43 protein-coding genes, 2 tRNA genes and 1 riboswitch (1 of these 46 running past the window's edge) are annotated in these 57,671 nt (G+C 53.9%); of the genes, 31 read left to right on the forward strand and 14 right to left on the reverse strand.

The window, feature by feature from the left end:
* Positions 1-823 precede the first annotated feature (823 nt).
* Positions 824-1,852 (reverse strand): AraC family transcriptional regulator, encoded by a 1,029-nt coding sequence (locus GS620_RS13990; RefSeq protein ID WP_171116976.1) that lies wholly within the window; start codon positions 1,850-1,852, stop codon positions 824-826.
* Between the two features lie 115 nt (positions 1,853-1,967).
* On the opposite strand from GS620_RS13990, the gene GS620_RS13995 reads away from it, so the two are divergent.
* The 8 genes from GS620_RS13995 to GS620_RS14030 all read left to right on the forward strand — a co-directional run bounded on the left by GS620_RS13995 (position 1,968) and on the right by GS620_RS14030 (position 11,987).
* A complete protein-coding gene (locus GS620_RS13995; protein WP_170568146.1) occupies positions 1,968-3,341 on the forward strand; it encodes an amidohydrolase family protein in 1,374 nt (457 codons plus the stop codon).
* 66 nt (positions 3,342-3,407) lie between these two features.
* Positions 3,408-4,919, forward strand: a complete 1,512-nt coding sequence (locus GS620_RS14000; RefSeq protein WP_170568147.1) for an amidohydrolase family protein — start codon at positions 3,408-3,410, stop codon at positions 4,917-4,919.
* Positions 4,920-5,038: 119 nt separating this feature from the next.
* On the forward strand, positions 5,039-5,440 hold the full coding sequence (locus GS620_RS14005; RefSeq protein ID WP_170568148.1) for a hypothetical protein: 402 nt from the start codon (positions 5,039-5,041) through the stop codon (positions 5,438-5,440).
* 26 nt (positions 5,441-5,466) lie between these two features.
* Positions 5,467-6,639, forward strand: coding sequence for a dipeptidase (locus GS620_RS14010; protein WP_170568149.1), 1,173 nt, complete (start codon positions 5,467-5,469; stop codon positions 6,637-6,639).
* A 76-nt stretch (positions 6,640-6,715) separates the two neighbouring features.
* A complete protein-coding gene (locus GS620_RS14015; protein WP_171616457.1) occupies positions 6,716-7,969 on the forward strand; it encodes a carbohydrate porin in 1,254 nt (417 codons plus the stop codon).
* Positions 7,970-8,615: 646 nt separating this feature from the next.
* Positions 8,616-10,586, forward strand: coding sequence for an alpha/beta hydrolase (locus GS620_RS14020; protein ID WP_171116954.1), 1,971 nt, complete (start codon positions 8,616-8,618; stop codon positions 10,584-10,586).
* 27 nt (positions 10,587-10,613) lie between these two features.
* Positions 10,614-10,910 carry a hypothetical protein gene (locus GS620_RS14025; RefSeq protein ID WP_170660744.1) on the forward strand — a complete coding sequence of 99 codons (297 nt, stop codon included), beginning with the start codon at positions 10,614-10,616 and terminating at the stop codon, positions 10,908-10,910.
* A 51-nt stretch (positions 10,911-10,961) separates the two neighbouring features.
* Positions 10,962-11,987 (forward strand): hypothetical protein, encoded by a 1,026-nt coding sequence (locus GS620_RS14030; RefSeq protein WP_171616460.1) that lies wholly within the window; start codon positions 10,962-10,964, stop codon positions 11,985-11,987.
* A 254-nt stretch (positions 11,988-12,241) separates the two neighbouring features.
* On the opposite strand, the gene GS620_RS14035 is transcribed toward GS620_RS14030, so the two are convergent.
* Positions 12,242-13,585 carry an amidohydrolase family protein gene (locus tag GS620_RS14035; RefSeq protein ID WP_171116950.1) on the reverse strand — a complete coding sequence of 448 codons (1,344 nt, stop codon included), beginning with the start codon at positions 13,583-13,585 and terminating at the stop codon, positions 12,242-12,244.
* A gap of 254 nt (positions 13,586-13,839) precedes the next feature.
* Between GS620_RS14035 and GS620_RS14040 the strand changes: the two genes are divergently transcribed.
* Complete coding sequence (locus GS620_RS14040; protein ID WP_171616462.1) at positions 13,840-14,460, forward strand: hypothetical protein; 621 nt, start codon at positions 13,840-13,842, stop codon at positions 14,458-14,460.
* Positions 14,461-14,987: 527 nt separating this feature from the next.
* Here GS620_RS14040 and GS620_RS14045 read toward each other — a convergent pair.
* Positions 14,988-17,984 (reverse strand): DEAD/DEAH box helicase family protein, encoded by a 2,997-nt coding sequence (locus tag GS620_RS14045; RefSeq protein WP_253283945.1) that lies wholly within the window; start codon positions 17,982-17,984, stop codon positions 14,988-14,990.
* 1,002 nt (positions 17,985-18,986) lie between these two features.
* Between GS620_RS14045 and GS620_RS14050 the strand changes: the two genes are divergently transcribed.
* The 7 genes from GS620_RS14050 (at position 18,987) to GS620_RS14080 (ending at position 27,162) form a co-directional block, all read left to right on the forward strand.
* Positions 18,987-19,319 (forward strand): type II toxin-antitoxin system RelE/ParE family toxin, encoded by a 333-nt coding sequence (locus GS620_RS14050; RefSeq protein ID WP_171616466.1) that lies wholly within the window; start codon positions 18,987-18,989, stop codon positions 19,317-19,319.
* Between the two features lie 27 nt (positions 19,320-19,346).
* Entirely contained in the window at positions 19,347-20,438 is a 1,092-nt protein-coding gene (locus GS620_RS14055) for a HigA family addiction module antitoxin (protein WP_216597918.1), read from the forward strand.
* Between the two features lie 21 nt (positions 20,439-20,459).
* A complete protein-coding gene (locus tag GS620_RS14060; RefSeq protein ID WP_171616467.1) occupies positions 20,460-22,325 on the forward strand; it encodes a DUF262 domain-containing protein in 1,866 nt (621 codons plus the stop codon).
* Positions 22,326-22,750: 425 nt separating this feature from the next.
* Positions 22,751-23,752, forward strand: a complete 1,002-nt coding sequence (locus GS620_RS14065; protein ID WP_171616469.1) for a GIY-YIG nuclease family protein — start codon at positions 22,751-22,753, stop codon at positions 23,750-23,752.
* A gap of 567 nt (positions 23,753-24,319) precedes the next feature.
* The gene (locus tag GS620_RS14070; protein ID WP_171616471.1) at positions 24,320-25,480 is read left to right on the forward strand and encodes an integrase family protein; all 1,161 of its coding nucleotides are present in this window, start codon (positions 24,320-24,322) and stop codon (positions 25,478-25,480) included.
* Positions 25,481-25,500: 20 nt separating this feature from the next.
* Positions 25,501-26,115, forward strand: a complete 615-nt coding sequence (locus GS620_RS14075) for a hypothetical protein (RefSeq protein ID WP_171616473.1) — start codon at positions 25,501-25,503, stop codon at positions 26,113-26,115.
* Between the two features lie 309 nt (positions 26,116-26,424).
* Positions 26,425-27,162 (forward strand): hypothetical protein, encoded by a 738-nt coding sequence (locus GS620_RS14080; RefSeq protein ID WP_171616475.1) that lies wholly within the window; start codon positions 26,425-26,427, stop codon positions 27,160-27,162.
* 738 nt (positions 27,163-27,900) lie between these two features.
* Here the strand turns inward: GS620_RS14080 and GS620_RS14085 are convergent.
* Positions 27,901-29,277: an exonuclease domain-containing protein gene (locus GS620_RS14085; protein WP_171616476.1), complete on the reverse strand. Its 1,377-nt coding sequence runs from the start codon at positions 29,275-29,277 to the stop codon at positions 27,901-27,903.
* 74 nt (positions 29,278-29,351) lie between these two features.
* On the opposite strand from GS620_RS14085, the gene hsdR reads away from it, so the two are divergent.
* From hsdR to GS620_RS14110, 5 genes are read left to right on the forward strand one after another with little or no spacing between them, the layout of a single operon-like run.
* Positions 29,352-32,705, forward strand: a complete 3,354-nt coding sequence (gene hsdR / locus GS620_RS14090) for a type I restriction-modification system endonuclease (protein WP_171616478.1) — start codon at positions 29,352-29,354, stop codon at positions 32,703-32,705.
* Positions 32,702-34,177, forward strand: a complete 1,476-nt coding sequence (locus GS620_RS14095) for an N-6 DNA methylase (protein ID WP_171616480.1) — start codon at positions 32,702-32,704, stop codon at positions 34,175-34,177. The genes hsdR and GS620_RS14095 overlap by 4 nt, the downstream gene beginning before the upstream one ends.
* Positions 34,174-35,907, forward strand: a complete 1,734-nt coding sequence (locus GS620_RS14100) for a restriction endonuclease subunit S (protein WP_171616482.1) — start codon at positions 34,174-34,176, stop codon at positions 35,905-35,907. The genes GS620_RS14095 and GS620_RS14100 overlap by 4 nt, the downstream gene beginning before the upstream one ends.
* A complete protein-coding gene (locus GS620_RS14105) occupies positions 35,907-37,496 on the forward strand; it encodes an AAA family ATPase (RefSeq protein WP_171616484.1) in 1,590 nt (529 codons plus the stop codon). The genes GS620_RS14100 and GS620_RS14105 overlap by 1 nt, the downstream gene beginning before the upstream one ends.
* Complete coding sequence (locus GS620_RS14110; protein WP_171616486.1) at positions 37,493-38,350, forward strand: hypothetical protein; 858 nt, start codon at positions 37,493-37,495, stop codon at positions 38,348-38,350. Before GS620_RS14105 ends, GS620_RS14110 begins: the two co-directional genes overlap by 4 nt.
* 39 nt (positions 38,351-38,389) lie before the next feature.
* Here the strand turns inward: GS620_RS14110 and GS620_RS14115 are convergent.
* Positions 38,390-38,465 (reverse strand) — tRNA-Thr (locus GS620_RS14115).
* A 360-nt stretch (positions 38,466-38,825) separates the two neighbouring features.
* On the opposite strand from GS620_RS14115, the gene GS620_RS14120 reads away from it, so the two are divergent.
* From GS620_RS14120 to arsB, 4 genes are read left to right on the forward strand one after another with little or no spacing between them, the layout of a single operon-like run.
* Positions 38,826-39,653 carry a helix-turn-helix domain-containing protein gene (locus GS620_RS14120; RefSeq protein WP_171616487.1) on the forward strand — a complete coding sequence of 276 codons (828 nt, stop codon included), beginning with the start codon at positions 38,826-38,828 and terminating at the stop codon, positions 39,651-39,653.
* Complete coding sequence (locus tag GS620_RS14125) at positions 39,650-40,648, forward strand: ArsJ-associated glyceraldehyde-3-phosphate dehydrogenase (RefSeq protein WP_171616489.1); 999 nt, start codon at positions 39,650-39,652, stop codon at positions 40,646-40,648. Before GS620_RS14120 ends, GS620_RS14125 begins: the two co-directional genes overlap by 4 nt.
* Positions 40,645-41,910: an organoarsenical effux MFS transporter ArsJ gene (arsJ, locus tag GS620_RS14130; RefSeq protein ID WP_171616491.1), complete on the forward strand. Its 1,266-nt coding sequence runs from the start codon at positions 40,645-40,647 to the stop codon at positions 41,908-41,910. The genes GS620_RS14125 and arsJ overlap by 4 nt, the downstream gene beginning before the upstream one ends.
* Entirely contained in the window at positions 41,907-42,926 is a 1,020-nt protein-coding gene (arsB, locus tag GS620_RS14135; RefSeq protein ID WP_171172666.1) for an ACR3 family arsenite efflux transporter, read from the forward strand. Before arsJ ends, arsB begins: the two co-directional genes overlap by 4 nt.
* A gap of 74 nt (positions 42,927-43,000) precedes the next feature.
* On the opposite strand, the gene cobO is transcribed toward arsB, so the two are convergent.
* The 5 genes from cobO to GS620_RS14160 all read right to left on the reverse strand — a co-directional run bounded on the left by cobO (position 43,001) and on the right by GS620_RS14160 (position 46,944).
* Positions 43,001-43,600: a cob(I)yrinic acid a,c-diamide adenosyltransferase gene (gene cobO / locus GS620_RS14140; RefSeq protein WP_171116939.1), complete on the reverse strand. Its 600-nt coding sequence runs from the start codon at positions 43,598-43,600 to the stop codon at positions 43,001-43,003.
* A 56-nt stretch (positions 43,601-43,656) separates the two neighbouring features.
* Entirely contained in the window at positions 43,657-44,592 is a 936-nt protein-coding gene (locus tag GS620_RS14145; RefSeq protein ID WP_171172667.1) for a DMT family transporter, read from the reverse strand.
* Positions 44,593-44,637: 45 nt separating this feature from the next.
* Positions 44,638-45,300 (reverse strand): HD domain-containing protein, encoded by a 663-nt coding sequence (locus GS620_RS14150; protein WP_371809809.1) that lies wholly within the window; start codon positions 45,298-45,300, stop codon positions 44,638-44,640.
* Positions 45,284-46,384, reverse strand: a complete 1,101-nt coding sequence (aroC, locus tag GS620_RS14155; RefSeq protein ID WP_171616493.1) for a chorismate synthase — start codon at positions 46,382-46,384, stop codon at positions 45,284-45,286. Before aroC ends, GS620_RS14150 begins: the two co-directional genes overlap by 17 nt.
* 119 nt (positions 46,385-46,503) lie before the next feature.
* Entirely contained in the window at positions 46,504-46,944 is a 441-nt protein-coding gene (locus GS620_RS14160) for a 6,7-dimethyl-8-ribityllumazine synthase (protein WP_171616495.1), read from the reverse strand.
* Positions 46,945-47,063: 119 nt separating this feature from the next.
* Positions 47,064-47,263: riboswitch (FMN riboswitch) on the reverse strand.
* 54 nt (positions 47,264-47,317) lie between these two features.
* Here GS620_RS14160 and GS620_RS14165 point away from each other — a divergent pair.
* On the forward strand, positions 47,318-47,929 hold the full coding sequence (locus tag GS620_RS14165; protein WP_171616497.1) for an FMN-binding negative transcriptional regulator: 612 nt from the start codon (positions 47,318-47,320) through the stop codon (positions 47,927-47,929).
* Positions 47,930-47,948: 19 nt separating this feature from the next.
* Here the strand turns inward: GS620_RS14165 and GS620_RS14170 are convergent, their stop codons facing one another.
* Positions 47,949-48,395: a cytochrome c family protein gene (locus GS620_RS14170; RefSeq protein ID WP_171616499.1), complete on the reverse strand. Its 447-nt coding sequence runs from the start codon at positions 48,393-48,395 to the stop codon at positions 47,949-47,951.
* Positions 48,396-48,856: 461 nt separating this feature from the next.
* Here GS620_RS14170 and petA point away from each other — a divergent pair, with 461 nt between their 5' ends.
* Genes petA through GS620_RS14185 form a run of 3 tightly spaced genes read left to right on the forward strand, consistent with a single transcriptional unit; the run spans position 48,857 to position 51,597 of the window.
* A complete protein-coding gene (gene petA / locus GS620_RS14175) occupies positions 48,857-49,441 on the forward strand; it encodes a ubiquinol-cytochrome c reductase iron-sulfur subunit (protein ID WP_152459513.1) in 585 nt (194 codons plus the stop codon).
* Between the two features lie 15 nt (positions 49,442-49,456).
* On the forward strand, positions 49,457-50,788 hold the full coding sequence (gene petB / locus GS620_RS14180; RefSeq protein WP_152459512.1) for a cytochrome b: 1,332 nt from the start codon (positions 49,457-49,459) through the stop codon (positions 50,786-50,788).
* Positions 50,789-50,805: 17 nt separating this feature from the next.
* Positions 50,806-51,597, forward strand: coding sequence for a cytochrome c1 (locus GS620_RS14185; protein WP_152459511.1), 792 nt, complete (start codon positions 50,806-50,808; stop codon positions 51,595-51,597).
* A 146-nt stretch (positions 51,598-51,743) separates the two neighbouring features.
* On the opposite strand, the gene mtaB is transcribed toward GS620_RS14185, so the two are convergent.
* Both mtaB and dapF read right to left on the reverse strand, forming a co-directional pair.
* Positions 51,744-53,000: a tRNA (N(6)-L-threonylcarbamoyladenosine(37)-C(2))-methylthiotransferase MtaB gene (gene mtaB / locus GS620_RS14190; protein ID WP_171616502.1), complete on the reverse strand. Its 1,257-nt coding sequence runs from the start codon at positions 52,998-53,000 to the stop codon at positions 51,744-51,746.
* Complete coding sequence (gene dapF / locus GS620_RS14195; protein ID WP_171616504.1) at positions 52,997-53,839, reverse strand: diaminopimelate epimerase; 843 nt, start codon at positions 53,837-53,839, stop codon at positions 52,997-52,999. Before dapF ends, mtaB begins: the two co-directional genes overlap by 4 nt.
* Before the next feature lie 210 nt (positions 53,840-54,049).
* Here dapF and GS620_RS14200 point away from each other — a divergent pair.
* Both GS620_RS14200 and GS620_RS14205 read left to right on the forward strand, forming a co-directional pair.
* Positions 54,050-54,125: transfer RNA gene (locus tag GS620_RS14200), tRNA-Lys, on the forward strand.
* A gap of 1,274 nt (positions 54,126-55,399) precedes the next feature.
* Positions 55,400-57,217, forward strand: coding sequence for a hypothetical protein (locus GS620_RS14205; protein WP_171616506.1), 1,818 nt, complete (start codon positions 55,400-55,402; stop codon positions 57,215-57,217).
* 241 nt (positions 57,218-57,458) lie between these two features.
* On the opposite strand, the gene GS620_RS14210 is transcribed toward GS620_RS14205, so the two are convergent.
* Positions 57,459-57,671: the 3' end of a hypothetical protein gene (locus GS620_RS14210; protein WP_171616508.1), read on the reverse strand. 939 nt of this gene lie beyond the right edge of the window; only the last 213 of its 1,152 coding nucleotides appear in the window; its start codon lies off the right edge, out of view; its stop codon occupies positions 57,459-57,461.

Below are 57,671 nucleotides of genomic sequence, written 5' to 3' on the forward strand. Positions count from 1 at the left end.
GCTACATTCTGGTCGATGACGAAGTCCTCGAAGTTACGAATGACCTGTCTACCGTGGTCGATGCCGTCGGCATCGTCGGTGATCTTCTAAATTAGGCGAAAGTACGATGTTTCAGGGCAAGAACTACCTCGTTTGCCCTGACGCTGGCCGGGGCGATCATTTGTGAACCCCGGCCCAAGTTCAAAACCCGGATCCGAGGCGCTACGATGATAAAGGCCCTTCTTGTTCTTTTTGCGCTTGCTACCTTTTCGTCAGCACGCGCCCTACTCGCTCAGGAAAACGGTGCAACTGAAGTCCCGCAAACAATACGCTTTGAGGGCTATGTATAGCCCAGTCGCGAAGCAGAACTGTCGCCTTTGGTGGACAATGTGGTCAACCGGACTTTGCAAAGTCTGCTTTCTGCGCATTGCTGTCATTGGGGCATAGAGCAGCATCGGTCGAAGTGGACTCGGTACGGCCATTCGCCGCTTTTCGCATCGGTGGCCGCTCGCAGCCCAAACCGGACATTCGCAACTAAACTATGCAAATCCCCATAAGCGGGACAAAGCCACCATTTGATCAATGACCGCTTTCCAGAAGTGCGCTTCGTTCGCGGGCTTAGCGTATTTGTTGGATCGTTTGAAAGCTGCGGGGGCCGTATCAGCCCATATCCGAAACGCCCGTGAGAAGCCTGTTGAGTCGGTATGGCCGAGTCTTTACGCTTTTCGCGGCGTTGAAGTCCCACGGAAAAACGCCGGATATCCGAAGCGAGCCAACGCCTGCAGTAAGTTGGGACTTGCGTCGTCGCTTATGAATCTTGGAGCGGTAATCTTTAGCTTAACGATCAGTCAGAGTTGCATATCTGATTGCGTTTCTTGAATTCATTCGGAGTCATCCCGGTCCATCGCTTGAAACTCCTGTGAAAACTGGGTTGGTCCAGAAGCCCAACACTTTCACCAATTTCTTTTATCGAAAGTTGGCTGTTTACAAGCAATGTCTTCGCTCGCTTCGCCCGACATTTTTCCAGTTCTGCTTTGAAGCTTGTACCATTGGCTCGGAAGGTGCGTTTCAAACGGTCGGGGCTTTGCGAATACAACTCTGCAAACCAGTTCAGGGTGGCAGGTTGCTTGTCGAGATGCAGTTCAAGCAAATCGCGGGTTTGCTGAAGAAAGTCGTCGGCGCCTGTGACGTTCTCCGGGAGATTCTGGCTTTGCCCACCCCCGGACCGAAGCAGCAACCAGTTCGCTGGAAACTCGATGCGAGCGCCCAAGCGATTGGTCTGGCGTACCGAAATCTCCTTTTTCTGCCAATCAGGTATGCAATCAGGTTTGCAAACCCAGAAATGTAGCTTTTTGGAATCCCAGTCGGGACCGCAGACGGATCGAACTAGTCGAACCATAAATCCCAGATAATAGCCGTCGACTTGGCCAGGTGGAGAAGATGGCTTGAATGTGCGTTTTGCATCTAACCTGGCGACATGACCGTCGGTCTCGAGATTGTAGGTCGCCATGGACGAAATCCTGCCCACGTCCACAACTAGCGATATCAAAAGGTCACCGAGCGACGCGCTTTGAGTTTCAAGGATCGACAGGTTGGGCAATGTCTTGAGAGCCGCATTCGCACCGACGTCAAACCCCAAATGCGGGTTACTCAATGCCTTCGCGAAATTGTCGATCAGATCGTACCAATGCTGCCCTGCCATGAACGCTTCGCCGCGCTGCACGTCCTTCAGACTGAGGCCGGATGGCTCAAGAAATTTGTCAACTTCAAGGCCATGGCTGAGGGCAAGGGACACAAAAGGTTGCGCCATCGAGCATTCAACAGTTGGGAGTTTCATTTGTCGACCCGAACACTCACAGTTTAATTTTTCCATTCGCATTTTCGAGCATTTTTTTATGCATTTCAACCACAATGCTAATGACAGTCTGAGCGCCACACGCAAAGATACAATCGTGCAGAGCAGTGCATTGCCACGAAGGAACTCCAAAATGTTCAAAAGTTTAACGGTCGCCACTTTTCTTTCAGCGGTCGCAACATATTCATTTGCTCAAGAGGAAAGCTTTCCGATCCTCTTCACCAACGTGCATGTCTTTGACGGCGTGAACGAAGAGCGGATCGAAAATGCCAATGTTCTGGTGGTTGACAACCTGATTGCCGAAGTTTCGACCGAGCCTCTGGCTGTAGCGAATGTCCAGATCATCGACGGCGGTGGGCGCACGTTGATGCCGGGTATGCATGACCAGCACGTGCATCTTACAGTATTCAATCCGCTCAGCGACGGGTTACGCCAGAATATCACGCCCTTTCATCTTGGCGGCGTCGCCACGATCCGGTCCCAGCGCATTCTCATGAACGGGTTCACAACCGTGCGCGACCTTGGAGGACCGGCCAAATCCATCGCCCGCATAATTGACACCGGAATGTTTCCGGGCCCACGTATCTATTCCTCGGAAGCGTTTATCACCCAGACATCCGGCCATGCTGATTTCCGCAAACTAAACGACCGGCATCCCACATTGTCGGGTCAGGGGCCGTCGCATTGGGTCGAAACGGACATGAGCTTTATCGCCGACGGACCTGAGCAAATCCGAATGGCTGTGCGTGAAAACCTGCGTCGCGGGGCCACCCAGATCAAGATCATGGTCAGCGGCGGGGTTACGTCAGAGTTCGATCCGCTGCACTCACTTCAGTATCAGGCTGACGAGATTCAGATGGCGGTCAAAACGGCCGCGCAGTGGGGCACCTATGTCACCTGCCATGTGTTCACCGAACAGGCGATCCGCAACTGCATCGACAATGGTGCCAAGACGATTGAACACATCCCGTTCCTAACCAAGGAGGCTGCCGAGATCATGGTCGAAAAGCAGATCATGTTCGCGACGGCGGTGGCCCCGGTCTACTCGGTGACCACCGAACAAGCGGAAGCCTTTTACACGCCAGCGTCCTTCGTGAAATGGAAAAGTGTGCGGGATGCTGCGGCCAATATGATCGAAGTGATCCAGACGACGCCGGGCATGATTGATCTCTACACACTGGGCACAGACCTTGTGAACAACTGGGATCAGACGCTTGAGCAAGACAAGAAGATGAACGACGAAATCGGGTATCTGCACGAAGCGGGTTTCAGCGCATATGACATTCTGCGCATCGCAACGTCGAACGGCGCCCGCATGAACCAACTGACCGGCTTGAACAACCCGTATCAAGACGGCCCCCTCGGCGTGGTCGAGGAAGGTGCCTATGCCGATCTTCTGCTGGTCGATGGCAACCCGCTGGAGGACATCCTGCTGCTGGCCGAGCCGGACGCCAATCTGAAAATCATCATGAAAAACGGCGTGATTTACAAGAATACACTCGATTGAGTGTCGCGCGGGGTGAATTAACCTCGGCACCCCGCGCACCCCGATAGCGGAAGGGAAAGGAAGCCTATGAAATACCTCGGCAAATCTACAATGATGGCGAGCGCACTGGCTCTCACAACAAGCGCGGCTTTTGCACAAGAGGCCACAGGTGACATCCCCCCTGTTACACTCTTCAAGAATGTGATGGTTTTTGATGGAGTGAATGACGGCCTCAAGGACGTCGACGTGCTCGTGGTAGGCAACAAGATTCACAAGATTGACGCTGACATTCCTGAGGGCGGGAAGTGGGAAGTCGATGTGCGCACCGGGGGATCCAAGCGGTTGCCTGATCCAGTCGGCGGCATCGACGGCTACTCCTTCACCGTTCAAACGGAACGCGGCATCGAGACCAAAGAAGTGGATGTGACCGTCATTGACGGAGACGGTCGTACGCTCATGCCTGGGCTTATCGACAGCCATGTGCATGTGAACATGTACAAGAACGGGACTATCCCGGGGCTTCAGGACACCACATGGGAGGAGATTGGCGCACGTGCTGCCGCATTCGCGCAGGAAATGTTGGCGATGGGCTTTACAACGGTTCGCGATATGTGCGGCGCTCATGGTGGGCTGAGAGCGGTTATTGATGAAGGATCACTTCCCGGCCCAAGAATTTATTCCTCCGGCGCATGCCTTAGCCAAACGGGCGGACACGGCGACTGGGGTATCGCTGGTCAGCGCAAGAACGAGAGCAATCTTGAGCGACTGGAGATCACCAGATTGGTGGACGGGCCCGCCGAGGTGCTTCAGGGTGCGAGGAGGAATTTTGCTTTAGGGGCAAACTATCTCAAGATCATGGTCAGCGGTGGCGTGACATCGATCAAGGACCCGATATATCAGTCTGCTTTCACAAACGAAGAGATTTCTGCCGCAGTAGAGGTTGCAGGCGATATGGACTCATACGTCGCTATGCACGTATTTATGGACAGCGACCTGTCCCGTGCGCTCGATCTTGGTGTCAAAGTGGTAGACCACGGCCTGACCATTACCGAACCGACGATGCAGAAGCTGGTCGAAAAAGAGGCGTTCTTTTCGCCCAACCTGACTGCGCTTGCGCCCGAAGCTCTGGAACACCCGATGCATCAGGACCCGACTTTCCCGCCGACGGCGAAGTTTCTGTGGTTGCGGGAAAACAGCAAGCAGCTGATGGATCTTGTAAAAAAATACAAGCCGAAGATGGTGTTCGATTCCGATTACGTGCTTCTCACGGGTGTCCCTTATCGCCAGTCAATGGATTTTACGAAGGCGTTTGTCGCGCGTGAGTTTGGCAACCTCTGGGCATTGCAGATGATGACCTCAAATGGTGGCGAACTGGCGGCGCTGACCGGGCGAGGAAACCCTTACCCTGAAGGCAAGCTTGGTGTGATCGAAGAAGGCGCCTACGCCGACATTCTGATCGTAGACGGGAACCCACTTGAAGACATCTCGGCCATCGGCGCGGTGGACACATGGTTTGATGCGCCGCCACGCGGGCAGGATGTCCCAAGCATTCGAATGATCATGAAAGACGGCGTGATCTACAAGAACACGCTGGAGTGATAAGCAGAGGTTTTTTGTACTCTGCCTATGCCTGCGCCGGATCGCGCCTTTTTTGGCGCGAGCATCCAAACAGTAGCCTGTTTCGTCTCGCCGCAGGCTCAGCATTGAAAGGACGCACAATGAAACATCTTATGCTGGGCGCTCTTCTGGCGGGATACGCCACATTGGTCAATGCAGAAGACAGCCAAAACATGCGCACATTTCTCTTCATCGGCACGTCCAACAGTGCCGCGTGGGAAATGCAGATCGCAAATCCAGGTGATCGCGCAGCTAGCGTCAAAGGTGGAATTGAGGCGCTTGGCGGGGAGCTTCTCAGTTACTACTGGGGCCTCGGAAACGGGAAAAACTACATCACCGTTTCGCTACCTGACGATCCTACGTTCATTCAGGCGTTTTACGTCAGCCGTCTTGGGGATGGGCTGCTCGATGACTACCAGATGATCGAACTGATGAGCAGCGCGGACATGGCCGAAGCGTTGTCCCGCGTACCTGAGATCAAAGCGCAGGATGATCTGAAGTAACGGGTCGTGAAAAAGGAGATGAAAGCATGAAAAAGGTTACCAAACTTGCTCTTGCAGCGGTGGTTTTGAGCGGTCCGGTTTTTGCACAAGCACCGCCAAGCGAAGAGGAAATCGCCGCGCGTATCGAGAAACTTGTGGAAATGGCTGATCCCCGCGGGGATGAGGCGAGGCAGGGCGATTTGGCATATCGGGAGCGGTATGTCGACGCCCTAATGATCGATGCGCTTGCGGTCGGCTCGCCCGGGTTCGAGAGTATCGACTTCCTGCTCAAGGATTGGGAGAGCCTTGCCAATCATTACGAGGAGTATGGATACGCTGCGTTCAGCACAACGATATCCAACGGCTCCGAAGGTGCTCTCGCCGTTCTCGAACGGATTGATGTCATGAAGGCGTGGATTGACGAAAACTCTGACCGTTTCACGCTGGCGACGACAGTTCAGGATTTGATTGATGCCAAGGAGGCAGGCGTTGTTGCTGTGATGCTGAACTCGCAAAGCATGGATATGCTCGACGAGGATATCGCGAACGTTCAGCGCTATTGGGATCTCGGAATCCGCCAGATGAATTTTTCGTACAATCAAACCGGCCCCTATTCTGCTGGTATGGTCGACAATGACCCCTTGGCGAGTGACATGGGCGTTACCGAGCTGGGCGCAGCTGTGGTCGCCGAGATGAACCGTGTTGGCATGATCGTCGATTGCTCACACTCTTCATGGGAAACTTGCATAGAAGCAGCAGAGCTTACCACCAAGCCGATGATGATTTCGCATAGCAACTCGTACGCGTTGTACGAGAACCTTCGAAATGTATCGGATGAAGCAATCCGAGCCGTCGCTGCTACCGGTGGCGTTGTATGCGTGAATTTCCTTGGTGGCTTTCTGAATGGGCAAGTTCAGGCTACGCCGGAGGCCATTGCCAAGCATATCAACTACATCGGTCAACTTGTCGGAAAACAGGCAACCTGCTTCGGCGTCGATTATGTCGAGAACTATGCCGTCGCACTTGGTCCAATTATTGGGAATCCCGAAAAGTACCCGCCGGAACAGGGATATGGTCTGCCAACTCAGATGGCCCCGCCCGCCGACGCATGGGCGGTTTCCCGAGTTCTGGAGGAACAGCACGGTTGGAGCGAGAGCGAAATCCGCGGATTGATGGGTGGCAATCTGATGCGCCTTTATGAAGCGAATTGGGGAGAGTAGGTCGCTTTGAAAATATGCCGCGCACGGGCCGGTTGATTCGTGAATGACCCGCTGCCGCCCTAAACGAAGGACGAGTATGACCAAGAAGCACATCAAAATAGTTGCTTTCTTATTTGCCGGTGCCATCGCTTCGGGCGCGTCAGCCCAAGAAAACAGCACGGTACGGCAGTTGGAGGCGGCTGCCACCGCATCGCTTGGGGGGCCAGCGTCGGCTCAGGCGCAATTAGAGCAGGACAGGCTCCGGCGTCTTGAGGATTCCAGATTGCCGGGGCTGGATCGGTTTTTCGATCCCCTCGAACAGTCGCGCGAGGCTTTTGCCAAACGCACTGGGTTGAATTTGTCCTTCGACTACCAAGCGCTCTACCAGAAGTCTTCAGACAGCCTGAGTGGCACCGACGAGGCCGCTTCGGGGCAGGCGCGGATCATTGGCAACTGGGAATTGCTGAATCGTGGGACCGACAATGCAGGCAGTTTCGTCTTTATCCTCGAAAACCGTCATCGTTTGGGCACGGATATCGCGCCGGGCAGTCTCGCGGGCGAAATTGGGTATCTCGGTGTCACGGCAACGACATTCAGCGACACGGACTCTACACTGTCGGTCGCGTATTGGTCGCAGGCCCTGTCCGGGATCAACGGAGGCTTCGTGGCCGGTCGCATTGACCCCGGCGACTATTCCGATATCCTTGGCTACGTGAACCCGCGCACGACTTTTTCGAATTTTTCAATTCTGTTCAGTCCAGTCCTTCCCATTCCCGATCCTGGCTTTGGCGTTGCTGGCGGAGGTTACTTTACAGATCAGATCTATGCGCTTGGCTTGGTCAGCGATGCCAATGGATCATTGACGGATGTAGACTGGTTTCCCGGCGGTTCGGAGTTTTTCACCTACGGTGAGATCGGCTGGACGCCTGCCAGAGACCAGCGATACCTCACCAATGTTCATCTCGGTGTATTCCATGTGGATGACAGAGATGACGCTGGTGTGCCCAGCAGTCACGGAGCGATGCTGTCAGGCAATGTGACCCTTGACGAAAGCATTATGCTGTTCGGTCGCCTTGGCTGGTCCGACGGCGATGCCCCGATTGCCAGACGTGCGGTCAACGCCGGGGTCATGTGGCGCCCCGGGTTTTATGACGACTTGATCGGGTTTGGCGTGACGGTCGCCGACCCATCCGATCAAAACCTTGACACGCAAACCACCGTCGAAGCGTTTTATCGCTTAGATATTTCCGACAACCTCGCGATTACGGCAGATGTCCAGTATCTGAACAATCCCGGCTTCACCGATGATGACCCTCTGGTGTTCGGGCTGAGGTTGAGATTCAACTTATAAGACAGAAAAAACACGAAACCTCATCCTCATACTTGGTATTCTGTAGGCCAGCTTCCGCTGATTAACCCGCCCGTCAAGTCAATGCAGAGTTGCAGGCTAATTATGATTGGAAGGCTTCTCTGACAAAGTTGAAAACTCCGTTTTCGAGAAGCTTGTCACAGTTTTAGCAACACAGGTTCGCGTTGAAAGCCGAATGTAGCGTAACTCCCTTTCGAAACCCGGTGCTCAAAACCACAACCGTAGCCCGAGTTCAGTGAGAGAGAGGGCAAAGCAGACGTTCGCAACCTATCCTCCAGCGGCAAGTTTGGGCTCTATCCTGACGGATCAGTCGCTGAGGCTGAATAGCGGCTTTGTCCGCAAAGTGGCCGTTCATGCCAAGTGAAGCGAACGACTGCTCTGAGCCCAAAGCAGACCTTCAATTCCAAGCAAGGTGACTTCCGAAATGCTGACAAAGCTGTCGTTGGTTGTTTAGTTTTCGATCTCCGGATTCTACAGGGTGGTGCCCTTTGCAAAGATGCTCTGACACAACCTCTCAATCCGTAGTGTTTGGATTTGAAGCGACGGAAGGACAACTCTCAATCGCTTCGCAAATGCAGTCCACTGATCTAAGGTTATAGAAAAATCAACAGCCTCATGTGGTGTGACCATGAATCCCGAACAAATATTTGCCGTCCTGTCTGCTTTGCTTGGAGAGCCTTCTGATCCGACGGCTTTTGAAGCTCAATTCGTGGGTGGAGCCGACACGCGCTATCCGGTCGAAATCACTCCGTGCTCGCGCCCCGTGGTCCCTGATGAGATTGACGGAGAAACTGTAATCTGCGGTATCGTGGCAGTACCTGAGGACCACAGAGATGCTCAAAGCAGGACCCTGGACCTGAGCTTCATCGTTTTCAAGGCTCATTCGCTGGCACCCGTGGCAGACCCGGTTGTCTACCTTCACGGGGGACCGGGCGGCGGTTCAGTTGAATCTGTGCGCTCGCTCAGTCTGTTTTTTGACCATTTGCGGGGGCGAAGGGACGTCGTGGCGTTCGATCAACGCGGCGTCGATGCAAGTGCCCCGGATATGGATTGCTTCGGGACTCTGGCAAAAAATCTGGAGCCAATCGTCGATCAGTTGGGCGGGGCTGACCTACCTCAGCTGGAGACGGCACTTGTTCGCGACTGCATTTCGGAATTGACCGAACGAGGCTTCGATCTTCCGCAGTTCAACACGACCCAAAATGCTTTAGATGTGCGAGCTGTTATGTCGGCTCTTGGCTACGCTGAGTACAACATTTATGGCGTTTCATATGGCACCAAGCTCGCGCTAGAAGTCATGCGCTCTGCGCCAGCGGGTGTGCGTGCGGTCGTTTTAGACAGCGTCGCCCCACCCCAAATCGCGCTTTACGACACTCTGTTCGTCCCACACACCGAGGCCATTTTTAATACGTTTGCACCGTGTGAAGCGGATCCTGTCTGTGCGGAGGCGTATCCCGATATAACGCAGCGGTATTTTAACCTCCTTGAAGACTTAGAGGCACGTCCATTGGAGGCTGCGGGGATCGAGATATCCGGGCAAATGCTTTTCAGCATTTTTTCCGGCAGAAACGATTGGTCCGACCCAACGATCCGGGGCTTCACCACTTACGCGCCCGCACTGGTCAGAGAGCTTGAGGACGGAACGGTCGACCTCATCACACAAATCATCAACGGTGACCTTCCACCCCAGCCCTCCGCAGAAACGTTGTTGGCGGGTACGTTGGACCTGAGCGCCGATGAAAAGGCTCTGGCGCAAGCTGCAATCAACGCCATGTCGCAAATGGAAATTGCTTCCGACACTGCGTCCTCGGCTTTGGAGCAACTTGAAGCGGATCGCGACCGAGATCTAGAACCGGCCTCCTTGGGAGAGTTCTTTGACGATGCTCTTGAAGATGCTCTGGCCGGGTTGCCTGATCGAGCGGATCGTTTGGCGTTTGCGCAAGACTATCTAAACCTACGGTTTGAAACGCCGCGTGCTGGAGCGTTGCTGGACCTAGTCCGCGCCCATTTCAATGAAGCGACAGCAGGACGGTTGGCCTCATTGATCGCTTTGCTCGGCCCCGAAGATGTCGAGCGCGTTTTCAACTTGATCGCAACAGATAACGCAGCTTTGCAAACCATTATGGAGGGTGAATTCGAGCTATTGCTCTACGCTTGCCAGGAAGATTTTGTGGACGGTTTCAACTCAGCGGCGGGATTTGGCGCTTTGGTAGCAGAGTTGGGCTACGGTCCATTGATGACAGCGGCTCTAGCTGAAATTCCGAGCCTATTTGCAGATTGCAGTGAGTTCACACCAATACCTCGAGACAACTATCTTGAACCCGTGCTTTCCGACATCGCGGTACTGGTCCTGTCTGGTGAGATTGACACACAGACCGCATCTTCCTGGGGTGGGCTAGCGGCAGACACTTTGCACAACAGTCAGTCGTTCCTGTTCCCGGAAACAGGGCACGGGGCCCTTGTTTTCAGCCAATGCGCCCGCGATATTGGTGAAGCGTTTCTGGAAAACCCCGGGGCAGGCATCGATAGCACATGCGTCTCGGATCTAAGGCTACCGTATTTGATGCCGGACGGCAGCTTGCATAGTGTCGAGAATTGAAGACTGCGTAAGCAAATGGAGACTCCAATGAAGGCCCTGATCACAGCAACGATTTTGGCGGTTGGCTTTGCATCGTCTGCCCATGCATTTGATCGTCAAACGACTGACGCGCTTCAACTGTGCCACGACTATTTGTGGGATGTACCCAAATATGCTGACCTGCCAAACGCCGCGATTTCCGTATTTCCGGGCATTTTGAACGATCAAAGTATCGTCGTTTTCTGGAATGTGTATTGGGACGACCCAACAGTGCGCGCAGCTGGTAACTGCACGATCATTGACGGCGCGGTGAAGGGTTTTGAAGATTATCTGGCGCAGGAATAGGACAAGACCCTTGCCGTCTTTTGCAAAAACGTGGCGCGGGTCGGAGACTTTATGAAGCGGTCAGCGTTTCTCTGGCTAGCGGCTGCTCTTCTTATAGCGGCGGGCACGACCTGGCTTGTATCTCGCCCTTTTTTACGGATTGAAACACTCAGAGACTTGGCGGAGGCAGTACCGCCTGAACCGGCGCTCCTGAACGCATCAGAGTTGGAGCAACGCCTTCTGGCAGTCGGCCTTCACCCGACCGGTCTGCTAAGCGATCTCGGCGTCGATGACCACCTGGCTCGGCTGGAAGCCGACAAGGTCGACGCAGCTACACTGAGCGCGTATGCCGATGCCATAGGCGAATTGTCGGCAGTCAGCGCGGATCGCGGTCAAGCCTTGCCGCCGACGCTTTGGGATGTGAGCACGCCAGCGCTTCGTGAGGCGGGCTGGACTGTATACACACTCACCGAAGCAATGGCATCAGATGCCGGAGCAATTCACGTCGCACTTCTATCTGATGCTTACGCGGCTTTTCTCGAGCGCAAGCCCAATGCATTGGAAGGCGCATTGGCGCTGCTGCCGATTTCCCGTAACTATGTCGAAACGCTGCCAGAGAGTGCGCGAGCAGAGCGTGAACGCCATGCCAAGACAGAGGGACAGGCCACTCTGTTGATCTGGCAAGCTCTGTTATCAGGCACAAGCAGGTACAATCCCTTAACGCACCGCCCCCTGTGGAGCCACGGCTACATCGGCCACTTTAGTGTGCCGCACATCCATCAATATGCAACGGGCGAAGGCCTAACCGCGAGCCAGGTTTGGGGAGTTGACGGGTTCAATCCCGCGTTCGTCGGCCCCCCTACCAATAGCAACCAAGTGGAACATTTGGGCATTAGCGCATTGCTACAGGGCGTGGCGCATGTGCCGGGCGCAGTCTTAGCCGCCACTGAAGCATTCGAAGTCTTCGTCGATCACGATGACCCAGCCGCTGCCCGAGCGGATAGGGCATTGAACGACGTCGTGAGAACAGTACTTCTCCCCCGCATGGAGGAAGATCCGAACGCGCTGGTCTCTGCATTGACTAAAGCACTCCAATAGCGTTGCCACTTTGTCAGGCCAACTTTGATGCCGTTATCCGCATTATCGAGATAGTCTGTTTCTTTATCCTGGGCGGCAGTCCGGAAGCGGACATTCGAAATAGGTGCAGCAATCTGCCGCTTTGGGCTCAGACCGGTCATCTGACGGTTTCAGTAGGTCATTGAGTCGGTTCAATCGGCATCAAGGTCAGCAAGGCGGACTCTTCGGTCATTCGCGTGCAACACCAGTGTCTATCTTGACCCTTGGCAAATGGCTCAGGCCAGATTGTTCTTGTGAACTTTGCCGTTCTTCATAATCACATCGAAATTGTCCGCAGAGGCCATGACCGTAAGGTCGGCAATCGGGTCTCCGTCCACGAGCAGAATATCGGCGTAGGCTCCGGGTTGGATGACACCGACTGGACCAGCCTGGTAGGGATTACGCGGGCCGGTCAGGTCCCAAAGCTGTCCATTCAGACCTGTCGCCTGCCGCAGAATCTCGGCGTTGCTGAACCATGGCGTCCTGAGCTGCAATTCCTCCAACTGCGTTGCTTTCGTTTCCCTCGATCCGACGAAGTCTGTTCCGAGTGCAATCTTGGCGCCAGATTCTCGCGCTAGTCGAAGCATGGCATCGAGACCATCAAACGCCATCTGTTGGCGCTCTGCTTGGGCGGGCGAGAACCCTGCCGGAATGTCTGCCGCGAAGAAGCCAACCTGGGTTGAAAGCCAGACGCCTTTTTCCACGGCCAACTCCATCGACTCGGGCGTCATGAGGTTGCAGTGTTCGATACATTGGTAACCTGCCTCAATAGCCGCCCGAACCGATGTGTCCATGTATGCGTGCGAGGTCGCGTAAGTGTTCCAACGTTTGGCCTCGTCTACTGCCGCTTCGAGTTCTGCCGGCGAAAACTCGTTGATATCCAATGGGTCGTAGAGGCCGGTCACGGCGCCACCTGAAAAGACTTTGATGAAGTGCGCACCCTGCCGAAACTGCTCGCGTGCAGCCGCCAGAACTTCAGGAACTCCGTCTGCAAAAAGTGTGATCCCAAGTCGCTCCGCTTCCGTGAACGGCGGCCCGCCGAAGGCTCTCGGACGCACAGACCGCGGCCGAAGGTCGCCATGACCGGCGGTCATTGAGATCGCAGCGTTTGACGCCTGAATACGCGGGCCGGGGTGGAGGCCTTCGTCTATGGCGCGAGCCAAACCGAGAATGCCGCCACCGGTATCTCGAACACTGGTAAAGCCACGCATCAGGGTGGCTTCACTTTCGCTCAATGCCAATGCAGCAATGTAATCTGGACGTGCCGTCAGGAAGCCAGCTGGGTCCTGGTTCCACTGTAGGTGTACGTGCATGTCGAGGAGCCCCGGCATCAGGGTCCGCCCATCCCCATCGATGCGCGGCACCTCTTGCGCAGCATCGGCAGCGGGCGAGACATCCTTGATCACTTCCCCTTCGACAAGGACGTTCGTGAGCTCGGTCAATTCATCGGACATCCCGTCATAAACACGCACGTTCGTGAAGAGCGTGGCATCCGGGGCCTGAGCACGGACTCGCGCCGGGACCAGCGCCAGCGCAGTGGTCGATGCGAGACTGGACAAAAATGCGCGTTTGGTGATCATAACTTAACCCTCAAGATGACGAAGAAGTTGTTGAAGGCTACCTCAGGCGCGCGTGTAAAACCATCCGGTAAACCCGATGAAAAGGGTGACGTAAGGTATAGAGTTTTTAAGGCGTTGAACTGCAGGTCATCCTGCTTTGCAAGAACGTCCGCTTTGAGTGCGTTGTACAAATACCGACATAAGAACATAGTAAGAACATCTCTTTCTTTGCGGAAGCTTCTCCCTTATGATTTCGATAAAATCTGGAGAAGCAGATGGGCGGTATTGGAAGTGGTCGGCACTGGCATTGGGGAGCAAAGAACACGACTTCCGACTATCGCAGCATCGATGCGCGGCGCTGGGCGCGTGAGGGCTTTCTGACGCCTGGACGACGCTTTTCATGGCAATGGTCTACCGAAGGCAAAAAAGTCGCCAGCATCGATGTACTGGCAGAGCATGGGTGTGTGAGACTCATCTATCGCAGCCGAGACCACGGCGACGAGTGGGAGAGCCTCGACTACCCGGTGCGATTGCTTTCTCAGCCTTGTCATTACGGGGGCCATCGCTACTGGTTCGCTTGCCCAGCGCGCGGTTGCGGTCGACGTGTCGCTAAGCTCTATGGTGGGCGTATTTTCGCGTGTCGTCATTGCCACCAACTCGCATATCCGTCCCAGCGAGAAACTACTTTTCAACGTAACCAAAGGCGTGCTGATAAAATACGCGAACGCCTGGGTTGGTTGAACGATCCGGATCTGATGGAAGGAACGAAGCCGAAGGGGATGCACTGGCGCACGTATTATCGCCTTGTTGCGGAGTTGGAGCATTGGGAGGAAATGTCGAACAAGTCGCTGCTGCGATACTTGGGTAGGCTGGCAGTTAACCTTAAGGCAACGTGAACTCAGAGCACTTCGGGGGGCGGTGAATTCTTCACCGTGCTTCTTTCGCTAGACCCGCCGTTCAGGCTTTCGCGTGCTTCCGCAGTTCAACATTTGTTTACACCAACAGTCACCAACCTTCGGAATCCCTAAATATCCATCGGAAAACGCGGACACGGTGTTACAAAGGGTGGATATCGGGGTGGATAGAAAGGGCAGGAAAACTGATAATACCTTTTAAATCAAATATTTACATCTGAGATTTGGTGCCGCTGAAGGGACTCGAACCCCCGACCCCATCATTACGAATTTTGAAGTCCAGGTGTAGGAAATGACCCGACAGCACCTCCAATTCTCGGATAACACCTTAAGATAATTTGACTATCTTCAGAACGCACCTTTGACAGCATACGACAGCGCCGGAGAACGTTTGACGTACATCCCCTACTAATCCCCTACTAATGACCCCACCCCATCGACGGGTCTCGAGACGTTCGGCCAAACTGGGTGTCCCGCTTCGATAGACTTGGAGGGCAACCTCGACGCTATCAGTGTTCGCCAGCACCCTCAGAAAAGAAGGCTACTGCAATCCGAGATGCTATTTCCGGTTCATGCCTTGCGGAGAGTTGCTCAGCTTCCTCGAGAACTGTGTGCATTTTCTCAAGGATAAGGTCACGATTTAAGTAGTCCGCCTCAAGCTTCTGAAGAACTTGTTCAAGAGCGATGTATCCCTGTGGAAGGCCTTCGTAGGCGAAACTCGTTCGTACTTCTTGCTTAACCTGTTCCCAAAATGGATCGATCAGTCGCCCCCAGCTCTCACCGATCATTTCGAGACTTTTCAGAGATAGATGTCCAAATAGCTCTTGGTCGGTTGATCCGATTTCGGCGCCCGCGACCAACTCGGGTTTGTGCCGAACAAGGAAAGCCGCAAGCGCCTTTAGCAGGCTCTCGAGCCGCGATGGCCGCAGGTCCCATTCCTTCAACTCATCAACATGAGATGCCAACGAAGCCAACGCTACAGTAATCTGTTTTTGGTCGGGAGTGTCGTTTTCGAGACCCAGGCTCAAAGTCCGCTCGTAAGCCTCTTCGAGTTCCTTCGCGCAAGCAATTTGATCACGAATGAGCACTGTCCCTTCTGAAACGCTTTGCCGGATCATTAGTAGCCGCGGAGGTAGGAAGCTGCCGTGGCTGTCTGCCCCCTTCAGATGCAACATAGTGAAGGCATCCCGACCCGAAATAAGTGCGAGTTCCGCTCCCCAGGTTCCTTCGATCTTCGCTTTTGACACGTCCGCAAGAGGCGTGGGGCGGATCTGCCTCGACAGCCTCGACAACAAGTCATGATAATTGTTGGCACGAAAAACTCGCGGTGCTCGGAGATATGAGATGACGCTTTCAAGAATCGCCTCTGTATCCTCAGTCTCTAGTCGGTCGAGCACCTCAGCAAGCTCTTCGCCGGAAAGAGCTCGATAGTTAGAAATGCGCTGTGAGATTTTCTCGTCTGACGCAAAATGGCCCACAGGTATATCTATAAGATGATAGTTTACTTCGTTAAATTGGCTATCGATCCGGTCAATGCGTCCGAGTCCCTGGATTAGTTCTTTGAGGTTGGAGGTAAGACCAAGCAGCACCAGCGTATCACCGGATTGTAGGTTGATTCCCTCGGCCATCTTGTAGGTCATAAAGATGGAGGCGGGCCCCTTCGGCGCTTTTCGACCACCTGGGCGGAAGTAGGATTCGACACTCCTACCATTTGCGATCCGTTCAAAAGACCCTGCCGCTTCGCCATATAAATCAGTGAGCGCGTTCATTTCACCCTTTGGGCGATTTCCTACGACATAATTCGTATGGCGACCCATCTTACTCATCTCTTCGGCGAAGATCTCAAGAGTGTCGGTTCTTTCGGCCAAGAATACCACGCGATCCTTCTTTTCTTGGATTTCGGCACAGGCACGATAGCGCTTGCGGTCTAAGTCCTTAAGCGGTCTGGATGCCAGCATCTTGGTAAGAGAGTCGCATTTTGGTGTCGGCGCACCATCAAGGGACAAATCATCAAACAATTCCAGCTGACCTGGAACGCTCTTCTTCTTTTTTACTGAGTTCCTAGCTTCAAAATCCCGAAGCCATTTCCCAATGACGCCGCTTTCCATTTCCCAGGCTGCTTGAGCGGAGTTTGCTCTCAGAATGTTCAACAGGTTGCGGATATAGAGCTGATCCTGGGTGTTCCGTCGGGTGCTGGTATTGCCAAACCGACTGCGTTCGACCGCCGTAATTGCCGATCCTGGTGCAAGTTCCTGACAAAGCTCTGCCACTTCCTCTAGACGTTCAATCTGAGCCCTTGTCGCCGTCATTGCTTTCGGGCGCCCATGGCTACGCAGCACCGGATATGCTTGTCTCCCGGGAACATTACCTTCACCAACGCAGTGTCTTTGTCTGCGAGTTAGAAAAGGCGCCATCATATCTGACAGCTCTCGTCTGGCAGATTGAGAAAGACAGGTCTCTGGGCCCTCGATGGCTGTTAGTTGGTCGATAAGTGTAAATTCTTCGATGGGTCGCCGTGCCTCTCGATCGAATAGTTCACCCATACGCTGGATGTATTCCGGTGTCATGAAAATCGATGCCCGCTTCTCCTGCATGTGGGACAGCCAATCCACGTCACGATTTCCTAGGAGAGTGGCGCTCAAGCACACATTCCAACTTGGTGGAGCCAGTTCAATCGCAGCAGCCCGCTGCGATGCTTGTTCGAAACCCGGGGTAACGGTGTGGCTTTCATCGATGATCAGAACACCAAATTGATCGAGACGCAGACCATCCTGTTCATCGCTCCCAACGCCTCTAAGACTTTTCTTTGTAAGGCTGCTGTTCGCGATAATCGTCACTGCGTTCGTCTTACTCCTTTCCCAGCTTGGAACGACTCGAGGAGGAGCAATGACTGCAGCATTCTTTCTCGAAACCTTGTGGACAGGCGACGGAGGAACCACATCGCGAAAGGTATCCGAAAGCACCTCGCCCAAATGGCAGCCTATCTCCGTCTTCCCTGACCCGGTTGGCGCCTCTACGAATGCAAAACCATGTTCATAGGTAATGGATGAAGCTTCGTAGGTCAGCTCTTGCTGATAGTCGTAGAGCGAGTGGCCTGTGATTTCTGTTCGGTCGCCACTCAACCAAGGCGTAAATCCCTTTTGCTCGACAATCGTTCGGGCAACCGCTAGTTCGGCTGATACCGGCCGAATAAGTTTGTTCAAGATTTCCAGCGCTTCTTTGGTCCAGTCAACACTTGCTTCCCAAATCTGCTCAGCGGCTTTCTGGCGTTCTTCCTCGAGTTCATGTGACCCGGAACCCAGGCCATCTGCATACTCGATGTTTCTATATAACCCAGAACGCGAGAAGTTGGCTGATCCCGCAACAGCGCCGAGCGGGCTAGATACGATCTTGGCGTGCATTCTACGGTCGCCCGAGATTCCATAGAGCTCTTTTGCAAGGGCAGGGTCAAAAACACGAAGTTGTATTTTCCCTGCCGCTATTGCCTCACGTGCCAGCACAGCCATCAGATCAGAATGATCCTCGACCCTTAGGCCCGACCGCTCGAGCCAGAAGAGGCGCATTTCCTCGCTAACTGCGAGAGTGCGACCAATGCGCGACGTGTTCCCAGTGTCGACCCCGAAGGCGATCCGAATTCTAACTTGTTCCGCAGAATCACTCTCTAGAAGTTGAGGAAGTTCGGTCAGTAGTATTGAGAGTGACGAAAGGAAATCGTGATAGCCGGTTGCTATTAGACAATCTCCAGATTGGATGTGCGGTCGATATATATCGACTACTGGGCTATCTATGTTTGTTCCCACCGAATGAGAACTAGCAGCTCTCTCCACCGGTGCCTGCAATGGGTCAGAGACCTCGGATAATTTTCTTGGGCGCGTCAGCAACCATTTCGGCAGGTTAATCATTTAGGACCAATTAAAGGACGTTCGGAACCCTAATTTGTAACGCCCAATCACGTCGGCGCAAGTGAAAGGGAGGTGTCCAAGCCGATCAGTCAGCAGTAGTTTTTAGTCTCGGGTAACACGTTTGGCTTATGCCACCTTAGGTACGCGCCCTTAGGTTCTGTTGTGCTAATCGGCGCTACCTGCCGACCGGCCATTTAAACTTGCTAAGAAAGGAAAAGCGTAAGAGGCGGCTTTGGGCTGTATTTCGGGGGGGTTCTGTCTATAACTGCCTGAACGCGTGTGATTGTTTAATTCTGTCGGAGAGCTTCATTTGGAGCAAATCAAGCGCTTAACACATATCGAAAAAGCTCTGCTTGGAGACTGAGATGCGTCTGAAATCAGTTTGGATCAGTGAGAAAAAACCTAAACCCAGCAACCCAGCAACCCCGCCCCATTGACGGCTCCTGAAACGTCAGGCTGGCAGTTCTCTCCAGGTCCACCCCTCTTTGAGAACGACCCTGACAACTCGGAGGAATCCAATTGCCCGGTACAACCGCATTGGATGATGTGTTACCTATTGCGTAACGAATCATAATACATTACCTAATAGGTAACACAGGTGCTACGATGCACATTGAGTTCTCGAGCAGTAAGCTCAAACGTCAGTTGGGATCTGCGGCAGCTATGCAGAAGGCGTACGGAAACCGGGCGAAGCGACTGCAAATGCGTCTCGGTGTCTTGAAGAGCGCCGCGTGCTTGGCTGATGTGCCAACCGATCCGCCCCCGCGCTGTCACCCGCTGTCTGGCGAGTATGACGGCTGCTACGCGGTCGATGTCACCGGAAACTGGCGCCTGATCTTTGAACCGGTCTCTCTGTCAGACAACAATGGAAAGAGCACTGCGATCAACTTGGCCGAAGTCACGGCCATAAAAATTCTCGACGTTGTCGACTACCATTGAAACGGCGCCGAGGGGAGAAGAAGCGATATGGCGAGCGCAATAGAGAAAAACGATACCTGGTCTCCCGATTGGGCTGTTCATCCAGGTGAACACCTTGCTGAGTACATTGAAACTCGTGGATGGTCTCAGGCGGAGTTCGCTCGTTTGGCGGGCCTAACCCCCAAGCTTGTGAGCACTATCATTCACGGAACCAATCCGATATCCGCTGAAACCGCGTTGAAACTTGAGCGCGTGCTCGGGATGAAGGCGGATATCTGGACCGGTCTACAAGCTGAATGGGATCTTCACCAGGCACGCTTCGCGAAAAAGCGAAAAGTGATAGAAGCGACTGAATTTGTCGGGCACTTTCCCTTGAGGGAATTGAAGGCACGAGGCGTCCTGCCGAAGACAAATGATCCGGTCGACCTATGCGACGGCCTATTGAGCTTTTTTCGTATCGGGGCACCACAGGCCTTTGATGCAAAGATGGCAAATCTGGCTGTGCACCATCGGCACTCGAAGAGCTTTGAGTCGAACGACTTCAGCGTTGTTTCGTGGCTCATGCTGGGCGAAGCCAAAGCACGGCAAATGAAGCTGCCAAGCTTTGACCGGAAGCAGTTCGAGGAAGCCATCATAGCAATTCGTGGGCTCACTTGCGAAAGCCCAGAAGTGTTTGAGCCACGCATGAAAGAACTCTGCGCTTCCTCTGGAGTTGCATTGGTTTTTGAAAAACCGCTTCCAAAAACCCGCCTGTTCGGTTCCGCAAGATGGATCGAGGGGGAGCGGGCGATCATCCAGATGTCGCTTCGCATGAAATCAAATGATCACTTCTGGTGGACGTTCTTTCATGAGGCTGGTCACATCATGTTGCACAAGGGAAAGGCCTTCGCCGATGACTACGGAGGAGAAGGCGATGGCTTCGAGAGCGAAGCCGACGCATGGGCCGAAGAGACGTTGGTGGGTTCAGACCGGTTTGAAGAATTTTGCAATACTGGGCCACGCTCGCAAGCTGCCGTTGTTGAATTTGCAGGCGAAATTGACCTGCATCCAGGGATCGTTGTTGGCATGCTCCAACACAGAGGAATTGTGAAATTTAGTCACCTAAATGGACTCAAAGAACGTTTCGAATGGGCCGTGTGATTTTTTTGGAGGTTTTCTAGAATGGACGTTCATCGCAGCGCTGTTATGAACATATTTGAGGCAAAACAGCGCCTCGAGATCCCTCTTTTTCAGCGCCAATACGTCTGGAATGAAGAAAATCAATGGCTCCCACTCTGGGAAGATATCGAGCGAAAATTCTCCGAGTCATTGGAGGGCAACAATGATACTCCAAATCATTTTCTAGGCGCGATGGTCTTGGACCAGAAGCAAACGCCAACCGGGCACGTTATTGTCCGGCAGGTGATCGACGGACAGCAAAGGCTGACGACCCTTCAAATCTTTCTTTCAGCGTTCAGGGACTTCTGTCGCGAAGTCGACTGCACTGAAATTGCGGCCGAAGTTGAACAATCGCTGTTTAACAAGGGTATGATGGCAAACAAAGACGTTGACCAGTTCAAAGTCTGGCCAACCAAACTCGATCGCCAGCAGTTCACGGATGTTATAAGTGCAGGCACGAGGGAGGAGCTGCTCAAGCGCTACCCCACAACCCGCAGGAAGTATGCCAGGAAGCCCGATCCCAAACCACGCATGGTCGAGGCGTATTTCTATTTTTTTGACCTGCTAAAAGACTTTTTTCTAGGTGAAGAAGACACGCCACCTCTAGCTGCAGACTTTCCGATATCCGATCGGCTAGAACATTGCCTTCAAGTCCTTAAGAGTGCGCTTCTCGTTGTGGTGATTGACCTTGATCGGGATGACGACCCGCAGGTGATTTTCGAAACACTCAACGCGCGTGGACAGCCTTTGCTACCAGCGGATCTAATACGAAACTACATATTCCTACGCGCCAGGCGTGAAAACCTGGATACCGATGACATGTACGAACGTCATTGGAGCCAATTTGACAGTGAGTTCTGGCGGGAAGAAATTAAGCAAGGCCGCTTGAATCGCCCGCGAAGCGACATTTTCATCCAACATCTGCTCTCTAGCCGCCAGGCACGGGACGTCCCAATCAAACACCTATACGTCGAGTACAGGCACTGGAGCGAAAGCATTGAAGCGTCTCTGCCTGTTGCAGATGAGCTCAAGCTTCTTTCTGCGCAAGGTCAGAACTACAGGCGGCTTCTCGAACCTGAAGAGGATGATCCCGTCGCTCCACTGGCGCAATTCATCCGCACATTTGAGGTCAGCACACTATATCCGCTTGTACTCGCGTTCTTCGAAGCCAATCCAAACGACGACGAATGGAAGCGCCTCGCTGCCACCTTGGAATCATACATCATCCGCAGAGCAATCTGCGATCTCACCACAAAAAACTACAACAAGGTGTTTTTGGGAGCCCTCCGACGCCTTCGCAAGACTGGCTTTAGTGCAGACAATTTGTACGAGGATTTAAAAGCTCAAACCGGAGAATCGAGCCTATGGCCGGATGACGGGCGCTTTCGAGAAGGGTGGATGCGGACACAGGTTTATCGGCCGCTTGGTAGCAGAAGGCTTGTGCACATTCTTGGTAAGCTCGATGGCCGTTATGGAAGCTCAAAATCCGAGCAGTTGAAATTTTCGGAACAGCCAACCGTCGAACATATCATGCCGCAAAGCTGGGTAAAAAACTGGCCGCTGGCAAGTGGCGAGAAGGGCATGGATCCAATAGAATTGATGCTAGCGGATGATGACGATCAAAGGGCCAAGGAAACTCGCCACAGGTCTAATTTCATCAATCGGATTGGCAATCTCACGATTCTTTCTCAAGCTCTGAACGCCGCCGAAAGTAATTTGGCTTGGGGTGAAAAACGACCGAAACTGTTGGCTCACTCTCTACTCCCATTGAATCTCCAGCTTGGTCAATTGGAGCATTGGGATGAGGACTCCATTGAGAAGAGAGCGCGAGAACTCTTCGAGCACGCAAAAGGGGTGTGGGCTCGATGACAATCCATAGTCCATAGCACCATTTCGTTGAAAAACCGATCGAATGCTTGGCTAATCCAGAAAGAAGAGCAGCTGGCGCGGACCACGAACCGGGAATTGGAAAACGCATCTCTGTCGTCTTCTTTTTTGGTGGGGGCGGGCGAAGACTGACCCCCATTCAGCGCATAAGCGCCCTTATGTAATTTGCCTCAAACCATGTTGGAGATTTCAATTTGAGGTTTGGTAAGCCGTAACGAAAAGCTCACAATCCCATGCGGCCTTGCAACCCCACCCCATCAACGGTCTAGAAAGCCTGCAACGGAAGGGCTGTCCCCGTTTCGATGGATTTTGAGCATTGATGTGGCGGCCCATTCTCAAATCGCTTTTTCGTGCTCCTCATTTCGTGCATGGTTGCCTATAGCGCTCGCCTCTGAGATGTTCTCGCCATGCAAACAGAACAGATCGAAAAACCTGAAGAAAACGCAAGTTCAACACTTGATGTCAGCTCGCCTGTTTGGCTGACCGGTTTTTGGGGCTTTAGTCCCGAAGAAGAAGGTTTTCTCGGGTTCACCGATGAAAAAGATCGAGACCGTCTTTTCGCTCAAATAGACGAGCGGCAGCTAATAGCTATTTACGGCGCCGCCAGCCCGGAAACGGAAAGTAAAATTGTCCACCATTTACTTGGCATCCTAGAGATCGAGCGCGAAAAAATAGACGCATGGGACAAGATTTCACCTAATGCTCGGCAGCGAAACATAGAGCTTGGGCGCCAAGACAAGTGGCGCTTTGCGATGCCAGCCCGTCACGCTTGGAGAACCAAACACACACTGGATGTAAAACAGATTTTTCCAGCCAGTTATGACCCCTCTAATGGAAGGTATATCGCTCGTTTTGGTACGTGGCTTGTCCCGACAGAAGCCAGATGGCTGCTTTCCAAAGTTCCTTTCACGCAAGTCAATGTCTTTGGCGAACCTCCGGTTTCTCCCATAGTGTCGAGTACTGACGAAGCTTCATTGGAGAGACATCTTTCGCCAGCCGCTGGGATTTTTGGGAAATTTGGCGAACGAACCGTTGTAACGGTAGATAAGCCACACGCACTTTACTTGGCTCATTTCCCCACAGCTGCCGAGCTATTGACGGGCAAAAAGCTCGAACAGGGCAAAAAGCTCTACAAAATCGGCATCAGTGGAAATCTCAGTAACCGTTTAAGGGCTCTAAATTTAAGCTTCCCGGAGACCGCGTCCTTGGGTTGGAAGATACAATTTAAGGCAAACTTCCCGAACCGATCCTCAGCAGCTGACGCAGAGACCATTTTCAAGAAAAAAGCTATCGAAGAATGCGGAGGAATTTCGCTGGGTCGGGAGTTTTTCATCATAGATGAGACAAAGGCGGAAAGTCTATTTCTTGGGCTTTCTCCGGCAACAGGCCTCGACCTCAGAGCTGGTTAGAAAAGGCGGTCTATGGGTTTTAGTTTTGGTCTCGAACATTCTGATTTCCGCAATCCCCTTGCGGAGCTGTTTCAAGCCCTTGACGCACACCCAAGTTACCAAGTCCGGGTTCGGCAGACACACGTGGAAGTATACTATCAGGCCGAGAAGTTAGGCGGCTTGGACCGCTCTCGGTGGCACTTTTATTTATCGGTGGTTTTCGTGCGAAACCATCAAGCGCAAGAACTTGTCGGATCTCTTGGCTTCAAATTGGAAGGGCAGTCAGGCTCGCATCAGTATTGGCGCTTGAAAGGTATCCAGGATCATCACGCCTTTCGCGAAGCCATAGAGATTATTACCCAATCACCTATCTTCTCATAGTAGCAACAGGCCCTCTACAGCTGCTCTTACAGTCACCTAATTATAGCCGATTTCGATACAAACGTTGTGTTTAACCGGTAGTCCCACAGTGCTTTCTTCGTGCGCGCGCGTGTTAGATCGCATTGGATATTGCAAGATAACTATCTGATTATGATTGCAAAATCAGACTTTCGTGCCTAGGTTGAGTTGAGGCCAAAGGAGGTCTCAATGCCTACACTTCGATTTACCAAGCGCGCCATAGAAGCGCTACCGCACCCTAAACACGGCCAAGCTCTTTACAGGGATGAGATGTTGAGAGGGCTTGGAGTAAGGGTTGGCTCAAGGTCCAAAGTCTATTTTGCCGAGGGGCAAGTACACAATCAAACGCGCCGCGTAACGATTGGCCGCGCTGATGTGCTCAGTGTTGACGCAGCACGCAAACGAGCTCTCACGGTCCTTAGCGAAATGGCAGCTGGCGTTGACCCAAATGCGGAGAAACGCCGCATCCTTCAGGAAAGTATTACCGTGGGTCAAGCCTTCGATCGCTTCTTTGAGACCCGGAGCAGCCTGACTACAAGTACTCGAGACAGATACCAGCGTACCTGCAAATTGTACCTGAGAGACTGGCAGCAAACTACTTTAACAAGTATAACCCGACAGATGGTGTTGAAGCGCCATCGTCGAATTGGAAAAGCTAATGGTAAAGTTACAGCCAATAACGTGATGCGGCACCTACGGTCCGTCTACAACGTGACTGCTGCATCCCATGATGAATTTCCACCCAATCCAGTTACCATCCTAACGCAAGCACGCGCTTGGTATCCGGAAGTGCGTCGGCGTGGCGCCGTCTCAGCGCTTGAACTTCCGCAATGGTGGAAAGCAGTTATGGAAGAGCCTGAGTATTCACGGGACTTCTTGTTACTAGCTCTGTTTACAGGCATGCGGCGAAACGAAATTGCGAGCCTACGTTGGGAATACATCGATCTTGAGACGCATTCATTACATATTCCTAAAACAAAAAATGGCGATCCGCTCGATCTACCGCTGTCCAAAACACTGGTTAGGCTACTCAAAAATAGGCATAAAGTTACAAATGGCTCTGATTGGGTCTTTCCCAGCACTGGACGAACCGGACATTTGGTGGAGACCAAAAAGTTCACCGCTCGCGTGAGCGAGCGCTCTGGTGTGACCTTCACAATGCATGATTTACGCCGAACATTTATTACCATTGCTGAAAGCCTGGACATCCCACACTACGCCTTGAAACGGCTGTTAAACCACCGCCTTTCGGGGGATGTAACTGCTGGTTATATCGTTGGAGATACCGAACGCCTTAGAAGACCAGTTGAAGCAGTGGAAAAACACATTTTGGAACTCATCGCGCAGTAGAACCGTGGAAGAGATGTATCATGACAGAGACCGCTGATACCAATGAATGGTGGATCAACGAGGACATTGAAAACTACGACTGGAGATATAGCCCTCTATCCAATGCCTTTGCGGACGCATTGCTTCTCTCGTTCATCCGCGCACATCCCCCTCAGAAACCCAAAAAAGGGCAGTCCGAGGGCACTCGCCTCAGGGATGCACGTGAAGCAGTCTTCGGCATTGCGCCACGCGGTTACATGCGAACAATGAATGATGTCCCCGAGCTATTGGAAATGGCGCGGCAGTACATCCACGATCGCGGTGGACAAGTCGACGTTGACAGCGACGGAAACTTGGTCTGGGGCGAAACGGATTGGACTGGCTGCCGATCCCATGACGAATTAGCAGAACACGCCCTCGAAAGGAAGAAGTTGGCTGGAGGCCCAAAGGAAATTGCCGCACCGCAAAGCCGTATTGATAGGCTCGCGGCGAAATTCGAAGGTGATTTGAAAAACCTAATACTGACAGCCAGGTACCAAGAAGAGGCCGCTATTTTGATCTCCAAGCTCAAAGATTTGAGATCTCTTCTTGGGCCGACCGGAATCCCAATGCAATTGCCGGCTGATCCAATGAGGGATTTAAAAGCACCATTTTAAGCACTTTTACCTAAAGAAAAGAACGTGACAATTAGGAAGCCACCTAAATAGTAAGAGGTGGCAAAGATGCCCAAAACAACACGAAGATTGATCGATACCGCAACGCTCGCGAACTTGACAGGCTCCAGCAAGAGCTTTTGGGAAAAGATGCGATCCAACGGCACCGGACCGAGATACACAAAACCCTGTGGCATTGTCTGGTATCGGTGGGAAGACGTTGACGCTTGGCTTTCAGCGCATGACGTAGAAACCACTCAATCAAAACAGCAAACGAACCACTGACAGCCTTCGGCGCATCGATCCCAGCAAATGGCCCATTACACGAGCCGAACTGCAGGAAGGCAGTTTGATACATCCGATTTCAAACTCGCCCAGGCCAAATCGATCGACAGCTATGGTTTCTTACACATACGGACTGAAGACATGAACTATCCTAATCAGCATCAACCTCGGCGGCCGCTCTTTGACGAAAATGGAGAAAAGCTCGCGTTCAGAACCCACATTTCATCGCCCGAGTCACAGTATGATGTTTACTGTGAAAAAAATATAATCTGCCAAACAAAACTCTACCGCTGGGTAAGGAAGGAGTTTGTGAATGGAACGCCCATATCAGAGCTGCACGCGTATCTGTTTTGGGATCAGGCCATAGTCACCAAAAGAAACCTTGGATCGACTATTCTCCAAGCCGTTGCGTATGATCCTCGCAAACTGAAGGGGAAGACTAAGGCGAACCCCAAGGCATGTATGATCTACTTGTTCAAAAACCCAAAAGAATTGGAATATGGCCTCGAATGGATGATCTGCATCTGGCTTCGACGCGTTGTTTTAGCCGATAAGCGCAATGAAGTAGAAGAGGCATTGAATGAACTCGTAGAAACCGATGATCAGGACCTTGCTTCATTGTTTTGGGAGCCAATGACGCAGCCAGTTGTACGCGAATCCATACGAGAGTTCGATTGGCCAGCAGTTTGGTCGAAGTACGAACTCAAGGACCAAGGTATTCGCCCAGATGAAAGAGAACGCCCAATCCTTCGCAGTTTTGCATAGATCCACACCTACTAAGGTACCTACAAAGAGATTTTGGGCGCCCGCAAAGCGCCCAATTAGAAAACCGCCCAGTTATGCCAGTGAAGGCAGCCGCGTATCCGGTGAGATCCGTAAGCTATTGTTATTATTAATTAATATAATAATAATAAAAAAATAATTATAAGTGGCACATGACACCACTGGGCCGGCGGCCTGGGCCGCACACCACGGCTGGCAACATGTAGCCAGTAGTGTCATGTGCCATTTACTATTTATTGCCCCATCAACGCACTAAACATCTAACCTTTTTAATGTATTACCAGAACTTCCAGCTTAATATAAAGTGGCTCTACAATAGTTCTGGTATTTCAGCAGGCAGTCACAACAAGTAGCGAAACCAAGTCCGTAAGATCCCAAGCTTTGCGCAAGCTAAATTGCGACAACTCAAGCCACGCCATAGAAACATAGCAGACGGCAACCAAGAAGCGCGCGCAGCCCCACAGGGCCACATGAAGCGTACAAATAAGGTACGGGTGCCAATTTGGCGCAAAGGCCTTGTGCGGCCGCCCCAGCGGCCAAACGGAGGAAGCCCGATGCTTGTGGAACGCCCAAAAGGGCCGTTCGCCGCAAAATGCTGTCAAACCTAGAGCACTAGGTCGCGCCCGGGTTTGACGGGTTTACCGGGTTTGGTTTTGGCCTCTGGTCGGTGCAGAAACTGCGTTTTCCAATTGGTGTTGTGCCCAACAAACTCGAGTGCTCTCAGAAGGTTTCAAGCCAATGCTTTATGGCGGTAAGTGGCTCACTGCCTGCTGGGTGTTCTGTTTCAACTTTTTCCAGGTCTGAAATTGCGTCTGCCAAAGTTCTCCCGGCTTCGACACCGTCACGCCCATGACGGCGGTTGTTCAGCCAAGCTTGCAGCTGTTTGTGACGCGCAGTCGACAAGGCCTCTGGAGCGTTCGCAAAAACAAGGCGCCGCGCCAATTCGCGGTATCTGCCGTCCTCGAAAGTTTCGGCTATCTCCGCACGTTCCGGCCAATCCGACTTGTGGAACGCCTGCATTCGGTTTTCGTCAGCTCGGCTTGGGAAGCCCTCATACATTCGGCCCTCGACCACCTGGGCGGACTCGAAGGGCGGGTACCGCTGTTCCATTGCCTTGCCCACCCGCGCGGCAAACTGACCGTCAGCGGACACCACAGCGGCCCGGCGGGCGATTTCAGCCATCGGCAAGCCAATGGCGGCAGGCAGGTCTGGCGCCAGGGCCGTTTCGACCAAGGCTGGCATTTTGTTTGAGTAGATGGTGCGGAGCGCCCGGTTAGGTCCCTTCGTCTCTTCCACCAGTTCTGCCTCACTTAAGTTCAAAACTTCTGCCGGATCTCGACGCAAATCAAACACGGCCTGCATGGTTGGGTTCTTTGGATGCTGGCCACAGCCAACAACGGCACGAACCGAAGGCACCCCCATGTGATACTCGACGATGCACTTGGGTTTACCGGAGTTCAGGCGGGCCGTCGCTTCGCTCTTGTCCACCAGTGGCAGCAAGGAAGCCCATACAGCAGGCGCGCGGTCTCGGATTAGCCGTGCCATGTAAATGGTGGCTTCCACATCCGCCAAAGCGTCGTGCGCGTTTTCATGCGCGAAACCGTTGGCTGGTGCCAGTGTATCGAGACGCAGGGTTGGCTTACCTTTCGCGCTAATGGGCACGGCCATAGCATTGGGAGCCAATGCTACCGTGGCCTGGGCCAGGCGCAGCACATCGGCCCGTTGGTTGCCGTTGGTATTGGTCAGGTAAACCGGCTGTAGTGTTTGGTAGAACGCCTGACGCAGCAAGGGCTCGTCGAAGGAGAGGGTGTTGTACCCTGCGAAGATCGCCGGTGACCACGCGCGCAACTTCTCGGCGATCTGCAGCATCATTTCATAATGAGTGGGCAGACTGGGATCGGTCAGCATCGCGGGAGTTACCCGCGTGGCAAGCAAAGCTCCAGGCGCTGGGATAACATGAGGAAGAAGGCGGCAGCGGGTTTCGAAACGGTCGAGTTCGATTAGGTTGGAATCCGTCAGGATGGCTGCGAACTGCAGGATTTGGTCGAACGTTGTGTCCGTGCCGGTGGTTTCGGTGTCGTAGAATACGAAGCTCATCGTTTTCCAATATTTTGAATTCGTTTTTCAAAGCAGCGTTGCAACAGAGAGCTCATTATCGCAATAGTTGTGGCATGAAAGCGGCTACTAGTAACTTTGATTTTCTTGAAGAAATTGATCCCGAGCTCTGCAACCTTGGTCGGCTCGCGGAAAGCTATTTTCAAGGCGACCCAAGTACGAGCCTCATTAAGCTTAGACAATTTTCCGAGCGCTTGACGAAAAGGCACGCAGCGCTTGTTGGGGTGGAAGTTCTAGAAACAGACTCACAGGTTGATCTTCTCAGACGGATTAAGTTTGAGCGTGCTGCTCCCGATCGCGTGCTCGATGTTCTGCATCACGTGCGGAAACTAGGAAACACTGCTGTTCATGAAGGACGTGGCGAGCATAGGGAAGCGCTTGCGTGTCTAAAGATGTCGGTACAGCTGGGAGTATGGCATGTTCGAGCGTCGACAAAGCGAACGGATTTTTCCCCAGGTCCATTTCTGCCTCCCAAAGCTCCGGAGTCATCTGAGGCTGAGTTAGTCGCTGAACTTGAGCGGCTTAGAACAGAGAGGAATGCTGCGCTAACAGCGGCCGAAAAAGCCGAAGAGGAAAAGCAGCGTGCCTTGTTAGCGGCGGAAACAGCTGAAGAACGCCACCAGCGTGAGGCTGAGGAACGAAAGACTTGGGAAGCGCTTGCGCAAGACGCAGACCGGCAGCTGCGAGAACTTTCCGCAGAGGCCAGTCAGCGATCTAGCTCTGACCGCATCGCGCTCGCTCAAGCAGCCGAGGAGGCTGCAGGGGCAATTGTTCTCGACGAGCAGTCCACAAGGGCTCTGATTGATCAACAGCTGCGGGATAGTGGCTGGGAAGCGGACACAACCAAAATCAAATTCAGCGCAGGTGTTAGACCTGCAAAAGGTCGCAATCTAGCAATTGCAGAATGGCCAACAACGTCCGGACCGGCGGATTATGCTCTTTTTGTCGGCGAACATTGCGTGGGTATCATCGAAGCAAAACGGTACCAAAAGAACGTATCTGCTGCGATTGATCAGGCCCAAAGATATTCCAAAGGTTTTGATTGGGCACAAAATACAGAGACCTGGGACGACGGTTACACAGTGCCATTTGTGTTTGCCACGAATGGCAGGCCCTATCTAAAGCAAGTCGAAACTGAGAGCGGCATCTGGTTCCGTGATGCTAGATTAGCCAGCAACTTGCGCCGTCCACTAATGGGGTGGTTCACCCCAGACGAACTGGTTTCCCAGCTAGAGGTGGAAAAAGAGAAGGCGCAACAAGCGCTCGAGAACCGTCATTTCGATTTCGGATTCGATCTACGCCCATATCAAAAAGCTGCGATCCAAGCAGTGGAGAAGACGCTAAGTACAGAGCAGCGCGAGATGCTCGTTGCTATGGCGACTGGTACCGGAAAAACGAAGCTGGCAATTGCCATGCTCTACCGCCTTCTCGCGACTAAGCGGTTTCGACGTGTTTGTTTCGTAGTCGACCGTTCGGCTCTCGGTACACAAACCAACGATGAGTTTATGAGTACTGCAATTGAGGGTCCAAAAACGTTTGGGCAGCTATTCGGTATCAAAGGGCTCGAGGATATCAAACCCGACCCTGAAACTCGGGTTCACATTTGCACCATCCAAGGATTGGTTAAACGTGTTCTCTACAATTCTGATCCGGAGGACGTTCCCCCCATTGGCCAATACGATCTGATTGTAGTGGACGAGTGCCACCGCGGATACTTACTAGATCGAGAGATGTCCGATGCCGAACTCAGCTTCCGCAGTCAGGACGATTACGTCTCCAAGTATCGCCGGGTTCTAGAATACTTTGACGCCGTCAAAATCGGCCTCACGGCCACACCGGCTCTTCATACAGCGCAGATATTCGGAGACCCAATCTACACATATACCTATCGCGAAGCCGTGGTCGATGGATGGTTGATCGATCATGAGCCTCCGGTCCGGTTCCAGACCGCTCTCAGCAAAGCCGGGATCGTGTTCGAGGCTGGCGAAGATGTTGAGGTAATGGATAGCAAGACTGGTGAAGTTGAGAATACCATCGCACCCGATGAAATGGATTTCCAAGTGGAGTCCTTTAACCGGAAGGTCATTACGCAGCCATTCAACCAGGTCGTCGCCGAGGAACTCGCCAAGCACATTGACCCCAGTCTTGATGGCAAGACACTCGTCTTTGCAGCGACCGATGCGCATGCAGACATGGTTGTTCATGAGCTGAAGAAAGCCTTCACCGAACAATATGGCTCGATTGAGGATGCCGCCATCCGCAAGATTACCGGCAGCGTCGACAGAGTTGGGAAACTGATCCGGTCCTTCCGCAACGACGCCTTTCCTCAAATTGCTGTCACGGTTGACCTCCTTACCACTGGTATCGATGTGCCCAAGATTACAAACTTGGTTTTCATCCGCCGCGTGAACAGCCGTATTCTTTATGAACAGATGCTGGGCCGTGCGACCCGTCGATGCGATGAGATTGACAAGGAGGTATTCCGCATCTTCGATGCAGTAGACCTTTATGCGTCTCTGCAAGATCTCACGCAGATGAAGCCGGTCGCAAGCAATCCCAAACTCACCTTTGAACAACTGTTTGATGAGTTGACTACTGTCGGCGAGGATGACGAGCGCACCCTGGTTCGTGATCAGTTGCTGGCGAAACTGCACCGCAAGCTTCGCAAGCTCCCCAGCAAAGTGGCAGAGGCCGTCCAGGACTTAACGGGCGAAACCGCTGAAGAACTGCGTGATCGCCTAAACAACTACACCCCTCAGGAAGCTGCTACATACGCAAAGAGGTTCGCAGGTCTAGGCAAGATCCTGGACTGGGATCCAGACGGGTCTGGCCCAAATTTGATTCCCATATCTCACCACGAAGACACAATGCACGCGGTAACTACGGGGTATGGCGAGTACGAGAAGCCCGAAGATTTCCTCGATACCTTCACGTCATTCGTGAATAACAACCAAAACCAAATAGCTGCGCTTTCGGTCGTTGTGCAGCGTCCGCGGGACCTAACCCGCGCTCAGTTACGAAGCCTGCGTTTGGAGCTCGACAAAATGGGCTTCTCGGAGACAAGTCTGCGCCGCGCTTGGAACGATGCCTCCAACGAGGATATTGCCGCGTCTATCATTGGTTTCGTCCGCCAAGCGGCGCTGGGCGATGCCCTAATCCCATTTGAAACCCGCGTCCAGCAAGCCACAAAGTCAATCCTCTCCAAGGCCAAGTGGACTGATCCGCAAAAGACCTGGCTCCGGCGGATTGCCGAACAAATTACAAAGGAAATTGTGGTAGATCGGGAAAGTATCGATCAGGGCACCTTTGCGGCCCAAGGGGGCTTTAACCGATTGAATCGGGTGTTTAATGGTGAACTGGAAAGCATCCTCAGCGAATTCAACGAAGAACTCTGGAAAGTGAGCGCATGAACCCGAACACAGCAGATATAGTCGCCAAACTCTGGCGGGAATGTAAAACGCTACAATCAGCAGGCGTGTCTTACTCGAACTACGTCAACGAGCTGACGTACCTGCTGTTTTTGAAAATGCTCGAGGAAACCGGCAAAGAAAATCGCCTGCCGAATGGTCACTCTTGGCGAAGACTTGCAACCACCGAGGGCGGCGATCAGCTAAGGTATTATAAAGCGATGCTGTTGGAATTGGGCGATCCCGAGGAAACGAAGGACCCGGTGACGTTGGCCATCTTCACTGATGCCATGACCCACTTGCGGGAGCCAAAAGACCTAAAGACACTTACAACAAACATCGACAAGCTCGATTGGTATACAGCGCGGGAAGATGGGCTTGGCGATCTTTACGAGGGCCTGCTGGAAAAGACAACGTCGGCAACGAAATCAAAGGCAGGTCAGTATTTCACTCCCCGTGCCCTGATCGACAGCATTATCCGCCTCATTAAGCCGATGGCGGGGGAAGTCGTCCAAGACCCTGCGGCTGGCACCGGCGGTTTTCTTATTGCGGCTGACCAGTACATCAAAGACCAAACTGACAATTTGTTTAAACTCTCTGAGGCAGAAGGGAACTTCCAGCGCAAGCAGGCTTTCCGCGGCCACGAATGGGTACCCGATACCCACCGCCTTTGTGTGATGAACATGCTACTTCACGGCATTGAAAGCATCGTCGGTTGTGAAGACACCTGCGCACCTCAAGGCGAGGCTATGGGCAAGGCAGATGTGATTCTTACCAACCCCCCATTCAACAAGATGTCCGGCAACGTGAACCGGCCTGATTTCACTATCACGGCCGGGGAGCGAGTCGGGCCGATGCCCTTCCTTGAGCACGCAATTCGCAACCTCAAGAAAGGTGGGCGCTGCGCCATCGTCATGCCGGACAACATCCTTTTCGGCGACGGGACTGGAACCGAATTGCGACGCTTCCTGATGGTGAACTGTAATCTGCACACCATCCTTCGTTTGCCGACGGGCATTTTCTATGCCCAGGGCGTAAAGACCAACGTGCTTTTCTTCACGCGCGTCACGAAGAAGGACTATCCGGCGGATCATAGCGAGCAGGCTACCAAGGACGTTTGGTTCTACGACCTTCGTGCCAACATGCCGTCCTTCGGGAAAACCAATGCGCTGACTGCCAAACATTTTGAAGAGTTCGAGGGGCTCTATGGAGATGATCCGCTCGGTGGGGCGAACCGCAAAGATCAAGGCGAGGATAGCCGGTGGCGAAAGCTTACGCGCGAACAGGTTGCCGAACGCGGCGATAACCTGGACTGGACTTGGCTGCGTGATGAAAGCGGCGACCCCGAGGATGATATGACGGACCCCGACGAGATCGCGGCGGCGATCATGGGACACCTGCGTGCAGCGTTGGATGAGATCGAGGTCCTCAGCGAGGAACTGGAAGACACGCCGCAGCCGGAGGTAGCCGAATGAGCAAGCTTCCGAACGGATGGAAACAAGCTTCCGGCGAAGAAGTATTCGAACTCGTTAGGGGCGTATCCTACAAGAAGGCAGAATCTCGTTCCGACTACGAGGACGGCTACGTTGGCATTCTTCGTGCAACCAACCTGCAAAACGGGATCGCTGATGCAAATGATCTGGTTTTCGCACCTGATGCGAACGTATCCCTTGAGCAGTTCCTAAAGACCGGCGATCTCTTAATCGCTACCTCTTCTGGGTCGAAAACGGTTGTTGGAAAAGCTGCGCAAATAGTTAGTGGATTCGAAAAATTCTCGTTTGGAGCATTTTGCTCAGTTGCCCGGTCAATGGACAAAGAAACTAGCGATTTTCTAAGCTACTATTTCAAAAGCAATCAGTATCGTGGGTACGTGGAAAACGTCGCACTAGGTGTGAACATTAATAACTTTCGCACCAGCGATCTCAAGGCGATGCCGATACCACTCCCCCCACTCCCCGAGCAAAAACGGATCGTGAGGAAACTCGACACCCTCAGCGCCCGCACAACCGCCGCCCGTACCGATCTCACCGCGATAGCAAAGCTTGTGGAGCGCTATCGTATGTCAGTCTTGAAGCTAGCGTTTGAAGGTGTGTTGACCGCTGATTGGCGAGTTAGTCACAAGATTGGTAAAAGTGCTTCACAGGAGACAAAAAGGATGCTGGAGGAGCAGCGGCAAGCTCTTGTCGATGAAAACGGCAAGCAGCGTAAGTCTCGTTCAGCCAAGGCAGATAGCCATCGAATTCCTGTTGAACTCTCGCATCCTTCAGAATGGGCCTCCACCACAATGGAGGAGATTACGAGCCCCGTAAGGCTGATCCAGTACGGTATTCTTAAACCTGGACCCGACGAGCCGGATGGGGTTCCCTATGTGAAGGTCATGAACATTAAGGGTGGCGTGGTCGAGCTTGAAAAGATCAAGCATACGACGCGCGAGATCCATCAGCAGTACATGCGCTCTTCGCTGAAGACCGGCGATCTACTTCTGACAATTCGCGGCACTGTTGGCCGCATGGCATTTGTGCCTGAAAGTCTTGATGGCGGTAACATAACTCAGGATACTGTTCGAATTGATATCCTCGAAGCAATGAGCTCTGCTTTTGTGTTTTGGTATTTTCATAGTCCGAAGGCTCAAAAATATTTTCGGGAGAACCAAAAGGGTGTCGCCGTTCGGGGCATCAATGTCGGGGACGTTCGGCCTATGGAAGTGCCTCTGCCAAGCCGGGCTGAACAAGACGAAATTGTTCGAACTATTGAAAACGCCTTCGCCAAGATTGACCGCCTCGCTGCCGAGGCCGAGAAGGCCTTGAAGCTCACAGACCGGTTGGATCAACAGATCCTTGCCAAGGCTTTCGCTGGCGAACTCGTCCCCCAGGACCCCAATGATGAACCAGCCAGCGTGCTCCTTGACCGTATCCGCGAGGCCCGCGCCAACGCACCCAAACCAAAAAGATCGCTAAAAAACGAGGGGCGGACCGCTGCGCGCGCACCACGAAAGAATGCCGCAATGACCAAAAACCGTCAGGACGAAGATGTCTTCCACAAGCCATATCTAGCGGAACTATTGAGAAACTTGGGTGGGCCTCAAGGCGCCGAAGCTCTCTTCAAACAATCTCAGCTACCTGTCGCCGACTTCTGCAAGCAACTGGCGTGGGAAGTGGATCAAGGCCACATCAAGGATCAACAAAACACTTTGGTCGCGAACTGATGCGGTTGGACCGTGTATACATAGATGGCTTCAAGAATTTGAGGGATGTTTCTGTTGAGTTTGACGAAACTCGGCTGACTTCTGTCATCATCGGTGAGAATGGGTCGGGAAAGTCGAATTTGATTGAAGCCATTACCGATGTATTCCGCTTTGTAGATATCAATAGAGGCAGACCGCGATACACTTATGATATTGAATACAGAATAAAAAACCACTCGGTCCGAATTTCGAATCGTGGATCAGAGCAGGTCATTGAAGTGGATGGAGCCGCCATCTCGCGTGCTGCGTTTGAACGCGACAAATCTGATATATTTCCGGACCTTGTATTTGGCTATTACTCGGGAGGAAGTAGAAGGCTTGAGCGTCTTTTTGACCCTCATCAGAGACGTTATTACGACACGATCAAACGAAATTCAGATGCAGAGGAATGTGAGCAAGCGTTATTAGAGAGGCGTCTCTTCTACTGCCGTCCGATACACGGTGTGCTTGCTCTATTATCGTTTTTTGCGTTTCCTGATCCAGGAGTTCTTGCACTGCTTAGAGAGAAGCTTGGGATCACAGGATTTCACTCGGCTCTTGCGACTTTTCGCGCTCCTTCCTGGTTCAGAGAAAGTCAGCGGAAAAAGGTCGAAGCCTCCAGCGAATTCTGGGGTGCACTCGGACCAGCAGGTGAATGTGCATATGATATTAAGAATGCGGCATTCTTTCCAATTTCCCTTACCGATCGACCAGTCGATGACTATCGGGAACGTACGAGTAATGAGGCTCAATACGCATGTTTCCTGAAGGACCGTGACGCTTTGTCGAAAGTTTCGGCTCGCTACGGCGACTCCGACTCCTTTCAAGCTGACCAAACTTTTTTCTCAGCCTTGGAAGCGATCGATATTTCTGACCTTATTCGCGATATTAACATATGGGTGACTCGCGCTGATGACGATAGTGGCGATGTCAGCTACTCAGACCTGTCCGATGGAGAAAGGCAGCTCTTAATGGTTCTCGGTCTGGTCAGAATCTCCCGGGGGAAAGAAGCACTTTTTCTGTTGGACGAGCCGGACACTCACCTGAACCCATCTTGGCAAAATAGTTACCTAGAACTGATTAGAGAGTGGACTGGCGTCGCGGCAGAACCCGACAAATGCCAAATAGTGATGTGTACCCACAACCCGCTTACAATTGCTTCGCTGGTGCACGAGGAAGTACGAGTTATGGGACTCGACAGAGATAATGGAATCTCTGTATCCACTCCAAATGTTGATCCCAGAGGATTAGGGTTTGCCGGTGTTTTGACTGACATATTTGGCATGCCTTCTACGTTGGATCAACCGACTCAGAGCCTAATTGATCGAAGAAATGAATTGTCCAGAAAGCCCCAGTTATCGTTGGAAGAAACGGAAGCGCTTGAAAAGCTTAATGGTGAACTGAATAGCCTTGGATTCCAATATCCTGAACGAGACGAGGTGTATAAGCGCTATCTTCAAATGATTGATGAAATCGAGTTGGCTGATGCAGAACCCTTGTCAGCTCAAGAGATACAAACTCGTGACGAAGCGACGCGAGAACTACTAAAAGAGTTGCTTACACAAAAATGATCTACGTACATTTCGATGCAACTAAGATACCCGAAGAAAAGCTTACCGCGCTGCAAGAAGCTGCTGCAGCACTTGCCGCAATCGAGGACGAGGGTGATAGGAAACAGTACGTAAAGGATCATGCTGATCTCTGGAGCGCGTTACGAGAACATTTATTAGAGATGTCCAACAAGAAGTGTTGGTATTCGGAAGCCAGAGAGAGTGTTTCTCGGTTTCAAGTAGATCATTTCCGGCCACATGGTCGTAGTAAACAGGCCCCAAAGCAGTTCTCCCCAGGATACTCATGGTTAGCATTCGACCTACTGAATTTTCGACTAGCCGGAGTGCTTTGTAATACACAGAACCGCGAGCACTCTGAAGAAACCGTGGGAAAGGGCGACTGGTTTCCTTTAAGAGACCCTGCCAGTCGGGCAACTTTTGAAGATCAAGACTGTAGCAATGAAACTCCTGTTCTGCTTGATCCCACGTGTCCAGACGACCCTCCCAAGCTATCGTTTAGAGATGATGGGTCGGTTGAACCCTCACCAAGTGTTGAAGGAGACGACGCAGAGTGCGTTCGCGTAGCGGTGGACCTACTTGGGTTGAACCAAAGTGTTCTGAACCGTAATCGAGCAATTGTTTGGCGCTCTTGTCGTAGGAAGATTGTCCAATTCAATCGTTTCGCCAAGAAACCCAAGGGCGCGCGTTCCCACGAAGAAGAAGAAACGCTTCGAGAGCTATTTTCTGAACTCGTGACGATGGCAAAACATGACAGCGAATTCGCATCAGTGGCAAGGTGCTGTTTAGAAGCCAATAAACTTGGTCACGTTGTTGTTAGGTCGGAATTGGACCCTCTAGCTTTGGCCGATCCCTAACCCAACCCATTGACCAGTAGTCATATTTTCTTGAGAAACTGGTGCCGCTGAAGGGACTCGAACCCCCGACCCCATCATTACGAATGACGTGCTCTACCAGCTGAGCTACAGCGGCTTCCGGACCCTACTATGGCCCTACTAGTTCTACTCCTTTGCCGCGAACTCGTTGGTTTTGCAAGCCATTCTCGCGGGGACCCGCTAATTACGAATGACGTGCTCTACCAGCTGAGCTACAGCGGCACCGTAGGTCATACCGAACACATTATGACCGGATGCGAAGCTTCGTTTAAACTGTCAGTCTGGCGCCTGCAAGCCCGGTTGCCACCGTTTTGGCGTTGCTCAGCACGGCCGGGCCTTAAGTTGTGAACCGAAAGCCTGCGGCCAATCTTTCAAATTGGCGCTCTGATCCGTGAATTTTTTGTGACGACGCGGAAGGAAATTGACTCGCCTTCTATATTTCAATAATTCATGAAATATGATAGAACAGATAACCGATCAATTGACCATCCTTGGCCACCCGCAGCGCATCACCGTGTTTCGCATGTTGATGCGACGGTTTCCTGACAGGGTTCCCGCGGGCGAGCTGGCGGCGGAGCTGGATATCAAACCCAGTACCATGTCGAACTACCTGAATGCTTTGCAGCGGTCGGGGCTGGTGAAACAGGAACGATCCGGGACGTCTCTGCTCTATTCGATTGAAATGAAAACTGTGCAGCAAATGCTCGATTTCCTGATCGTGGATTGCTGCCGTGGCCGCCCGGATATTTGCATGCCCTTTCCCAAAGACACCGCGACGAACCGAAAGTTCAATGTGCTGTTCATTTGTTCTGGCAACTCCGCCCGTTCGATTTTTGCCGAATCCTTGCTGCGACAGATCGGCGGCGACCGGTTCAACGTTTATTCGGCCGGGACGCGGCCCAGTTCAGAACTCAATCCTTTTGCTGTGCAGGTTCTGCGCGACAAGGGGCACGATATCTCGGTCCTGCGGCCGAAGAATCTGTCCGAGTTTTCGGCGCCGGACGCGCCCGTCATGGATTTTGTCTTTACTGTCTGCAATCAGGCCGCCAACGAGGAATGCCCGGCTTGGGAGGGTCAACCGATAAGTGGCCATTGGGGCGTGGAAGATCCGGTCAAGGCCGAAGGTACCGACGCCGAGAAAAGCCTGGCCTTTCAAACCGCCTACGGCGCACTGAAGCGCCGGATTCAGGCCTTTTCGTCATTGCCGGTCGAAAGCCTTGACCGGATCGCATTGCAATCCGCCGTCGATGAAATCGGGCGCACGCCTACCGAGGAAACGAAATGACCACCTACGCACTGAACGGCCTTGGCCGTATGGGAAAACTGGCCCTGAAGCCTTTGCTTGAAAAAGGCGCTAAGATAGCCTGGATCAACGATGCCGTCGGTGATCCCGAGATGCATGCGCATCTGCTGGAGTTTGACACCGTCCATGGGCGCTGGGACGCGGAATTCGACCATGATGCAGACAGCATCACGGTCAACGGTACCCGCCTGCCGTTCGTTGGCACAAAAGACTTGAGCGCGTTGCCGCTGGACGGTGTTGATGTGGTGATCGACTGCACCGGCGTGTTCAAGACCGAAGCGAAGTTGGCACCGTATTTTGACGCTGGGGTGAAGAAGGTTGTTGTCTCTGCTCCTGTCAAGGACGGGCCGACGGCCAATATCGTCATGGGTGTAAATGACGGAACCTACGACCCCGCGGCGCATAAGATCGTGACGGCGGCCTCGTGCACGACAAACTGTCTTGCGCCTGTCGTGAAGGTCATTCACGAAAACCTGGGCATCCGCCATGGATCGATGACGACGATTCACGACGTAACCAATACGCAGACAATCGTGGATCGGCCTGCCAAGGATCTCAGGCGCGCACGCTCGGCCCTGAACTCTTTGATCCCGACCACGACCGGGTCGGCCACGGCCATCACTCTGATCTATCCGGAACTCAAAGGTCGTCTGAACGGCCATGCGGTTCGGGTGCCGTTGCTGAACGCCTCGCTGACCGATTGCGTGTTCGAAGTTGAGCGTGAAACCACGGTTGAAGAGGTCAACGCCTTCTTCAAAGCCGCTGCCGAGGGCGAACTGAAGGGCATTCTGGGCTATGAGAGCCGCCCGCTGGTGTCCACCGATTACACCAATGACGAACGCTCTTCGATCGTCGATGCGCCCTCGACCATAGTTGTGAACGGGACGCAGGTGAAAATCTATGCGTGGTACGACAACGAGATGGGCTATGCGCATCGGCTGGTGGATGTCGCGCTGATGGTCGGGGCATCATTGTGACGCAACGCCCCGAAGGACTGTCGGCCTATATCGCGGTCACGGCTGCCTATTGGGCCTTCATGCTGACCGACGGGGCGCTCAGGATGTTGGTGCTGTTGCACTTTCACACCCTGGGCTTCTCGCCGGTGCAACTTGCCTATCTGTTTGTGCTTTATGAAATCGCCGGGATTGTCACCAACCTGTCCGCCGGTTGGATCGCCGCACGGTTCGGGTTGACCTCGACCCTCTATGCAGGGCTAGGGGTGCAGATTGTCGCGTTGCTCGCCATGACGCAGCTTGATCCGAACTGGACCGTCGCGGCTTCGGTCACTTTTGTCATGATCGTGCAAGGGGCCAGCGGAGTGGCCAAGGATCTGGCCAAAATGTCTTCGAAATCGGCGGTCAAATTGCTGGCTCCCTCCGAAGGAGGCGCGTTGTTTCGATGGGTTGCGGTTCTGACGGGTTCGAAAAACGCGGTCAAAGGGCTGGGATTCCTGTTGGGTGCCGCCATGCTTGCAACACTGGGCTTCCTTCCGGCAGTGCTTGCCATGGCCGCCGCTCTGGCGGTGATCCTGGTCGCGGTGATGTTGTTCATGCCAGCGGGCCTGCCGAAGGGGCGCAAGGGCGCAAAGTTCTCTGAGGTTTTTTCAAAATCAGCAAATGTGAACTGGTTGTCCGCGGCGCGTGTCTTCCTGTTCGGCGCGCGGGACGTCTGGTTCGTGGTCGGCATCCCGATCTATTTCTATGCTGTTCTTTCAGATGGCACCGAAGAGGGCAATCGGGCCGCGTTCTTCATGATCGGAACATTCATGGCGGTGTGGATCATCCTCTATGGCGCCGTGCAAGCCAACGCGCCAAGGATTCTTCGTGCGTCAGATCGAACCGAAGGTGATCTGATCCGTGCCGCACGCAGCTGGGCGGCGATCCTGTTCTGTGTTCCTGCGGCTCTGACACTGGCTGTTTTGCTGTCAAATGGGCCCGAGACCTGGCTGACCCTGACGCTGGTCGCAGGGCTTTTGGTCTTTGGTGCGATCTTCGCGGTCAACTCATCGCTGCATTCCTATCTGATTCTTGCCTTCACCCGGTCCGAGCGTGTGACGATGGATGTCGGCTTTTACTACATGGCAAATGCGACGGGGCGTTTGGCCGGCACCGTCTTGTCTGGCCTGACCTATCAGGTCGGGGGGCTGCCCACGGTGCTGGGCACGGCGGCCGTGATGGTCGGGCTTGCCGCGCTGACCTCTGGCAAACTTACGGATCAAACGGCTGAGGCGCTGTCATGAGCATTTTTGAACGGTATCTCACGATCTGGGTTGCGCTTGCGATGATCGGTGGCGTCCTGATCGGACTGGCCGCGCCGGGGCTGGTGCAGCTGGTGGCAAGCGCCGAAATTGCCAGCGTCAACCTGGTGGTGGCAGTGCTGATCTGGGCAATGGTCTACCCGATGATGGTCAACGTCGATTTCGGTGCAGTCGCCGGAGTCGCCCGCCAGCCACGTGGTCTGATTGTGACGCTGGTGGTGAACTGGCTGATAAAGCCTTTCACCATGGCACTGCTGGCCGTCCTGTTTTTCGACTATGTCTTCGCGCCCTGGATCGCGCCCGAAGATGCGGCGCAATACACTGCCGGTCTGATCCTGCTGGGGGCCGCCCCTTGCACCGCCATGGTGTTTGTATGGTCGCAGCTAACCAGAGGCGACGCGACATACACGCTGGTTCAGGTCTCGGTCAATGATCTGATCATGGTCGTGGCATTTGCGCCGATCGTGGCCTTTTTGCTGGGTGTCACCGACATCGAAGTGCCGTGGCAGACTTTGGTTTTGGCCACGGTCCTTTATGTGGTGCTGCCGCTTGTCGCCGGGTTGATCACCCGCCGCAGATTAGGCTCTAAACAAGCGATAGAAGCCTTTTCTTCGCGGGTAAAACCGTGGTCTGTCATGGGATTGATTGCAACCGTGGTCATCCTGTTCGGCCTGCAAGGTCAGACCATTCTGGCGAAACCTACGGTCATCGTTCTGATCGCCGTTCCCATTCTGATCCAAAGCTATGGGATTTTTGCCATTGCCTATGGCACCGCTTATGCGCTGAAGGTTCCCCACCGGATCGCAGCGCCCTGTGCCATGATCGGGACATCGAACTTTTTTGAATTGGCCGTTGCCGTCGCAATCAGCTTGTTCGGTCTTCATTCCGGCGCGGCACTGGCGACGGTCGTGGGGGTCCTGGTCGAAGTGCCGGTGATGCTGTCGCTTGTGGCTTTCGCCAACCGAACACGCCAGCGTTTCCCGGAACCTGCAACATGACAGAACCGGTCAACGCGGTAGGGCGATGACCGGAACTGGCGGCTATGCACCGCCAGCCTTGCAGCAACGTTGCTTCAGAAATCCACGCCGCGCTGTGCTTTGATGCCCGCTTGGAACGGGTGTTTCTCCTCGGTCATTTCCGTGACCAGATCAGCATAGTCACGCAGCGCGTTCGGCGCGTCGCGGCCAGTCAGGAATACGCTGGTCTTTTCCGAGCGCGCGTTCAAACCTTCGATGACCTGTTCGACCGACAGGTATTCGTAACGCAGGGCGATGTTGATCTCGTCCAGCACAACCAGATCGTATTCGCCGCTGGACATCAGGGCGCAGGCCTTGTCGAAGGCGGCATTGGCAGCTGCAATATCGCGCTCCCGGTCCTGTGTGTCCCAGGTAAAACCTTCGCCCATCGTATGCCATGTCACCAGATCACGCTCTTCGAAGAAACGGCGCTCGCCGGTTTTCCATTTGCCCTTGATGAACTGCACCACAGCAACCTTCTGGCCCCAGCCCAGGGCGCGAATAACCACGCCGAACGCGGCCGAGGACTTGCCTTTGCCCTTGCCGGTATTGATCAGGACCAGACCACGGCCTGGATCCACGGCCTCGGACACTTTCTTGCGGTGCTGGGCCTGCACCTTCTGCATCTTTTCCTTGTGATCCTGCGCGTCGCTCATTTGGGAACCTCTTTGACTGTTCGGCCCAACCTAGGGAAAGATTGCAAAAGGTAAAGTCACGCTTTGGGGTCTGTAACCGACCGGGCCTTGCCGCGCTCCAGCCCCAACTGGTGTTCGCGCCAGATGACGACAACATTGCCTGCAATCACCAGCGCGGCCCCGATCAGGATTGCAAGCGTTGGCAGTTCGTCGAACCAGACATAGCCGATCACGATCGCAAAAAGCATGGTTGCATAGTCATAAGGTGCCAGCATCGAGGCCTGGCCAAACCGATAGGAAGATGTGACCAAAATCTGCGCGACGCCGCCGATCAGGCCCATCATGACCATGATCAGAGCCTGATTCCATGTGGGCAACGTCCATCCCCAAAATGCTGTCAGAGCGGACAAGAGCGTCGCGGTCATCGAGAAATAGAACACGATGGCCGCAGGGTGATCGACCTTGACCAATTGCCGGATATGGATCTGAACGAAGGCACGGGCGAGGGTTGCGCCCAGCACGCACACCGCGCCGATGGTGGCGGCGACCTCCATCTCGGTGGTGCCAAGACGTGGCCAGATCATGATCAGGACGCCCAGCAGACCCAAAGCCACAGCGCCGATACGGATAAGCCGAATCCGTTCGCCCAGCATGACGGCGGCCAGAATCAGGGTGAAGATCGGTGTCGCATACCCGATGGCAGTGACTTCCGGCAGGGGCAACAGGCTGAGGCCGGTAAAGGTAAGCCCCATGGCGCTTGTTCCCAGAACACCGCGCCAGAAATGGCCCATGGGTTTCTTGACCACAAAGCCTTTCGACAACTCCCCCCGCGCGATGAGCCAAAGAATGATCACGGGGATTGCGAACAGGGACCGAAAAAACACCAATTGGCCCGGCGGGAATTCATCTGAAAGTGCTTTGACCAGCGCGGACATCGACGTGAACAGGAACAAGGCGCACAGCTTCAGCGTTACGGCAAGCAGAGGTCGATGCGAAGTTAAGGGTTTTGTCATCGGCGCGAACCTGCGTCTTTGACGGGCAAAGATCAACGGGTGGATTCAGCAATTCGCCCAGGATTGCGGCAAGGAACAGCCGATCTCGTCGGCGAATTCTTCAAGAAAGCGGAGCATGCGCGCGGTGCGTTGTTCTGCAATCCGCCTTCCGGTCTCGGTCAACATGTCACCTGGCAGGCGCAGCAGTTTCACCTTCCAGTGGTCGAGCGAGAAATGAAGGTCATCCAGTGGCCGGGCTTGGGCAAAAGGGTCCGCAGGATGGTAAAGAGTGCGCCCCAAGGCTCCGGAAACGGAAAAGTTGCGGGCGATACCGATGGCACCCAGGGCATCAAGGCGGTCCGCATCGCGCAGAATGCATGCCTCGATCGTCTCAGGGGGGATATCGGCCGAAAAACTATGGGCTTCGATCGCGTGCTGGATCGCGCGGACCTGATCGGCCTCAAACCCAATTTCCTTAAGAATAGGCTCTGATTCTGCTGCGGATCTGCGCGAGGCAAGATGTCGGTCAGGATCGTCCTTGGGCAGATTCACAAGATCGTGCAGGTAACTTGCGGCCAGCAGCACGGACATATCGGTTTGATCATCTGCGATGGCCCGGGCGTTGGTCCAAACACGATCCAGATGGGCCAGATCATGGGCCGGATCCGTTTCCATGCGATGTGCGACCACAGCCCGCAGGCGGGTGCGCAGATCAGCCGATCCGTCCACGGTTCTCTCCGATCTGGCCGCGATGCAACAGCAGGTGATCAAGGATCACGCAGGCCATCATCGCCTCTCCTACCGGGACCGCGCGAATACCAACACAAGGGTCGTGACGGCCCTTGGTGATGATCTCGGTCTCTTCGCCTGATTTGGTGATGGTTTTGCGTGTGGTCAGAATCGACGAGGTCGGCTTGACCGCAAAGCGCACGACGATGTCCTGCCCGGTCGAGATACCGCCCAGAATCCCGCCCGCATGGTTCGAGCTGTATTGAGGACCGTTCTGCCCCATGAATATTTCGTCGGCGTTGGCCTCGCCCGTCAGTTCAGCCGCGGCCATGCCCTCGCCGATCTCGACGCCTTTGACGGCATTGATCGACATCATCGCTGCGGCCAGATCAGTGTCTAACTTGGCATAAACCGGCGCTCCGATCCCGGCGGGGACACCGCGCGCAACGACTTCGACCACGGCCCCGACCGAGTTGCCGGACTTGCGCAGATCATCCAAGTACGCGGCCCAGTCTTCTGCGGCGGATGCATCCGGTGTCCAGAACGGGTTCTGTTCGATCTGGGACCAGTCGAAATTGTCGCGCTCGATCTTATGCGGCCCGATCTGGGTCATGTACCCAGTGATCTGCACGTTGGGCGCGATCTGTTTGATCGCCTCACGCGCCAATCCACCTGCTGCAACACGTGATGCTGTTTCGCGTGCAGAACTGCGCCCGCCGCCGCGATAATCCCGGATTCCGTATTTCTGCCAATATGTGATATCGGCGTGCCCCGGACGGAACTTGTCGATGATATCGCCATAGTCTTTCGAGCGCTGATCGGTGTTCTCGATCATCAGCTGCACAGGCGTTCCGGTGGTTTGCCCTTCGAACACGCCGGACAGGATTTTCACCTGATCGGGTTCGCGCCGCTGGGTGGTAAACTTGTTCTGCCCCGGTTTGCGCTTGTCCAGCCAGTTCTGAATCATGCCCTCGTCGATCGTGACACCCGGCGGGCAGCCGTCAACAATGGCACCCAAAGCGGGTCCATGGCTTTCACCCCAGGTGGTGACACGGAATAGATGGCCAAAACTGTTCATCGACATGGGGCGTGCTCCTTTGAGCGTCGTGATTAGCGGGCAAGGCCCTTGGCCTCAAGCGGATTTGCGAATTGGTGGGCGCCACCTTGCGGTGGCGCGAATGAGTATTTTTGAAAAGATGAAGATCAGGCGGCCTGCGTCAGCACCGCTCGGGTCGCTGTGATTTTCAGCGCAGCTTGTGCGGCTTCGCGGCCTTTCTCAACAAAATGCGCGCGGTAGATGGCGTTGTGATGATCGGTTTCCTGATACTGGTGCGGCGTCAGGGAAACGGACAGGACCGGTACGCCGGTATCCATGCCGGCGCGCATCAACCCATCGACAACGGCCTGCGCCACGAAGTCGTGCCGGTAAATGCCGCCATCCACGACAAATGCGGCGCAGGCGACAGCGGCGTAGCGGCAGGTTTGGGCCAGATCGCGGGCCAGCAGCGGCATCTCGAACGCGCCGGGAACGTCGAAAACATCGACCTGATCGGCCGGGATCAGTTCAAGAAATCCGTCCAGCGCGCGGTCGACGATGTCGGAATGCCAGTTGGCTTTGACAAAAGCATAGCGGGTGTGTGTCATCGTGATCTCCTTTCAGTTCGGCGGCCTGCTGGCGGTCGCGAAAACCTTCGCTGCCAGCCCGGCATGACACGTCACCCAAGGCGATCACGAGCAGGCGCGCCGGTTCACCGGCACGGCTTGCACGTTCTCTTCCATCCGGACTTTGACCGTCGGCTCTGGCCTCTCACCAGATCTGCTGACACTCTTTCGTGGTTCCACACTTTGTCCGAATACCGGCCTCTGCCGTTCGGATCGTGGACACGGCAGAGCCGCTCGCGGGCTTGCGGGTCATGGCCCGCATACCGCCGGTGGGGAATTCCACCCCGCCCTGAGAACGAGGCAGACCTTGCCAAGAACCAACCCCATCTGCAAGAGATTTGGCAGGAGGTCGCCCATGCACCCAAATCCAGCCTTCCGCGTCGAGGATCGAGCGCGTCATATTGAATTCGCCCGTGACCGGGCTTTTGGCGTTCTGGCGATTTCCGGCGACGGCGCGCCATTGATCAGTCACGTGCCCTTTCTGCTGTCTGAGGACGGTGCGGTGGTCGATCTTCATCTGGTGCGATCAAACCCCATTGTCCGTATGCTGCAAGGGCCGAAAGAGGTCAGGATCGCGGTGCAGGGGCCTGATGGCTATGTCTCGCCCGACTGGTACGGCGTCGCGGATCAGGTTCCGACATGGAATTATGTTGCCGTGCACCTGACCGGAAGGCTTGAGCTGCGCCCGCAGGACGAGTTGCGTGATTTGCTGGACCGACAATCTGCATTCTTTGAAGATCGACTGCTGCCCAAAGCGCCATGGGTCACCGGGAAAATGTCTGATGACGCGTTGGCCAGAATGATGCGGATGATCGTACCATGCCGGATGCAGGTAGAGGATATTCAGGGCACCTGGAAACTGGGCCAGAACAAGCCGGAGGATGCAAGAATCGCTGCCGCCGACAAAGTGCCCGGCGGATTTGGCAGTGAAACCGGTCAGCTGGCCGCCTTGATGCACAAGGCGTAACCAGCACCGGGAAACAGGATTACTCGGAACTGAACGTTGCCAGATAGGCGGCGATATCTTCCGCGCCTTTCCTGAGCTTGACGCTCATGTTCGGGCGGGCGGTTTCGTCATCCAGATACTCTTTGATGAAACCGATGGGGTCTTTGGAATAGGCGGCGATGTTTTCTTCGGTCCAGATCAGACCTTCTTCGCCGGCGCGGATCATGTCATCGGTGAACATACCGACCGGCAGGCGCTCGCTGCCATAGCGATAGTCTTTTTCGGACCCGGCGACACGTCCGACGACGCCATAGAGATTCGGGCCGGTGATTCCGCCTTTGACCAGTACTTCGCCGTCCTTGATGATCGCATGACACGAGGAACAGCGGTTGTACATCGCCTCGCCTTTCGCAGGATCACCTGCCGCATGTGTTTGCGAGGACAGGGCCAATGTGAACATAGCAGTGGCCAGGGTGAATTTTGACATAGGGGTCTCCTTGCAGGAGTTCGCGCGTTTTTGCGCTGTCTGGTATTCACGGAAAAAGTGCAACTGTGTAATTGCGCTCAATTTTCGATTTAAATCATCTATTTGGCGAATATGATTTACCCAGCAGACAATCGTTGCTTCGTGATGCTGATTGTCAAGAATACGCGCTCAAATGACTGGCCGACTGGTGGTCAGAATCGGGCTGGATTTCGCCTGCAAAACGGAGTTCGAGGTTCGAATCAACCCCCGTTGATTCGAAGCCGCAGGCAAAGTTGCGGACGAGAATCACCAAAAAAAGCCCCTCGTCACGTGCATGAAGGGACACATGCGGCGTATTGCGCGTTTATGAACGCTGGACGAACACTATTCTCCCCGATAGTAAGCGCGGTTAAGACACCGCATTCGTGCGGTGCGCGAGCTATTTGCCCGTCCGCGGGCGCCAGATAATCGGAGATAACCTCGTGTCCCACGCAGAAGACCACGAAGGCACCCGCAGAGATTTCCTGTACTACGTCGCTGGCGGCGCAGGTGTCGTTGCAACGGGTGCAGCCGTATGGCCACTGATCAACCAAATGAACCCGTCGGCAGACGTTCAGGCGCTGTCCTCGATCCGTGTGGATGTGAGCGGCGTCGAGCCGGGCACGCAACTGACGGTAAAATGGCTGGGAAAACCCGTTTTTGTCCGTCACCGCACCGGTGCCGAGATTCAGGAAGCCCAGGAACAGGACGCCGAAGGTGTTGATGCGCTGCCAGATCCGCTTGCACGCAACTTCAACCTGAGCGCAGATGCGCCTGCGACTGACGCAAACCGCGTCATGCCGTCACCGGAAGGCGAAGCGCCTGGTGCCTGGATCGTTCAGATGGGCGTTTGTACGCACCTCGGCTGTGTGCCTCTGGGGGATGCCGGCGACTTCGGTGGCTGGTTCTGCCCGTGCCACGGCTCGCACTACGACCTCGCAGGTCGTATCCGTAAAGGCCCCGCGCCTGAGAACCTGCCTGTCCCGCCCGCAGAATGGGTGGACAACAGCACAATCAAACTCGGCTAAGGGAGACCCAAACTTATGTCCGGAATTCCCCACGATCATTACGAGCCGAAGACAAACGGCGAGAAGTGGCTGAACAGCCGCCTGCCGATTGTTGGCCTGCTGTACGATACCCTTATGATCCCGACCCCCAAGAACCTGAACTGGTGGTGGATCTGGGGCATCGTTCTGGCGTTCTGCCTGGCGCTGCAAATCATCACCGGTATCGTTTTGGTGATGCACTATACCCCGCATGTTGATCTGGCCTTTGCCAGCATCGAGCACATCATGCGCAACGTGAATGGCGGTCACTTTATCCGCTATCTGCACATGAATGGCGCATCGCTGTTCTTTGTGGCGGTTTACATCCATATGTTCCGCGGCCTGTATTATGGCTCGTACAAAGCCCCGCGTGAGATCACGTGGATCATTGGTATGCTGATCTACCTGATGATGATGGGCACCGCCTTCATGGGCTATGTTCTGCCCTGGGGTCAGATGTCCTTCTGGGGTGCGACCGTGATCACCGGCCTGTTTGGTGCGATCCCGTTTGTTGGTGACGCGCTTCAGACCTGGTTGCTGGGCGGGCCCGCCGTGGACAACGCCACGCTGAACCGCTTCTTCTCGTTGCACTATCTGCTGCCGTTTATCATTGCGGCATTGGTTGTGGTGCATATCTGGGCCTTCCACACCACCGGCAACAACAACCCGACAGGTGTCGAAGTGCGCCGGGGCTCGAAAGCTGAGGCCGAGAAAGACACGCTGCCGTTCTGGCCGTACTTCGTGATCAAGGATCTCTTCGCCCTGGCCGTTATCCTGGTCGTGTTCTGGGCCGTCGTGGGCTTTATGCCGAACTATCTGGGCCACCCCGACAACTACATCGAAGCCAACCCTCTGGTGACACCTGCACACATCGTTCCCGAATGGTACTTCCTGCCGTTCTACGCGATCCTGCGCGCGTTCACCGGTGAGGTCTGGGTCGTTCAATTCGCCAGCTTCATCACCGGCGGTATCATCGATGCCAAGTTCTTCGGTGTTCTTGCGATGTTCGGCGCGATCCTGGCCATGGCGCTGGCGCCCTGGCTGGACACGTCTAACGTGCGTTCGGGTAAGTACCGTCCGATGTTCAAATGGTGGTTCTACCTGCTGGTCATCGACTTCTTTGCCCTGATGTGGCTGGGTGCGATGCCCGCGGAAGAGCCCTATGCGACCTTCTCGCTGATCGCGTCCGCCTACTGGTTCGCCTATTTCTTCGTGATCCTGCCGATCCTCGGAGTGATCGAGAAGCCTCTGGCACAGCCCGAGACCATCGAAGAAGACTTCAACGCGCATTATGGCAAGGCTGACGCCAAAGCCACGCCGGCCGAGTAAGAAGAGGGACCGGAAACATGTTCAAGAAACTTGCAATCGGCGCCGCGTTTGCCTTGGCCCTGACCCCTGTTGCATCCATTGCAGCAGGTGGGGGTGAGCAGCATATCGAAGACTTCGACTTCTCGTTCGAAGGACCCTTCGGTACCTGGGACCAGCATCAGCTGCAGCGCGGCCTTCAGATCTATACCGAGGTCTGCGCAGCCTGCCACGGTCTGCAATATGTGCCTTTGCGCGATCTGGAAGCGCTGGGCTATTCGGAAGAAGAAGTCATCGCCTATGCGGCTGACAACTTCGAAGTGTTCGATCCCGAGCTGGACGATTTCCGCCCGGCGATTCCGACAGACCACTTCCCGGCCAACAACGGTGTCGGCGCACCGGACCTGAGCCTGATGGCCAAGGCCCGCGCGGGCTTCCACGGACCTTACGGTTTGGGCATCAATCAGCTGGTCAAAGGCATGGGCGGAGCCGAGTACATCGCCTCACTGCTGGACGGCTATACTGGTGAAGAGAAGGAAGAGGCAGGAACTGTCCTTTACGAAAACAAGGCCTTCCCCGGTGGCTGGATTTCGATGGCACCGCCGCTGGCGGATGAACAGGTCGAGTTTGCTGACGGGCACTCGAACTCTGTCGAACACATGTCAGAGGACGTCTCGGCGTTCCTGATGTGGGCAGCCGAGCCGAAGATGATGGAGCGCAAGAACGCTGGCTTTGTTGGCGTGATTTTCCTGACCGTTCTGTCGGTGCTTCTCTATCTGGTCAACAAGCGCCTGTGGGCTCCGCATAAGGGTAAACTTCGTAAAGAAGACTGAGACCCTTTTCAGTAAGCATAAATTGAAACCCCCGCGCCATCCGGTTGCGGGGGTTTTTGTTTCCAGAAGGGGTCACAGGGCCCTTGCCCCTCTTCTTGGCCATTGGCCAGTTCTTCCCCGGGGTCTTTCTTGCCTGATGAAGGGAATCAGGCCGTGAGTTGGGTCATGGTCCGCCCGGTTATAGCAGCGCGCACGATCTGGCCTTCGGGTTGAGGTGCTTTGAACGAAACCTCGGTGAACTGTTCGGTCCGGCCCATATGGGTGTTTTCCATCAGGATGTGATGGGTTTTGCCGATTTGTTGTGACAAGTGCTTTGCGACCTGAGCGTCGCCTGCCGCGCGCAGGCGGGCGGCGCGATCCTTGATGACCGTTCCATTCACCTGCTGAGGTATGCGGGCTGCCGGTGTTCCTTCTCGCTTGGAATAGGGGAAGACATGCAGCCAGGTCAGGTCGCAGTCGGTGATCAGCTTCAGCGAGTTTTCGAAATGCGCTTCGGACTCGGTCGGGAAGCCTGCGATGATATCCGCGCCAAAAGTGATCTCAGGGCGCAGCTTGCGTGCCTCTTGGGTAAAGCGGATGGCGTCGTCGCGTAGATGGCGGCGTTTCATGCGCTTTAGAATCAGATCGTCGCCGTGCTGAAGCGACAGGTGCAGGTGCGGCATCAGGCGCGGTTCGGTTGCGATGGCCTGCATCAGATTCTCATCAACCTCGATCGAATCGATCGAACTGATGCGCAGGCGTGGCAAATCCGGCACCAGCTTGAGGATGCGCATCACAAGATCGCCCAGCTTGGGGCTTGCGGGCAGGTCGGCACCCCAGGATGTCAGATCGACCCCGGTCAGCACGACCTCGTTATACCCCTTGTCGACAAGCCGCTTGATCTGATCCACCACCACACCGGCCGGGACGCTGCGTGAGTTGCCCCGGCCATAGGGAATGATGCAGAAGGTACAGCGGTGGTCACAGCCGTTCTGAACCTGCACATAGGCGCGCGAGCGGGTGCCGAACCCGTCGATCAGATGGCCGGCCGTTTCGGTGACCGACATGATGTCATCCACCTGCACCGCCTCGGTCTGGCCGATGAAATCGGCAGCCATGCCTTGCCAGGTCTCGGGGCGCATCTTTTCAGTGTTGCCGATGACCGCATCGACCTCGTCCATCCGGGCAAAGGTTTCGGGCTCGGTCTGGGCGGCACAGCCTGTGACGATCAGACGGGCATTCGGATTCTCGCGCCGTAGCTTGCGGATCTCCTGCCGGGCCTTGCGCACGGCCTCAGCAGTCACTGCGCATGTATTCACCACCACAGCATCTGTCAGACCGGCCTGTTGCGACAGCTCTTTCATCGCCTCGGTTTCATAGGCGTTCAGGCGGCAGCCCAACGTGGTGAACTTGGGCGGGTTCATCCCAGCGACCTCAGAAATTCAGGCGTCAGAGTGCCAGAGAAAACGTGACATGTCGGGCCGGTCATCCAGACACCATCGTCGCGCCAGTCGACCCAAAGCGTGCCACCATCCAAATCAATCCGCACCTTGCGACCGGTCAGCCCCCGTCGCGCGGCAGCCACGGCTGTTGCACAGGATGAAGACCCAGATGCCAAAGTGATGCCTACTCCGCGCTCCCAGACGCGCATACGGATGTGATCCGGGCCAATGACCTGGGCCACCTGGACATTAGTGCGTTCGGGATAAAGCGGGTGGTATTCGTAACGCGCACCGAACTCTGCCAACGGGATCGCTGCGGCGTTCTCAACGAAGAACGTGCAATGCGGGTTGCCCATTCCCGTTGCCGTCGGGGTGCCTTCGATCGGCAATTCCAGCGTGTCCATCTCTTCTGCCAGAGGAACTTCGCGCCAGTTCAGCTGCGGGTGCCCCATGTTGACCGAAGTGAGCCCATCGCCGGCATCCCGCGCATGAAGGGTTCCCCGTTCCGTGGTGAGCTTCAGGGCAGAGCGCCCCGTCTCATCCATAAGCAACCGTGCAATACAGCGGGTGGCGTTGCCGCAGGCGGCAGAGGTTGATCCATCGGAATTGTAGAACACCAGATGCGCGTCGGCTTCACCTTTTTCGATAACGGCCAACTGATCGAATCCCACACCAAATTGCCGATGCCCGATTCCCCGGGCCAGTTCCGGCGTGATCGGGGCATCCTGTGCGCGTGCGTCAACAATGACAAAGTCATTGCCCAGCCCGTGCATCTTTATGAAGGGCAGTCCGGTGTCGAGTCTCTGTTGCATGGCGGGCATATAACGTCGGTCCGAACATGAATCCACCCTGTCGCGAAGATTCCTCAAAAAAGGGGTTGACCCTCCAGCGCCACCTGCCTAATTAGGCCGCCTATCGGGTTGCCGGAAACACGCGTTGTTACGGCGAAACGAGGCGCGAAATAAGGGCTTGAACCCAGTCGGGGAATTGCCGTAAAGAGCGCCACGGATCGACAGATCCAACAAAAGAGTGGGCCGTTAGCTCAGTTGGTAGAGCAACTGACTTTTAATCAGTGGGTCGCAGGTTCGAATCCTGCACGGCTCACCACTTTTTAAAGTAAAAATAAAGACTTACACGAATTCGTGCGGAAAACCTCTCCTGAAGTGCGGCTTGCCGGAAGCAATACGGAAGCACTGTGACAAACATTGAAGTGTGCCTATTGGATCACAATGGCCTCGCTCGATGGTTGATGTAGCGCGGCGGCGGCTTCCAGACAATTTGGCACGATTTCTCGGATAGCTTGAAGCTGATCTCTTGCCTCTGCGGCCACAGCAAGTCAGCAGCTATAGTAGTCGGCGACTCTCGCTGTTGCGAATTCCTATGCGAAGATGCAAAAGGTAAGTACCACTATAACTTAGACAATGACGGTAGTAGCAGTACGTGTTGGAAGGCAGCCGATATCTCGACCTAGCAGAAAAAATAATCTCGGTAAGAGGGGTTCCTCTGTCCGGCTCGCAGATTATCGACTTTGCCGAAGAGTATGATGCGCTACCTTTCAATAGCTATCAGACAATCGTAAAAACTCTTCAGGCTCGAATATCTGAAGATATTGCGAAACACAGAAACAAATCCCGCTTCGTTCGAACTGGTATCGGAAAATACTACCTAAGACGCTTGGCAAGGGATCGAACGGGTTACGGCAACAGCCTTTGGTTAAAGGGAAGAGGGCCTCGTAGAAAACCGGAACACCCACATCGTATTCTGACAATTCCAAGCGCGCTGGTACCCCCAGGTTACTTTTCATTCGGATGGGATGAAACAAAGGCCATTCTGGAACACGGTAGATACGACTATCAATCGGAAGTTCTGCCAGGGTTCCTACCGGTTGTGACGAGTGTGGCTCTTGTTTGGAAGCGATACTATTTCTGTTTCCGAGTTGGCGTTCATACTCATTTTGAGTCTCTGTCGGATCGCCGTTCCATATTTCTGCGAAAGTACCTAGACGAGTTTGACTTAGACTTGTTCGAGACAGATGGGACAGGAGCAACGTCTAGCACAGCTAGGGGTGTACTCCCTGTTTTAGTAGGGGGGAGGCGGGCAAGGTTGGAAAACGGACGATTGAGCAAGGCGGAGACATTGAGATTCTACCAAGTTGCCGGGTTGTTGCAAAATAAAGCGGCACTGAAGTCTGACCTTACTCAGTCACTAACGTTGACCAGTGAAATCGATCTCACGTCGGCTTTCAGCCATGTTCCGGAAACTCATAGGCGACTGGAAGTGAACAACCCTGGATGGTTTGAGCAGACTAGATTGAAGCGTTTGGTTGACGACTTTGACGCTAACACCCATATATCAAAGCTAGAATTGTTAGCGAGTCAGAATTGAAGGCCAAACCGGTATTCTTGGATTTTCTTAACAGAGAAGCGAGCCGAGCAACTGGTCGCTGGCGCGAGGAGTCCAATGATCTAGATATCATTCGAACGCTTACCGTAGCACTTCCATTTAATTTTTCCGTCAATATTTCTCAATTAACGGAGTACAGTAATTCTCGCCCAAAGTTGTTTGCTGATTTAATCAAGCTAATGACGGCTGGTATCATTGATGCGACCAGCACGAATGGCACTATGGACGAGTTCTTAGTTGATCGGCAAAAAAGATACTCCCACGTACCGAAACGCTATCCCTTTTATTTTGACGAGTCAAAACTCTTGGAGCAAGTGAGCCTCGGTTCAAGAAACGAGTTTAGCATGACAGACGATTTGAGTCGGCTAATAACAAATTACAGCTCAGATCAGTTTGATTTTGACCTTGTGCGGGCCAGTTCCGGTGACCGCTCACTGTTCGAAAGTGGCCACAGCGCGACCATTCGAAAAGTAATTGATCGTGAGGATTTGGCAATCACTCGCGACCTTCTGGAAACCAACAGAGGAACTAAAATGCTCACGTCAGCCGAGATCGATGCTACAACCCGCGCGATTTCGGCTCTTTACATGAAAAATTACGCTGACCGGCGCGGGCTCGCTACTTGTACTGGCATACCAAATTTCCCGTATAGGGAAATTTCAGCTCATTTCCCATTGTATGACTACCCGCTTTTGCGACGGTCTCTGATTTCTCTGGGTGGGTATCCATTTGTGTATCATCAGCCCACAGACGAGCTAATAGTGAACTATGGCTCTATCGAGCATCGACATTTTGCGTACTACCTTGAAGCATTCCTAGAATCAGCAGCTGCGTCCATCAGGGCGCAAGTCAACCAGCCTAACGAAATCGCTCCTATGCGCACGTTGTTTGAGCAGTTTTTCATACGCGAATTGGATGGTTGTGATCGCTCAAAAATTTTGAACTTTAGTGACTTTTACACTCACGGAAAATTAAGACTTCTTAACGGTGGCCAACGAATTTCCGTTTACAATCAACAGTTCGCAGAAACATGGAGAAAATACGTGCCAGAACGCCCAAACGGTCTGATTGCAATTACAACTGCAACAGACAGCGAAGACAAAGCCTTGTTTGAAGCCTTGGAGGAAAACGGGTTCTTGCGTACTCGCCTTATCCAAGCTGGCGATGGTGTCGTGCAAGAGTTTACTCGAGAATACACGCAGAAACTTGTTCACATACGAACAAGTGCTGGCTCGCTTGGTGTGAACAGTGCCGGAATGATTTTGCCCAACGTCCTAAGGGAGTTGGATGTCAATTATTTGGTAAGTGCCGGTATCTGTTTTGGGTTGAAGCCGGAAAAAGATGGGCAGCCCTACCAGAAGTATGGGGACGTATTGATTTCCACAGCGATGCAAGACTACGAAACCGAACGCGTTGGGGAGGTGAAGATTAACCGCGGGGAAAGATTACCTGCGAGCCCTGGGCTACTGCAAGCAGCTCGCATTGCACGTGCTCAATTTGATGAAGCGGATTTTTCAATCCACGAAGGGGTTGTCCTTTCCGGGCAAAAACTGGTGGATAATGAAGACCTGGTTAAGGAGTTGCGCAGTACATTTGCAGAAGCGATTGGCGGCGAAATGGAAGGGAACGCTGTAGCGGCCGCTAGTTTGTACAAAGGACGCCAATGGATATTGATCAAAGGCATTTGCGATTGGGGAATGAATAAGGAGGATGGGTGGCAATCAATAGCGGCCAGCCGAGCTTGCAAACTCGCGGTCAAAGCGATCGTCACACTGCTAAGCGCGGAAAAGCTATAGTTCGGTAACTAACGCACCTTCTTTCACACGATGCTTCCGGAGTTGAGGTGCGGCAAGCACATTGCAAAGCCGTTCTTCAGTAGGCTCCCAGTAACTTGAACAACCGTGTCTGAATGGGGTTTGTCATGGTTTGCTCTTTTTTGGGGACTGAAGCCCTTTCAAATATTGCACTTCCCGTCCCTTAGGGCTCAAACTGCCCAAATGGACACGGCACATAAGAAGGCGGGTGCTCGTCAGCGGTTTACGCTATGAACCGATATCTGTTCTTGGCTTCATGCAGCTTGTTTGCAGCGCGCTCAGGATCAGCCTTTATGTTCTCTGCGAGCCTGCCTCCAACACTATCCATGAAATCACCCAACTCACTTTCCTGAGCATCTTCCAGAGCAGCCAACGTGATCCCAAGTCCAGCCATTTGCGCCGATATCAACCTAATTTGTTCGGCGCGATGTACGTG

The sequence above is a fragment of the Ruegeria sp. HKCCD6428 genome, from assembly GCF_013110595.1.
Lineage (GTDB): Bacteria > Pseudomonadota > Alphaproteobacteria > Rhodobacterales > Rhodobacteraceae > Ruegeria.

Bases quoted from the DNA above. Each gene is read 5' to 3' on its own strand.
- GS620_RS14125 (WP_171616489.1), top strand. From the start codon at position 39,650: ATGACCACCTACGCACTGAACGGCCTTGGCCGTATGGGAAAACTGGCC.
- GS620_RS14070 (WP_171616471.1), top strand. From the start codon at position 24,320: ATGCCTACACTTCGATTTACCAAGCGCGCCATAGAAGCGCTACCGCAC.
- GS620_RS14085 (WP_171616476.1), bottom strand. From the start codon at position 29,277: ATGAGCTTCGTATTCTACGACACCGAAACCACCGGCACGGACACAACG.
- GS620_RS14145 (WP_171172667.1), bottom strand. From the start codon at position 44,592: ATGACAAAACCCTTAACTTCGCATCGACCTCTGCTTGCCGTAACGCTG.
- GS620_RS14100 (WP_171616482.1), top strand. From the start codon at position 34,174: ATGAGCAAGCTTCCGAACGGATGGAAACAAGCTTCCGGCGAAGAAGTA.
- GS620_RS14170 (WP_171616499.1), bottom strand. From the start codon at position 48,395: ATGTCAAAATTCACCCTGGCCACTGCTATGTTCACATTGGCCCTGTCC.
- GS620_RS14185 (WP_152459511.1), top strand. From the start codon at position 50,806: ATGTTCAAGAAACTTGCAATCGGCGCCGCGTTTGCCTTGGCCCTGACC.
- GS620_RS14095 (WP_171616480.1), top strand. From the start codon at position 32,702: ATGAACCCGAACACAGCAGATATAGTCGCCAAACTCTGGCGGGAATGT.
- GS620_RS14015 (WP_171616457.1), top strand. From the start codon at position 6,716: ATGACCAAGAAGCACATCAAAATAGTTGCTTTCTTATTTGCCGGTGCC.
- GS620_RS14000 (WP_170568147.1), top strand. From the start codon at position 3,408: ATGAAATACCTCGGCAAATCTACAATGATGGCGAGCGCACTGGCTCTC.
- GS620_RS14105 (WP_171616484.1), top strand. From the start codon at position 35,907: ATGCGGTTGGACCGTGTATACATAGATGGCTTCAAGAATTTGAGGGAT.
- GS620_RS14050 (WP_171616466.1), top strand. From the start codon at position 18,987: ATGCACATTGAGTTCTCGAGCAGTAAGCTCAAACGTCAGTTGGGATCT.
- GS620_RS14010 (WP_170568149.1), top strand. From the start codon at position 5,467: ATGAAAAAGGTTACCAAACTTGCTCTTGCAGCGGTGGTTTTGAGCGGT.
- petB (WP_152459512.1), top strand. From the start codon at position 49,457: ATGTCCGGAATTCCCCACGATCATTACGAGCCGAAGACAAACGGCGAG.
- GS620_RS14075 (WP_171616473.1), top strand. From the start codon at position 25,501: ATGACAGAGACCGCTGATACCAATGAATGGTGGATCAACGAGGACATT.
- GS620_RS14040 (WP_171616462.1), top strand. From the start codon at position 13,840: ATGGGCGGTATTGGAAGTGGTCGGCACTGGCATTGGGGAGCAAAGAAC.
- GS620_RS14025 (WP_170660744.1), top strand. From the start codon at position 10,614: ATGAAGGCCCTGATCACAGCAACGATTTTGGCGGTTGGCTTTGCATCG.
- GS620_RS14065 (WP_171616469.1), top strand. From the start codon at position 22,751: ATGCAAACAGAACAGATCGAAAAACCTGAAGAAAACGCAAGTTCAACA.
- GS620_RS13995 (WP_170568146.1), top strand. From the start codon at position 1,968: ATGTTCAAAAGTTTAACGGTCGCCACTTTTCTTTCAGCGGTCGCAACA.
- GS620_RS14160 (WP_171616495.1), bottom strand. From the start codon at position 46,944: ATGACACACACCCGCTATGCTTTTGTCAAAGCCAACTGGCATTCCGAC.
- aroC (WP_171616493.1), bottom strand. From the start codon at position 46,384: ATGTCGATGAACAGTTTTGGCCATCTATTCCGTGTCACCACCTGGGGT.
- GS620_RS13990 (WP_171116976.1), bottom strand. From the start codon at position 1,852: ATGGAAAAATTAAACTGTGAGTGTTCGGGTCGACAAATGAAACTCCCA.
- GS620_RS14110 (WP_171616486.1), top strand. From the start codon at position 37,493: ATGATCTACGTACATTTCGATGCAACTAAGATACCCGAAGAAAAGCTT.
- GS620_RS14080 (WP_171616475.1), top strand. From the start codon at position 26,425: ATGGCCCATTACACGAGCCGAACTGCAGGAAGGCAGTTTGATACATCC.
- GS620_RS14165 (WP_171616497.1), top strand. From the start codon at position 47,318: ATGCACCCAAATCCAGCCTTCCGCGTCGAGGATCGAGCGCGTCATATT.
- mtaB (WP_171616502.1), bottom strand. From the start codon at position 53,000: ATGAACCCGCCCAAGTTCACCACGTTGGGCTGCCGCCTGAACGCCTAT.
- hsdR (WP_171616478.1), top strand. From the start codon at position 29,352: ATGAAAGCGGCTACTAGTAACTTTGATTTTCTTGAAGAAATTGATCCC.
- cobO (WP_171116939.1), bottom strand. From the start codon at position 43,600: ATGAGCGACGCGCAGGATCACAAGGAAAAGATGCAGAAGGTGCAGGCC.
- GS620_RS14030 (WP_171616460.1), top strand. From the start codon at position 10,962: ATGAAGCGGTCAGCGTTTCTCTGGCTAGCGGCTGCTCTTCTTATAGCG.
- GS620_RS14045 (WP_253283945.1), bottom strand. From the start codon at position 17,984: ATGGCTGTGCTGGCACGTGAGGCAATAGCGGCAGGGAAAATACAACTT.
- GS620_RS14120 (WP_171616487.1), top strand. From the start codon at position 38,826: ATGATAGAACAGATAACCGATCAATTGACCATCCTTGGCCACCCGCAG.
- GS620_RS14005 (WP_170568148.1), top strand. From the start codon at position 5,039: ATGAAACATCTTATGCTGGGCGCTCTTCTGGCGGGATACGCCACATTG.
- dapF (WP_171616504.1), bottom strand. From the start codon at position 53,839: ATGCCCGCCATGCAACAGAGACTCGACACCGGACTGCCCTTCATAAAG.
- GS620_RS14035 (WP_171116950.1), bottom strand. From the start codon at position 13,585: ATGATCACCAAACGCGCATTTTTGTCCAGTCTCGCATCGACCACTGCG.
- GS620_RS14060 (WP_171616467.1), top strand. From the start codon at position 20,460: ATGGACGTTCATCGCAGCGCTGTTATGAACATATTTGAGGCAAAACAG.
- GS620_RS14020 (WP_171116954.1), top strand. From the start codon at position 8,616: ATGAATCCCGAACAAATATTTGCCGTCCTGTCTGCTTTGCTTGGAGAG.
- arsB (WP_171172666.1), top strand. From the start codon at position 41,907: ATGAGCATTTTTGAACGGTATCTCACGATCTGGGTTGCGCTTGCGATG.
- GS620_RS14055 (WP_216597918.1), top strand. From the start codon at position 19,347: ATGGCGAGCGCAATAGAGAAAAACGATACCTGGTCTCCCGATTGGGCT.